This is a genomic window from Pelomonas dachongensis, from assembly GCF_043555865.1.
In the GTDB taxonomy this organism is placed as follows: Bacteria; Pseudomonadota; Gammaproteobacteria; order Burkholderiales; family Burkholderiaceae_C; genus Pelomonas; species Pelomonas dachongensis.
Genome location: NZ_JBIGHY010000001.1, coordinates 56,028 through 111,955 on the forward strand (window position 1 = coordinate 56,028; position 55,928 = coordinate 111,955).

General features: G+C 69.4%; 50 protein-coding genes (2 of these 50 cut by a window edge). 20 read left to right on the top strand and 30 right to left on the bottom strand.

Annotated features, from left to right (window positions below; all coding sequences use genetic code 11):
- Positions 1-988, bottom strand: the 5' portion of a protein-coding gene (locus ACG02S_RS00265) for an MORN repeat-containing protein (protein ID WP_394468431.1). Its footprint begins 1,178 nt before the window's first position; only the first 988 of its 2,166 coding nucleotides appear in the window; the start codon lies at positions 986-988; the stop codon falls past the left edge of the window.
- A gap of 77 nt (positions 989-1,065) precedes the next feature.
- Between ACG02S_RS00265 and ACG02S_RS00270 the strand changes: the two genes are divergently transcribed.
- A complete protein-coding gene (locus tag ACG02S_RS00270; protein ID WP_394468432.1) occupies positions 1,066-1,281 on the top strand; it encodes a SlyX family protein in 216 nt (71 codons plus the stop codon).
- Positions 1,282-1,456: 175 nt separating this feature from the next.
- Here ACG02S_RS00270 and ACG02S_RS00275 read toward each other — a convergent pair whose 3' ends face one another.
- Positions 1,457-2,236: a helix-turn-helix domain-containing protein gene (locus ACG02S_RS00275; protein ID WP_394468433.1), complete on the bottom strand. Its 780-nt coding sequence runs from the start codon at positions 2,234-2,236 to the stop codon at positions 1,457-1,459.
- Between the two features lie 123 nt (positions 2,237-2,359).
- On the opposite strand from ACG02S_RS00275, the gene ACG02S_RS00280 reads away from it, so the two are divergent.
- Entirely contained in the window at positions 2,360-3,154 is a 795-nt protein-coding gene (locus ACG02S_RS00280) for an SEL1-like repeat protein (RefSeq protein ID WP_394468434.1), read from the top strand.
- A gap of 224 nt (positions 3,155-3,378) precedes the next feature.
- The gene (locus ACG02S_RS00285; RefSeq protein ID WP_394468435.1) at positions 3,379-3,786 is read left to right on the top strand and encodes a hypothetical protein; all 408 of its coding nucleotides are present in this window, start codon (positions 3,379-3,381) and stop codon (positions 3,784-3,786) included.
- Between the two features lie 31 nt (positions 3,787-3,817).
- On the opposite strand, the gene ACG02S_RS00290 is transcribed toward ACG02S_RS00285, so the two are convergent.
- Positions 3,818-4,303 (bottom strand): cupin domain-containing protein, encoded by a 486-nt coding sequence (locus ACG02S_RS00290; RefSeq protein WP_394468436.1) that lies wholly within the window; start codon positions 4,301-4,303, stop codon positions 3,818-3,820.
- 24 nt (positions 4,304-4,327) lie between these two features.
- Between ACG02S_RS00290 and recQ the strand changes: the two genes are divergently transcribed.
- A complete protein-coding gene (gene recQ / locus ACG02S_RS00295; protein ID WP_394468437.1) occupies positions 4,328-6,214 on the top strand; it encodes a DNA helicase RecQ in 1,887 nt (628 codons plus the stop codon).
- On the top strand, positions 6,214-6,420 hold the full coding sequence (locus tag ACG02S_RS00300) for a DUF3565 domain-containing protein (protein ID WP_394468438.1): 207 nt from the start codon (positions 6,214-6,216) through the stop codon (positions 6,418-6,420). The genes recQ and ACG02S_RS00300 overlap by 1 nt, the downstream gene beginning before the upstream one ends.
- Here the strand turns inward: ACG02S_RS00300 and ACG02S_RS00305 are convergent.
- Positions 6,417-6,674, bottom strand: a complete 258-nt coding sequence (locus ACG02S_RS00305; protein WP_394468439.1) for a hypothetical protein — start codon at positions 6,672-6,674, stop codon at positions 6,417-6,419. The genes ACG02S_RS00300 and ACG02S_RS00305 overlap by 4 nt on opposite strands.
- Before the next feature lie 198 nt (positions 6,675-6,872).
- Here ACG02S_RS00305 and ACG02S_RS00310 point away from each other — a divergent pair, with 198 nt between their 5' ends.
- From ACG02S_RS00310 to ACG02S_RS00320, 3 genes are all read left to right on the top strand, one after another.
- Positions 6,873-10,403: a Dyp-type peroxidase gene (locus ACG02S_RS00310; RefSeq protein ID WP_394468440.1), complete on the top strand. Its 3,531-nt coding sequence runs from the start codon at positions 6,873-6,875 to the stop codon at positions 10,401-10,403.
- 5 nt (positions 10,404-10,408) lie between these two features.
- Positions 10,409-10,783, top strand: coding sequence for a VOC family protein (locus ACG02S_RS00315; RefSeq protein WP_394468441.1), 375 nt, complete (start codon positions 10,409-10,411; stop codon positions 10,781-10,783).
- Between the two features lie 68 nt (positions 10,784-10,851).
- Complete coding sequence (locus ACG02S_RS00320) at positions 10,852-11,643, top strand: putative signal transducing protein (RefSeq protein ID WP_394468442.1); 792 nt, start codon at positions 10,852-10,854, stop codon at positions 11,641-11,643.
- A gap of 112 nt (positions 11,644-11,755) precedes the next feature.
- Here the strand turns inward: ACG02S_RS00320 and ACG02S_RS00325 are convergent, their stop codons facing one another.
- From ACG02S_RS00325 to ACG02S_RS00345, 5 genes are all read right to left on the bottom strand, one after another.
- Positions 11,756-13,144 carry a pectate lyase family protein gene (locus ACG02S_RS00325; RefSeq protein ID WP_394468443.1) on the bottom strand — a complete coding sequence of 463 codons (1,389 nt, stop codon included), beginning with the start codon at positions 13,142-13,144 and terminating at the stop codon, positions 11,756-11,758.
- A 304-nt stretch (positions 13,145-13,448) separates the two neighbouring features.
- Positions 13,449-16,463 carry an AAA family ATPase gene (locus tag ACG02S_RS00330; protein ID WP_394468444.1) on the bottom strand — a complete coding sequence of 1,005 codons (3,015 nt, stop codon included), beginning with the start codon at positions 16,461-16,463 and terminating at the stop codon, positions 13,449-13,451.
- 94 nt (positions 16,464-16,557) lie between these two features.
- Positions 16,558-17,763, bottom strand: a complete 1,206-nt coding sequence (locus tag ACG02S_RS00335; protein WP_394468445.1) for a hypothetical protein — start codon at positions 17,761-17,763, stop codon at positions 16,558-16,560.
- 199 nt (positions 17,764-17,962) lie between these two features.
- Entirely contained in the window at positions 17,963-18,196 is a 234-nt protein-coding gene (locus ACG02S_RS00340; protein WP_394468446.1) for a hypothetical protein, read from the bottom strand.
- A 138-nt stretch (positions 18,197-18,334) separates the two neighbouring features.
- Complete coding sequence (locus ACG02S_RS00345) at positions 18,335-20,329, bottom strand: alpha/beta hydrolase family protein (RefSeq protein WP_394468447.1); 1,995 nt, start codon at positions 20,327-20,329, stop codon at positions 18,335-18,337.
- 72 nt (positions 20,330-20,401) lie between these two features.
- Here ACG02S_RS00345 and uvrA point away from each other — a divergent pair, with 72 nt between their 5' ends.
- Positions 20,402-23,290: an excinuclease ABC subunit UvrA gene (gene uvrA / locus ACG02S_RS00350; protein ID WP_394468448.1), complete on the top strand. Its 2,889-nt coding sequence runs from the start codon at positions 20,402-20,404 to the stop codon at positions 23,288-23,290.
- A gap of 7 nt (positions 23,291-23,297) precedes the next feature.
- Here the strand turns inward: uvrA and ACG02S_RS00355 are convergent, their stop codons facing one another.
- Entirely contained in the window at positions 23,298-24,122 is an 825-nt protein-coding gene (locus ACG02S_RS00355; RefSeq protein ID WP_394468449.1) for an MHFG family PEP-CTERM protein, read from the bottom strand.
- 217 nt (positions 24,123-24,339) lie between these two features.
- Between ACG02S_RS00355 and ACG02S_RS00360 the strand changes: the two genes are divergently transcribed.
- Positions 24,340-24,735, top strand: coding sequence for a response regulator (locus ACG02S_RS00360; protein WP_394468450.1), 396 nt, complete (start codon positions 24,340-24,342; stop codon positions 24,733-24,735).
- Between the two features lie 78 nt (positions 24,736-24,813).
- Here the strand turns inward: ACG02S_RS00360 and ACG02S_RS00365 are convergent, their stop codons facing one another.
- The 11 genes from ACG02S_RS00365 to ACG02S_RS00415 form a co-directional block, all read right to left on the bottom strand.
- Positions 24,814-25,236 carry an SWIB/MDM2 domain-containing protein gene (locus ACG02S_RS00365; RefSeq protein ID WP_394468451.1) on the bottom strand — a complete coding sequence of 141 codons (423 nt, stop codon included), beginning with the start codon at positions 25,234-25,236 and terminating at the stop codon, positions 24,814-24,816.
- Positions 25,237-25,445: 209 nt separating this feature from the next.
- Entirely contained in the window at positions 25,446-26,822 is a 1,377-nt protein-coding gene (locus ACG02S_RS00370; protein ID WP_474103946.1) for a sulfite reductase subunit alpha, read from the bottom strand.
- Positions 26,823-26,827: 5 nt separating this feature from the next.
- Positions 26,828-27,859, bottom strand: a complete 1,032-nt coding sequence (locus tag ACG02S_RS00375) for an FAD:protein FMN transferase (RefSeq protein ID WP_394468453.1) — start codon at positions 27,857-27,859, stop codon at positions 26,828-26,830.
- Positions 27,860-28,023: 164 nt separating this feature from the next.
- Positions 28,024-28,860: a DUF4198 domain-containing protein gene (locus tag ACG02S_RS00380; protein WP_394468454.1), complete on the bottom strand. Its 837-nt coding sequence runs from the start codon at positions 28,858-28,860 to the stop codon at positions 28,024-28,026.
- A gap of 18 nt (positions 28,861-28,878) precedes the next feature.
- Positions 28,879-29,403, bottom strand: a complete 525-nt coding sequence (locus ACG02S_RS00385) for a DUF2271 domain-containing protein (protein ID WP_394468455.1) — start codon at positions 29,401-29,403, stop codon at positions 28,879-28,881.
- A gap of 20 nt (positions 29,404-29,423) precedes the next feature.
- Positions 29,424-30,056: a PepSY-associated TM helix domain-containing protein gene (locus ACG02S_RS00390; RefSeq protein WP_394468456.1), complete on the bottom strand. Its 633-nt coding sequence runs from the start codon at positions 30,054-30,056 to the stop codon at positions 29,424-29,426.
- A 2-nt stretch (positions 30,057-30,058) separates the two neighbouring features.
- Positions 30,059-30,739: a Fe2+-dependent dioxygenase gene (locus ACG02S_RS00395; RefSeq protein ID WP_394468457.1), complete on the bottom strand. Its 681-nt coding sequence runs from the start codon at positions 30,737-30,739 to the stop codon at positions 30,059-30,061.
- 72 nt (positions 30,740-30,811) lie between these two features.
- Entirely contained in the window at positions 30,812-33,166 is a 2,355-nt protein-coding gene (locus tag ACG02S_RS00400; RefSeq protein ID WP_394468458.1) for a TonB-dependent siderophore receptor, read from the bottom strand.
- A gap of 118 nt (positions 33,167-33,284) precedes the next feature.
- The gene (locus ACG02S_RS00405; RefSeq protein WP_394468459.1) at positions 33,285-33,701 is read right to left on the bottom strand and encodes an ExbD/TolR family protein; all 417 of its coding nucleotides are present in this window, start codon (positions 33,699-33,701) and stop codon (positions 33,285-33,287) included.
- A gap of 10 nt (positions 33,702-33,711) precedes the next feature.
- Positions 33,712-34,476, bottom strand: a complete 765-nt coding sequence (locus tag ACG02S_RS00410; protein ID WP_394468460.1) for a MotA/TolQ/ExbB proton channel family protein — start codon at positions 34,474-34,476, stop codon at positions 33,712-33,714.
- A gap of 18 nt (positions 34,477-34,494) precedes the next feature.
- Positions 34,495-35,235: an energy transducer TonB gene (locus tag ACG02S_RS00415; RefSeq protein ID WP_394468461.1), complete on the bottom strand. Its 741-nt coding sequence runs from the start codon at positions 35,233-35,235 to the stop codon at positions 34,495-34,497.
- Between the two features lie 108 nt (positions 35,236-35,343).
- Between ACG02S_RS00415 and ACG02S_RS00420 the strand changes: the two genes are divergently transcribed.
- The gene (locus ACG02S_RS00420) at positions 35,344-35,697 is read left to right on the top strand and encodes a phage holin family protein (protein ID WP_394468462.1); all 354 of its coding nucleotides are present in this window, start codon (positions 35,344-35,346) and stop codon (positions 35,695-35,697) included.
- Between the two features lie 159 nt (positions 35,698-35,856).
- Here the strand turns inward: ACG02S_RS00420 and ACG02S_RS00425 are convergent, their stop codons facing one another.
- The gene (locus tag ACG02S_RS00425) at positions 35,857-37,461 is read right to left on the bottom strand and encodes a M48 family metalloprotease (RefSeq protein WP_394468463.1); all 1,605 of its coding nucleotides are present in this window, start codon (positions 37,459-37,461) and stop codon (positions 35,857-35,859) included.
- An 88-nt stretch (positions 37,462-37,549) separates the two neighbouring features.
- Between ACG02S_RS00425 and moaC the strand changes: the two genes are divergently transcribed.
- A complete protein-coding gene (moaC, locus tag ACG02S_RS00430; protein WP_394468464.1) occupies positions 37,550-38,038 on the top strand; it encodes a cyclic pyranopterin monophosphate synthase MoaC in 489 nt (162 codons plus the stop codon).
- On the opposite strand, the gene ACG02S_RS00435 is transcribed toward moaC, so the two are convergent.
- The 6 genes from ACG02S_RS00435 to gatC form a co-directional block, all read right to left on the bottom strand.
- Positions 38,030-39,733, bottom strand: a complete 1,704-nt coding sequence (locus ACG02S_RS00435) for a PglL family O-oligosaccharyltransferase (RefSeq protein WP_394468465.1) — start codon at positions 39,731-39,733, stop codon at positions 38,030-38,032. The two genes, moaC and ACG02S_RS00435, sit on opposite strands and share 9 nt — an antisense overlap.
- A 51-nt stretch (positions 39,734-39,784) precedes the next feature.
- Complete coding sequence (locus ACG02S_RS00440) at positions 39,785-41,188, bottom strand: O-antigen ligase family protein (protein ID WP_394468466.1); 1,404 nt, start codon at positions 41,186-41,188, stop codon at positions 39,785-39,787.
- Between the two features lie 64 nt (positions 41,189-41,252).
- Complete coding sequence (locus ACG02S_RS00445; protein ID WP_394468467.1) at positions 41,253-41,702, bottom strand: pilin; 450 nt, start codon at positions 41,700-41,702, stop codon at positions 41,253-41,255.
- A 255-nt stretch (positions 41,703-41,957) separates the two neighbouring features.
- Positions 41,958-43,406: an Asp-tRNA(Asn)/Glu-tRNA(Gln) amidotransferase subunit GatB gene (gene gatB, locus ACG02S_RS00450; RefSeq protein WP_394468468.1), complete on the bottom strand. Its 1,449-nt coding sequence runs from the start codon at positions 43,404-43,406 to the stop codon at positions 41,958-41,960.
- Between the two features lies 1 nt (position 43,407).
- Positions 43,408-44,898 (bottom strand): Asp-tRNA(Asn)/Glu-tRNA(Gln) amidotransferase subunit GatA, encoded by a 1,491-nt coding sequence (gatA, locus tag ACG02S_RS00455; protein ID WP_394468469.1) that lies wholly within the window; start codon positions 44,896-44,898, stop codon positions 43,408-43,410.
- Positions 44,895-45,194, bottom strand: a complete 300-nt coding sequence (gene gatC, locus ACG02S_RS00460; RefSeq protein WP_394468470.1) for an Asp-tRNA(Asn)/Glu-tRNA(Gln) amidotransferase subunit GatC — start codon at positions 45,192-45,194, stop codon at positions 44,895-44,897. Before gatC ends, gatA begins: the two co-directional genes overlap by 4 nt.
- A 212-nt stretch (positions 45,195-45,406) precedes the next feature.
- On the opposite strand from gatC, the gene ACG02S_RS00465 reads away from it, so the two are divergent.
- The 5 genes from ACG02S_RS00465 (at position 45,407) to rodA (ending at position 51,472) form a co-directional block, all read left to right on the top strand.
- Complete coding sequence (locus ACG02S_RS00465; protein WP_268166557.1) at positions 45,407-46,450, top strand: rod shape-determining protein; 1,044 nt, start codon at positions 45,407-45,409, stop codon at positions 46,448-46,450.
- A gap of 95 nt (positions 46,451-46,545) precedes the next feature.
- Positions 46,546-47,538, top strand: coding sequence for a rod shape-determining protein MreC (mreC, locus tag ACG02S_RS00470; protein WP_394468471.1), 993 nt, complete (start codon positions 46,546-46,548; stop codon positions 47,536-47,538).
- On the top strand, positions 47,535-48,056 hold the full coding sequence (mreD, locus tag ACG02S_RS00475) for a rod shape-determining protein MreD (protein WP_394468472.1): 522 nt from the start codon (positions 47,535-47,537) through the stop codon (positions 48,054-48,056). Before mreC ends, mreD begins: the two co-directional genes overlap by 4 nt.
- A gap of 237 nt (positions 48,057-48,293) precedes the next feature.
- On the top strand, positions 48,294-50,321 hold the full coding sequence (mrdA, locus tag ACG02S_RS00480) for a penicillin-binding protein 2 (protein WP_394468473.1): 2,028 nt from the start codon (positions 48,294-48,296) through the stop codon (positions 50,319-50,321).
- Positions 50,318-51,472 carry a rod shape-determining protein RodA gene (gene rodA, locus ACG02S_RS00485; RefSeq protein WP_394468474.1) on the top strand — a complete coding sequence of 385 codons (1,155 nt, stop codon included), beginning with the start codon at positions 50,318-50,320 and terminating at the stop codon, positions 51,470-51,472. Before mrdA ends, rodA begins: the two co-directional genes overlap by 4 nt.
- A 3-nt stretch (positions 51,473-51,475) precedes the next feature.
- Here rodA and ACG02S_RS00490 read toward each other — a convergent pair whose 3' ends face one another.
- Complete coding sequence (locus ACG02S_RS00490) at positions 51,476-52,978, bottom strand: sensor histidine kinase (RefSeq protein ID WP_394468475.1); 1,503 nt, start codon at positions 52,976-52,978, stop codon at positions 51,476-51,478.
- A gap of 6 nt (positions 52,979-52,984) precedes the next feature.
- A complete protein-coding gene (locus tag ACG02S_RS00495) occupies positions 52,985-53,656 on the bottom strand; it encodes a response regulator (protein ID WP_394468476.1) in 672 nt (223 codons plus the stop codon).
- Between the two features lie 176 nt (positions 53,657-53,832).
- Here ACG02S_RS00495 and recA point away from each other — a divergent pair, with 176 nt between their 5' ends.
- The 3 genes from recA to ACG02S_RS00510 all read left to right on the top strand — a co-directional run.
- Positions 53,833-54,873: a recombinase RecA gene (gene recA / locus ACG02S_RS00500; protein WP_394468477.1), complete on the top strand. Its 1,041-nt coding sequence runs from the start codon at positions 53,833-53,835 to the stop codon at positions 54,871-54,873.
- A 17-nt stretch (positions 54,874-54,890) separates the two neighbouring features.
- Positions 54,891-55,421, top strand: coding sequence for a regulatory protein RecX (locus ACG02S_RS00505; protein WP_394468478.1), 531 nt, complete (start codon positions 54,891-54,893; stop codon positions 55,419-55,421).
- A gap of 176 nt (positions 55,422-55,597) precedes the next feature.
- Positions 55,598-55,928, top strand: the 5' portion of a protein-coding gene (locus ACG02S_RS00510; RefSeq protein WP_394468479.1) for a DUF2889 domain-containing protein. Its footprint extends 248 nt past the window's final position; only the first 331 of its 579 coding nucleotides appear in the window; its start codon is at positions 55,598-55,600; its stop codon lies beyond the right edge, outside the window.

Genomic DNA, 55,928 nt, shown 5'->3' on the forward strand with positions numbered 1-55,928 from the left:
CGCTCACGTCTTCCAGGTCGGCCAGCTCGGCGTAGCCCCAGAAGGCCTCGGTGCGCAGCCGGCCCAGCGTCCAGCCGCCGGCATGGCGGTACATGACCGCCCCCGCGATGAAGCGGCGCTCGGCGTCGTACAGCCGGTACTCGATGCGCTCCTGGCCAGGCTGGTGGACCTGGCGCACGGTCAGGCGCTGGCCCTTGTCCATGGCCAGCGCGCCGGTCAGGCCGCGGCGGTCGTCCACGGTCAGCCGCACGCGGTCGGTGGCGGCGCCAACGAACACCGTCCAGCCGCCGCTGCCGCGTGCGCCCTCGCGCAACAGGTGCACCGGCCGCTCCTCGAAGCTCGCAGCCACCAGCACCCGGGGGCCCGCTGTCTTCTGCGCGGGCGGCACGGCGTAGCTGACGTTGTGCAGCCCGGCGCCTTCCAGCCCGCGGCGCAGCACGCTGCGGTGGCCGATGAACTCGCCCTGCGCCCAGCGGCCGTCCAGTTTCTGGCCATTGGCCTTGACCAGCACGCCCTCGCCGGAGAACACGCCGTCGGCGAACTCGCCCTCGTAGCGGTCGCCGCCGGCCAGCCGCATGACGCCCACGCCGGTGCGCGCGCCGTCGAAGAACTCGCCTTCGTAGCGGTCGCCGTCGCGCCAGGTCATGACGCCCTTGCCCGCCAGCCGGCCGTTGGCGAACTGACCCTCGTAGCGGGTGCCGTCCGGGTAGACGTAGACGCCCATGCCCGAACGCCGGCCGTCCACGTAGTCGCCCTCGTAGCGGCTGCCGTTCAGCCAGGTCTGCACGCCACGGCCGTGGAACCGGCCGTCGGCGAACTCGCCTTCGTAGCGGCTGCCGTCGGCCATGGCGGCGGTGCCCCTGCCGGCCAGCCGGCCGTTGACGAAGCTGCCCTCGAAGCGGTTGCCCTGCGCGTCGGTCTGGACCTCGGCGGCGGCGCAGAAGCAGGAGGCGGCCAATGCCAAGCAGGCCAGGACCGGTCGGATCATGAAGACTCCCTCGAAGGAAAGCGGCAGTGTCTCCGAGCGCCGGGCCGCGGCTGCGCCAAAGCGGGTCCAATACGGGCATGGATCACACGCCCGACACCGACAAGCGCCTGACCGAGCTGGAGATCAAGGCCAGCTTCACCGAGGACACGCTGGAGCAGCTGAACGCGGTCATCGTCCGCCAGCAGGCCCAGATCGACCGCCTGGTGCGCGAGCTGGTGGAACTGCGCAACCGCGCCACCGCCGAGCCGGGCGCACAGGTCAACCTGCGTGACGAGCTGCCACCGCACTACTGATGACCTTGCGGGACAGACCGCCCGAGCGAAGCGAGTAGCTCTGTCCCCAACTGATCCAGCCTTGCGGGACAGACCGCCCGAGCGAAGCGAGTAGCTCTGTCCCCAACTGATTCAGCCTTGCGGGACAGACCGCCCGAGCGAAGCCAGTCGCCCTGACCCCCACGGATCAGGCGCTTCAGCGCCCAGCGTTGTCGCGTGGCGCGATGCCCGGCGCGGCACCGGGCGTGCGCAGCAGGGCGCGGAAGGGCTCGAACAGCCAGGAGCGCATGCCCAGCACCAGCGTGTAGGCTGTCTTGTCGCCGGCCGGTCGGGCCTGGTCCGCCACGTGCTGGTGCGCAAAGTCTTGCGCCAGGCGCTGCAGGCGGTCGTGGAAATCGGCGGCCCGGGCATGCGCGATCTGGCCATGCACCAGCGCCAGATGCTCGCCGGCGCCGTCGAAGCCGCCCGCGAAGTAGTCGGGTACCGCGTGCTGTCGGAAGAAATCCATGACCGGCCCGTCAGCGCGCCAGCGGAAGGTCTGGTCCACCTTGAGCCGGTAGCGGTTGTGGGCGCGCAGCTCGATGAAGCCCAGGCGGTCCAGCGCCGTCAGGGCCGCCACCAGCTGTGCCGTGGTGATGGCGTAGGTCTGCAGGATCTGCGCCGCCGTCCAGCGGGCTTGCGCGCAGATGGCCACCAGCAGCAGGTGGGGGTCGGCCACCACGGCGGCTTCCTGCTCGGCGCTCAACGCCTGGCGGGCCGGCGCGGCCTGGGCCACCTCGCGGGCGAGGTCGACAAAGTCCAGCTGCAGCACGGCCAGCACCTGATCGATGCGGGCCAGCGTCAGCTCGCCACGCGAGAAGATGCGCTTCACGCTGCTCTCGGCCAGGTCCAGGTGAACGGCCAGCTGCGCATAGGTGATGCCGGCGCGGCGCAGCTCGGCCTTCAGCGCGGCGGTCAGGGCCTGGGTGGCTTTCATGGTGTTCAGTATCACGGGGCAATACCCGTGGGTTTGCCGGTCGTCACCTGTGGGGCTGTGCTGGCGGCGCGGCGGCCCAGGCGCCAGCATCCGCCCCCATTGCCACTGACGCCCTCCACCGCCATGCGCTCCTCGCTCCCCGCCCGTCGCCACGTCGCCTCGCGCCCCCTGCTGCGCGCACCGCTTCTGGCCCTGTGCATCGCCGGCTTTGCGGCGGCCGCCAGCGAGCCCGCACGGGCGCAGGCCGCCGGCGATGCTGTTGCGCTGTTCGCCCGTGTCGAGGCGGCCGCCGGCCGGGCTGAGAACCCGGCGTTGAAGTACCACCTGGGCATGCTGTTGAACAACGGCATCGGCACCGCGCGCGATCTGCCGCGCGCCTATGCCTTGTTCAACGAGGCCGCTGCAGCGGGCGACGTGCTGGCCGCTTACAAGGTGGGCTGCTATCTCGCGGGCCAGTGGGGCGGCGTGGTGCCGCCGGACGAGGCCCAGGCGCTGGCCTTCAAGCAGCGCGCCGCGGAAGCCGGCTACGACCTGGCGCAGCGCGATGTGGGCCTGATGCAGCTCAAACACGGCGACCGCGCCGGCGCCGAGCGCTGGCTGGCGCTGGCCTCGCGCCAGGGTGACCTGCCATCGACCGCGCTGCTGGCGGACCAGGCTGCGAAGGACGGCAATGACCCCGTCCGGGCGCTGGGCCTGACCCTGGTGGTTCAAGCCGGCAGCCGCCAGACGACTGCGGCGCTGACGGCGCGCATCGCCGCGCTGAAGTCGGGCCTGGACGCGGCAGGCCGACAGCAAGCTGAAGCGCTGCAGGCCGGCTGGGTGACGGGCCCGACGGCGCTGACCCAGCAGGCCCGCGCCGGTATGCGGGCCGTTGAACCGCTGCTGGCCGCGGCCCCGCCGGCCCCGCCGCGGCGCTGAGGCAGGGTCAGCCGCCAACACGGGCCGCGGCGCCGGCTTTGATCTGAACCGGCACTGGCGGCGTGCCGTCCTACATGCAGCTTGGCTCGCGGTCCTAGGCGTCGCGGGCGCGGTGGGAGCAAGACTACGCACTCCCATTTCCAGAGACCGCGTTCGCTGTAGCACTTCGCGCGGCTGCCGCGCAGAGCTGCCGCCCTGCATCCGGTCTCGCCTTCCTTGCCGTCATGATCGTTTTGCCGCTTGAAGTGGACGCCGCTCCCCGGTTTGTGCTGGTGCACTGGCGTGCCTGGGAGGTCCAGGTGCCTCACTACGACGCGCCGTCCTGGCACCTCGTGGGCAGTGTGAGCGGCGAGCACAGCGTGAAGGTTTCGTCCGCGCTGGCGCAGGTGACGGCCGACGGCGGTGGGGCGCGCTCAAAGACCGGCAGCCTGTACACGCTGTCCGGCGCACCGGGCCATGACGAGTCTGCGGCGCGGCTGTGGGCCTCGTGGCAGCGGCAGCATGGCGTCGTGGTGTTGCGCGACGTGTCCGCCGAGTTGCGCGCCGGCCGGCAGCCGCGCCAGGTGCGCCTGATCCGGCGCACTGCCGCCGTGGAAGACCCTGCCTCGTCGCTGCGCGGCCACCGTCAGTAGCCCCGCGAGTGAGCCCTGCCTCCCTGTGCCGTCAGGGCTCGCCTTCCCAGTAGTCCAGCCCGGCCTCGCGGCGCTGCAGCAGACGCAGACCGTCGCTGAAGATGCCCACCTTGCCCGAGTCGGGGTATTCGCAGACCTCGGGCCGCACCTGGGTGCTGATGGACAGGTAGTGCAGCGGCGCGTCGGACGTGTTGATGAGCTGGTGCGGGTACTCGGGCCCGGGCGGGATCGTGATCACGTCGCCGGCACGCACGGGCACCCGCTCGCCGGCCACGCGCAGCGTGCCCTCGCCCTGCAGGATGACGAACATCTCCTCCTCCGCGTGGTGCAGGTGGTAGGGACAGCTCATGTGGCCGGGCGCGACCGTGTCCACGCTCGCACCCAGCTGGCGGGCGGCGGTGCCTTTCGTGAGGCTGGTCGCCTCGCTGTCGTACAGCGGCGCGCGCTGGAAGCGCTCGCGCGGCTGGTCGTGGAAATTGCGGATCAGCCGCTCGCGCAGCTCCTCGGGGGTGGGCATGGACGCTCCTGGGACAATCGCGGCGTGAACCCGCCTGTGCATCTTCCCAGCCCCACCGACGACCTGCCATCCGCAGCTCACCAGGTCCTGTCAGCAGTCTTCGGCTACACCGCCTTTCGCGGTCAGCAGGGCGAGATCGTGCAGCATGTGGCGGCCAGTGGCGACGCGCTGGTGCTGATGCCCACTGGCGGCGGAAAGAGCCTGTGCTACCAGGTGCCGGCCATCGTGCGCCACGCGCGCGGCCAGGGCGTGGCCATCGTCGTCAGCCCCTTGATCGCGCTGATGCACGACCAGGTCGGCGCGCTGGAGGAGGCCGGCGTGCACGCCGCTTTCCTGAACAGCAGCCTGACTGGTGAGGAGGCCAGCCGCATCGAGCGCGAGATGATGAGCGGGCGCCTGACGCTGCTGTACGCCGCACCCGAGCGGTTGACGACGCCACGCTTCCTGGCGCAGCTGGAGAGCCTGCGCGAGCGTGGCCTGCTGAGCATGTTCGCCATCGACGAGGCGCACTGTGTCAGCCAGTGGGGGCACGACTTCCGCTCGGAGTACCTGCAGCTGAGCCTGCTGCACGAGCGCTTCCCCGAGGTGCCGCGCATCGCGCTGACCGCCACGGCCGACGATCTGACGCGCCGCGACATCATCGAGCGGCTGCAGTTGCAGGACGCGCGCGTCTTCATCAGCAGCTTCGACCGGCCCAACATCCGCTACCTCATCGTCGAGAAGAACGGCTCGCCGCGCGAGCAGCTGCTGCGCTTCATCAGCGACGAGCACGAGGGCGAGGCCGGGGTTGTCTACTGCCAGAGCCGCAAGAAGGTGGAAGAGACCGCCGAGTGGCTGAAGAGCGAGGGCATCAACGCGCTGCCGTACCACGCGGGCCTGGACGCCGACGTGCGCCGCCGCCACCAGGACCGCTTCCTGCGCGAGGACGGCATCGTCATGGTCGCCACCATCGCGTTCGGCATGGGCATCGACAAGCCGGACGTGCGCTTCGTCGCCCACCTGGACCTGCCCAAGAACATCGAGGCCTACTACCAGGAAACCGGCCGCGCCGGCCGCGATGGCGCGCCGGCCGAGGCGTGGATGACCTACGGCCTGGCCGACGTCGTCAACCAGCGCCGCATGATCGACGAGAGCCCGGCGGACGAGGTGTTCAAGCAGGGCCAGCGCGGCAAGCTGGACGCGCTGCTGGCGCTGGCGGAGGCCACCGACTGCCGGCGTGTGCGGCTGCTGAACTATTTCGGCGAGATGTCGACGGCCTGCGGCAATTGCGACAACTGCCTGAACCCGCCGGCGACCTGGGACGCCACCGAGGCGGCGCGCAAGCTGCTCTCCTGCATCTACCGCTTCCACCAGCGCGGCGAACGCTTCGGCGCGGGCCATCTGATCGACGTGCTGCGCGGCAAGGCGACGGACAAGACGAAGCAGTACGGCCACGACAGCCTGTCGACGTGGGGCTGCGGCGCCGACCTGTCCGAACAGCAATGGCGCGCGGTGCTGCGCCAGCTGATCGCGCTGGGCCATGTGGCCGCCGAGGGCGACTTCCACACGCTGGCGCTGCAGGACAGCGCGCGCGCGGTGCTCAAGGGCGAGGTGGAGGTTCGGCTGCGCGAGGCCGACGAGAAGAAGCCGCGCGGCAAGGCCAGGGCGGGTCGCACGGCCAAGCCCAAGGCGGATCCGGCACTGGGCCTGGACGTCGAGGCCGTCGAGCGTTTCGAGGCGCTGAAGGCCTGGCGCTCGGAGGTGGCCAAGGAGCACGGCCTGCCGGCCTACGTGATCTTCCAGAACACCACGCTGGCCGAGATGGCGCGGCAGCTGCCGGCCGACCTGGCGGAACTGGGCGAGATCAGTGGCGTGGGGGCCAAGAAGCTGGAGGCTTACGGCCGCGAGATCCTCAGGGTTCTGGGGCGCTGATGGACCAACCGATCGTTGGCTTTCATGTCGACGACGAGGGCCATTGGGTCGCGGAGCTGGCCTGTGGCCACAACCAGCACACGCGCCACGATCCGCCCTGGCAGAACCGGCCGTGGACGCAGACGCCCGAGGGCCGGGCCGGCGTCATCGGCCAGCGGCTCGCCTGTCGCAAGTGCGATCAGGGCGCGCCGCGGGACAGGGTTTAGCGGCTGGCCAGCTGAACGCCGTCGGCGCCCGCGTCGCGGCGGCCTTCGATCACCACGCGCGGCAGCTGCTTCACCTCGGCGGTGCGCGTGCCTTCGATGACCACGCGCTCCAGCGTCACCACGGCCGGGCCGGCGGCCGGCGTCGCGATGCTCATCCAGGCCGCGACGGTCAGCGCGGTCATGGCGACGAGGGCGAAGGCGCTGACGGCCTGAATGCGGGCCATGCGGTGGGTGGTGGTGCTGATGCGGTTCATGTGGCTCTCCCGGTTTGGTGAGCGTGAATGTGCCCGCCACGGGTTTGCCCGTCCTGGGGTTTGCGATAGGGCGCCGGTTTGCGGCGACGAGCTGCGGCTGGCGGGGACGAACGTCGTCGTGAATCTTGTGGGTGCTGCCGATGCGTTGTGTCGCGATGCGCCGCCATACTTCCGCGCGCATTTCACAGGGAGAAGCAAATGGCACGTGGCAACGATGTCCAACTGGGCGGCATCACCGACCTCAACCTGCTGGCCGACATCAAGCGCGGCTTCGTCGACGCGCTGGAGGTCGTCACCTATGTCGACCGCCTGCGCAAGGTGCTCAAGACGCTGAACGGCCTGCGCCTGGGCTCGCGCGAATCGAGTGCGCCGGCCTCGCCGTACACCGACATCGTCGCCCGCTGGCGCATCGTCCACTCCTTTCGCTGGAGCATCGTGGAAGGCAAGGACGGCGCGCCCGACCGGCTGCTGCTGAGCGTCAACTTCGACGGCGGCTGGGAACCCTACATGCGGGTCATCTGGGACCAGCTTGGCTCCACGCTGGACCTGATGCTGTGCCACACGGAGGGCTACACGCTGTCGCGTGACTGCAGCTTCGAGACCTATGCGCGCTGGGTGCGCGAACACGAGGTGTCGGCCGATTTCCTGTTCATCGAGTCCGGCCGCACGGTCAGCGATGCCGAATACCTCGCCAAGCTGGAGGCCGCCCAGCGCGGCCGTGCCAACGAGCTGGGCTTCAACCGCGTGCGCGCGCCAGCCTCGGGCGAGACGCAGCCGCTGCCCCAAGACCCGCAGGAGCGCTTCGCGATGGCCGCGCGTGGCCTGGTGCCGTTGGCGGGCTTGTTCACGCTGCAGCGCTTCTTCGGGGCCCAGGCGCCAGACCGCGCCTGCCTGCTGCGCGCCACGCACGACATCCTGTTCGAGTTGCGCGAGCTGGACACGGCCAGGCTGTTCCCGGTGGACGGCGGCAAGACGCCCGGCGGTCAGCTTCGCCAGCGCCACTACGAGATGCTGGCCTGGTTCGAGCAGGCGCTGCCTGAACCGTCGGTCAAGGCCCGCGAGCTGTCACTGAAGCCCGGCGACCTGCAGTGCTGCATCCTGACCAAGCCACCCGGCAACCGCGGCGGCCTCGTCATGCTGCGCGTGGCGCAGGCCGCCCAGGCCGTTGCCTGGCTCAGCACGGCACCCGTGCAGCGCGACAACGAGGATGCAGCGCAGCTCGGCGTCTGGCGCCAGGTGGCGTTGACGCTGTCGGGCCTGAAGGCGCTGGGCGTGCCGGCCGCGCGGCTGGAGCGCTTCCCGCAGGCCTTCAAGGAAGGCATGGCCGCGCGTGCCGGCCTGCTGGGCGACGTGCGCCACAACCACCCGGCGCACTGGGTGCTGGCCGGGCACGTCAACGGCATCGACCGCTTCGACCCGGCGAACGCCCATGTGCTGGTGCAGCTGCGCTTCCCGGCGGCCGAGCCAGGGGAGGCATTCACGCCTGGCGACGACCAGAAGCTCAAGGAGCTGGCCCAGGCGCTGACCGTGGGCACCGGCCTGGCGCTGATGGCCATCGAGCCCATGCGCAGCAATGGTGCCGACAAGGAGCACTTCGGCTTCAAGGACGGCATCAGCCAGCCCGTGCTGGGAGGCGAGGCGACCGGCCAGGCATGGGATGACCGGGTCAAGACCGGCGAGGTGCTGCAGGGCTTCCCGACCGAGCGCGACAAGGGCTACGCCGTGCCCGAGCAGCCCGACGCGCTGCTGGACCGCGGCAGCTTCCTGGTCGTGCGCAAGCTGCGCCAGTACACCGGCCGCTTCGCCAAGCGCACCTATGAGCAGGCCAAGAAGATCGGCCTGGACCACGACCTCGTGCTCGCCAAGCTGATGGGCCGCTGGCAGGACGGCCGCTCGCTGGCGTCGCCTGCGGTGACGGGCAACGACTTCAACTTCGCCAAGGACGAGCAGGGCTCGGCCTGCCCCTTCCATTCGCACATCCGCCGCGTCAACCCGCGCGACCTGGCTGGCACCGCGTTCGCCCGAAGCCGCATGCCGCGCATCCTGCGCCGGGGCATGAGCTACGGCGCGCCGGTGCACCCGGACGCCCCGGACGACGCGGACCGCGGCCTGGTCTTCATGGCCTACAACGCCCACCTGGCCGAGCAGTTCGAGGTGGTGCAGCGCTGGGTGGCAGGCGGCAATGCCAGCGGCGGCTACTCGGCGCAGAGCGACCCGCTCTTGGGTGTGGTGGACGGCAGCGCCGGCCCGCGCCTGTACCCGTTCGAACATGCCGGCAAGCCCTACGAGGTGGACCTGGGCCCGGAGCCCTTCGTCACGTTGCAATGGGGCGCCTACTTCTTCGTGCCGTCGATCGCCGCGCTGAAGGGCCTGCCGGGCCTGGTGGAGCTGGCCCTGCCGCTGCCGGCGCCGGTGCCGGTGCCCGACAAGGTGCCCGACCTGCAGGACATGGCCGCCGTGCAGCTGTGGCTGGAGGACACCAACACCCGCGACCAGGCCTGGGCCTGGGTGCGCGCCCAGCCCGGCGGCGTGGTGGACACGGCCTATGGCGTGCTGGTGGGGGCGGCCGAGCGGGTCTGCGACGTGCTGAGGAACGCCCCCGACCGCTACTCCAACAGCGGCTACGGCGAGCGCATGCACGACTCCATCGGCGTGGGTTTCCTGGGCCTGGACGATGACACCGGCCACGCCGAGCAGGCGCCGGCCGTCAACGCCGCCATCGAGGCCTACAGCGAGGCCCAGTGCTACGCCACGGCCTACCAGGTCGCCAAGGCCGGGCTGGCGCAGTTGAAGGCCGAGGCGCGTGCATTGCTGGCCGCCTTCCCGCCCAGCCAGAAGCCGGCCGACCTGCCTACCGACACGCCGCTGGACTTCGAGCGCCTCAGCGAAGGCGTGCTGGCCAAGCTGTGCCAGATGTGGTTCGGCCAGCCTGACGGGCGGCACATCTGGGGCACGGAGTTCCATGCCGAGGCCTATGCCGGCGGCCCGGGTGTGGGCGCGGTCGCACCGCGCTGCCCGCGCGACCTGTTCAAGGTGTCGCGCCACGTGTTCGGCCCCTACCCGACCGACGCCGTCAAGGCCGAGGGCCGCGCCGCCGGCCAGCGCTTCCTGGCTGCCACGCAAGCCTGGTTGGCGCAGCCGGGCGTGCAGCTGCCGCCGCTGGCCGCCAAGATCGTTGCCGCTGCCCAGGCCGTGCCCGGCGCCACGCCCGACCTGCCCGCGCGCACGCTGGCCGGCATCATGCTGGGCTTCCCGCCCACCACGCACGCCAACCTGCTGACCGTGCTGGCCGGCTGGGTGCAGACGCGCAAGCTGTGGGAGCTGCAGCCGCTGTGGAACGCGGTCCCGCCCGAGACGCAGAACGCCCCGCCGCCCTACGCCGAGGCCGTTGCCTGCCTGCGTCCCACGCTGGTCGCGACGCTGAACCAGCGGCCCACGCCCTTCCAGGTCTGGCGCAAGGCGCGCGTGACGCATCGCCTGGGCCAGGTGGACATCGAAGCCGGCCGTGTCATCGTCGTCGGCCTGGGCTCGGCCACGCAGCAGGATCCGCTGCGCCACCACGTCGCCTTCGGCGGCGACCGCGCCGACCCCAAAGGCCCGCCGCCGCACGCCTGCTCGGGCTACGGCATGGGCATGGGCGTGATGCTGGGTGTGATTGCGGCGGTGCTGGATGCGGGCGTGCTGCGGTTCACCGGGTCGCCGACGGTGGTGGCGATGGGGGTGGAGTGAATGCCTTGCAGCTGAACACAGCCCGCGTTTTCGTCAAGGACCTGGTCTCGGCCAAGTGCTTCTATGCGAACTCGCTCGGCCTGCCGCTCAAGGTGGACGGGGAGCGTGCAGGCTACTGCGTCTTTGGGGCCGGCGCGATGGACCTCGTCATCGAGTCCGTGGCCGACGACGCACCCGACGAGGAGCGCCTGCTTGTCGGGCGGTTCACCGGTCTGTCGTTCAACGTCCAGGACATCCGCGCCGCGTATGCGGAGCTTCTCGCCCTTGGTGTGGTGTTCTCCGGCGAACCCGAGCGCCAGGCCTGGGGCGGCACCTTGGCCACCTTCGCCGACCCAGCTGGCAACGAACTCCAGCTTGTCGAACAGCCCGACGGGCGCTGACTTGGGCGTGAGGCACATTCGTTGGAGCGGCATCGGTTTCGATGGCCGCCCAACCATTCAGTCAAGCTATGAAGACTCTCTACGAAGCGGCCAATGCCATTGAAGCCCACATGCTTGTGGATGTGTTGAAGCAGGAGGGCATCGAAGCCCACATCCAGGGCGAGGCACTCCAAGGGGCCATGGGCGAGGTGCCCGCCGCCCGCTTGGTCCGCCTGCTCGTCGAGGACGCGCACTACCCGGCGGCGCGCGCGATCATCGAGCGCTGGGAGCGCACCGAGGTTGAGGCCACGCCGCGTACGAAGCCGGTCTCCAGATCATCCGGTCTGCGCATGCTGCTGCTGGGCTTGGCCGTCGGCGTGGGCGGCACCTGCGCTGCGTATCGGAGCCCCGTTACCACCAATGGCATCGACCACAACCGCGACGGCGTGCTGGACGAAACCTGGACCTACGCGCCCAGCGGCACGGCGCTCAAGATGGAAGTCGACCGCAACCTGGATCGCAAGGTCGACTACGTCGCGCACTACAACGCCCGGGGGGTGATTGATGCAGCCGAGGCGGACGACAACTTCGACGGCGTCTTTGAATCCAAGCTGGGCTTTCGCCACGGCAACGTCGAAGTTGCCGAAACCGACACCGACGGTGACGGCTACCTCGATTTGCTGACGCGATATGTCCACGGCGTGGTCGAGACCGTCGAGTTCCTCGACCTCACCACGGGCCGGCCTCTTCGGATCGAGCGCTACACACTGGGCCGCCTGCAGTTCGCCGATGTGGACACCGACAAGGACGGCGTGTTGGACACGAGGATCAAGTACACGAAGCTGGCCGAGGTGGCCGCCCGCGAACCGCTGCCCAAGTGAGGTCTCGCCGCCGCTCATGAGGGCAGTTGGGCTGCCAGCTCCGGCACGACCGCTGGCTCGATGAGAGAAATGGCCAGCGCCTGCGTGATGCAGGCGCCGGCCGGTCAGTGCGTCAGCAGCTGACCTTCGCGTAGTTCGTCCCCGCGCCCGCCGCCGCCGGCAGCTTCTGCTTCACGCACGACGCGGGTTGCAGCGAATAGCTGTACGGAATGCCCAGTGGGAAGTTGGCCGTCGTGCTCCAGTCCGTCGCATCCCGCGACGGCGACGAGCCGCTGGCGACCCAGGTGATGCCGTAGGTCGCGAAGTCGGCCGGGCTGTTGATGTTGTTGTTGCGCAGCTGCCAGTAGCCGATGGACGAGGAGTCGCGCGAGGTCACCGGGTTCTGCGCGTTCTCGAACCAGTTGCCCTCGATCAGCGAATAGCCGCCCATGCGGATGTTGGCGCCCGAGGTCTTCACGCCGCTGTAGAGGTTGTTGTAGAGGTGCGTGTAGCCGCCGCGCTGCAGCGGCAGGCGGGCGCTCACGTCCTTGTAGTAGTTGTGGTGGAAGGTGATGAAGCGGTCGCTGGCGTCGCTGTCGCTGGAGCCGATCAGGCCGACCTTCTGGTGGTCGTGGATGTAGTTGTACGAGTAGGTGATGTGGTGTGCGCCGGCCTTGCTGTCGATGAGGCCGTCGAACTCCAGGTCACCGGCGCCGCTGCATTCCTTCAGGCTGCTGAACAGCGTGTTGTGGTCGATCCACACGTAGCCCGGGTACTTGCCGCCCTGGCCCTCGATGCCGATGGCGTCGATGGAGCCGGGCAGCAGGCCGATGGTCATGTTGCGGATGATGATGTTCTCTGCACCGCCCTTGACGGCCAGACCGAAGTTGGCGCCCGACCCGTTGGTGCCCTCGATGGTGACGTTGCTCTTGTTCTTGATCTCGACGACGGTGCCGGCCGGCTTCTGCCACTGCGTGCATGAGTCGGTGATGGCGCCGAAATCGAAGCTGCCGTTGTAGCGGATCACCAGGCCGCCGGTGCCGCTGTAGGCGTTGATGGCGGCCTGCATGGCAGCCGCCGTGGACACGGTCTGCACCGTGGCGCTGCCGCCGCCGGTCACGGTGCCGGCATAGCCGCCGCTGTGGCCGGCGGGCGCGGGTGCGGGCGTCGGAGCGGGGGTGGGGGCCGGCGTAGGCGCAGGGGTGGGGGCAGGCGTCGGGGCGGGGCCGGCCACCGGACCGATGGCGCACTTCTTGTTGATGCCTGGGTTGGGGTCAGAGCCGAACGTCGCCGTCGTGCAGGCGACGTTGCCGGTCAGATTCTTGATGACCCATTTGTCCTTGATGCCGTAGGACACGGCGCGGGTGCTGGTGCCGACCTTGCAGGTGCCGCCCTGGTCGGCGCACTTCGAGTAGCCCGAGGGCCAGTCCACGGCCTGGGCGCCCGAGGCGGCCAGCAGCAGCGACATGGCGGCACCGGCGGTGCGGATGACGGGCAGGGGCGGGGGTGTGATCTTCTTCATGGGGTTGTCTCCTGTCGTTGTGGCGACGCGGCATCCATCCAGGCCCGCGCAGCCTGCCGCCGTCGGCGTGCCTGGCGCACGCTGACGGGAGAGCGTTGTGGTGGGAGGAACCGGAGTCGACGTCAGGTCGCTGCCGGTCGATCCGCGCCATCCGGCGCAGCGACGTCAGGTCGGCGTGGCATCACGGCCACGCATCGCGGCGCAATGATGGAACAGCGTTCTGTTTTTATGGATACGTGGTTTCACGTACCTGCCCGCAGTGACGTTCGAGGCGTAACTTCCGTTGCCAACACGCGGTGTTGAGTCAGCCCGCGCGCGCCCGTGCCGCCCGCTCAAGGAAACCTTGCATGTCCATGCGCTCGAACGCTGCCTGGGCAATATCCAGCGCAGCGGGCCAGCCGGCATCCAGCTTCAGTTCGGCTTCCAGCAGCGCCGTGACAGCGGCCTCGTGATCGGAGTTGCGTTGTTCGCCGGCGCCACGTGCCAGCGACAGGTAGCGGCGCGCCCGCGCGGCGTCGCCCATGCGGGCCGCCAGTCGGGCGGCCGCGCGGTAGGCCATGGCCCCGCCGATCCAGTCGTCCTGGCGACCGCGGCGCAGCGCCAGTGCGATGTGATGGCGGGCCGCGCCGGCGTCGCCCTGGGTGGACAGGATGTCGGCCAGCCAGCCGTGGTTGAAGCTGCTGTACAGCCCGCCACCGCGCGGCGCCAGCCAGGCCGTGGCGTCCAGCAGCTGCTGTCGGGCGCCCGGGTCGTGCGCCTGCATCCAGGCGCCGTACGCGCCCGCGGCATGGCCCATCGCGCAGGTGAACATGCTGCGGACCTGCGCGCCGACGCGGTGCGCCACCAGCGCCGCCGCGCGCGCTTCCGCCCAGCGGCCCTGCCACAGCAGCACGGCGGCACGCCAGCCCTGCATGCTGGCCTCCACCGCGTGGCCACTGCCGTCGAACGGCGTCAGTGCCTCGGCGAAGATCTCGTGGGCCTCGTCGAAGCGGCCATGGTCGCCCAGCACGTAGGCGCGGCAGCACAGCGAGAACGACAGGCCGATCTGGTTGACCGCGCTCTTGCTGGCGCGCTGGCGCTGGCGCGCGATGGCCAGATCCAGCATGGGCACGGCCTCGGCGTAGTTGGCGGCGGCGGCCAGCAACTGGCCCACAGTGCCGGGCAGCTGGGCCAGCAGCGCGTTGTCGCCGCAGGCCTGCGCCGTCTCGACGGCAGCGCGGGCGTGGCGCAGGCTGTCGCGCGTCTCGCCCAGCGCGTAGCCCACGTAGGCCAGCCAGTATTCGGTGCGGGCGATGAGACCGGCGTCGCCCTCGGCCTGCGCCAGCCCCGCGGCGTGGCGCAGCACGCGCAGGTCGTCCTGCGACGCATCGAACACGCAGGCCATGCCCAGGCGCTGCGCGATGCTGACCCAGCGGCGGCGGCGCTGCGCGTCGTCGGGCAGGAACTCCAGCGCGGCCAGCGCGGCGCGGAACTGCTTCTTGGCGCGGTCCAGCGCCGAGGCGGCCAGCGCCTGGTCGCCGGCGGCCTCGGCATGGCGGGCGGCGGCCGGCCAGTCGTTGGCGGCAGCGTCGTGGTACGCCAGCTGCTCGTGGAACAGGCCTTCGGCGCCACCGCGCGCGTCCAGCTCGGCACTGATGCGGCGGTGCAGGGCCTGGCGCTCGTGCAGGCCGGTCGCCTCGTAGACGACGTCGCGCGTGATGCCATGCTTGAAGCGCAGGTGGCCGGGGCGCTGGTCGGGGAAGATGAAGTCCTGCGCGGCCAGCGCCTGCACGGCCGGGTGTTGCTCGCCGCAGCCGGTCAGCGCTTCCAGCAGCCACACCGGGATGACGTTGCCGATGACGGCCGCCAGCCGCACCAGGCTGGCCTGCTCGGGCGGCAGCCGGCCCACGCGCGACTCCACCAGCGCAGCCAGCCAGGCGGCGCTGCTCTGGCCCTCGATGAGCCCGCCGCGCGCGTCGGCCGCGGCGTGGCACAGCTCCTCGATGAACAGCGGGTTGCCGCCGGCGTGGCGCTGCACCTCGGACGCGATGAAGGGGTCGATCTGCGGCAGCAGCAGCTGCACCGCGCAGGCCGCCTCCGTCTCGGTCAGCGGCGGCAGCTCGATGAGGTCGGCGAGGGCGTCGTTGGCGTCGGGCGGCGCGCTGCCGGCCAGCGTGGGCTGCGGCTGCGGGCGGCTGGCGGTGAGCAGCAGCAGCGGCAGGCGCTCGCGCGCGGCGGCGGCGCGCAGGCGGTGCAGCAGGCGCAGCGACGCGTCGTCGGCCCATTGCAGGTCGTCGATGCAGACCAGCTGCGGCGTGCGCCGCGCCAACGCCAGCAGCAGCGCCAGCAGCGCATCGGCCCGCTGGGCCGGCGCGGCCTGCTGGGCGGCAAACAGCTCGGGCGGCGCGCATTGCGGCCGGTCGGCGAGCGCGGCCAGCGCGCGCAGCATCTGCAAGAACGGCTGCAGCGGCTCGGCGCTGAGGTAACTCTCGCAGTAGCCGCGGTGGATCTGCACGGCCTGGTCCGTCTGGTCCTGCACGTGGCGCAGGAACTCCTCAGTGAGCCGGGTTTTGCCCACGCCAGCGCCGGCGCGCAGCCCCAGCCAGTGCGTCTGGCCGGCCAGCACGCGGTCGAGGGCGGCGTACAGCGCGGCCAGCTCGCCGTCGCGGCCGACAAAAGGCGCCAACCCGCGGCGCACGCTGGCCTCGAAGCGCCGGCCCACCGCGGCGCGGCCGTGCACGCGGTAGACGGCCAGCGGCGTGGCCCGCCCGCGCAGCTGCAGCACGAAGCGCGGGCCGGTCTCGAAGAACTGGCTCTGCAGGCCCAGGCTTTCCTCGCTGGCGATGATCTCGTCGCGCTTGGCGGCCTCGGACAGCCGCGCGGCGATGTTGGGCGGGTTGCCCAGCAGCTCCAGCCGGCCCCGCATCTGGTCGCCCTCGTTGACCAGCACGATGCCGGCGTGCACGCCGCTGTGCACGGCCAGGCCGGGGAAGCCGGCGGGCAGCGGCCCGTGCGGACGCAGCTCGCGCACGGCGGCATGCAGCTCCAGCGCCGCCTCGGTGGCGCGGCGGCCGTCGTCCTCGCGCACCTCGGGGTGCCCGAAAACGGCCAGCATGCCGTCGCCCTGGATGCGCGCGATGACGCCGCCGTGATGCGGCACGACGCGCTCGTAGAGCGCGCGCAGGTCGGCCAGCATGGCGGCGTAGTGCTCCGCCTCCATCCATTCCGCCATGGCCGTGGAGCTGCTGAGGTCGACGAACAGCAGCGTCAGCAGGCGGCGATGGCCAACGGCGGCGGGGCTGCCGGCCGGGGCCTTGAGGGGGACGGGGGACTCGGTCACTGCGGCGGTCATCCTAGCGTTTGCGCCCGGGGGGTGAAACGCGGAAAACGCGGTCTGGATGCGCCACCCTAGGAGGCCGGCCGCTCAGATCTCGTCAGGCGTGCAGTGGCGTGAAATCCGTATCGGCCACGGTGCGCGGCACGTCCGGTGGCAGGTCTTCCTCGCGCAGGCCCAGGTAGATGGGCTCGCCATTGCGGCGGTGGATGTTGATCTTGGCGTTGTAGATGCGGTGGATGAAGCCGTGCTTGTCGGCCATCTGGTATTCGCTGATGCCCCACAGCCCCGTGTCGTCGCGCCGGCCGGTCAGGTAGCAGGCGATCTCGTCGACCTCGGAGCCGGCCAGGTTCAGGCCGTTGAGACTGCGCAGCGGGGCGCGCGTGCGCTCGACGAAGTCCAGGCTGTCGATGCGGACGTCCTCGCCGGTGGCCTCGTCGTGCATCAGCGTGTTGAACTTGCCCACCAGGATCTGGCCCGGCAGCGCGTGGTCGATCATGCGCGCCAGCTCGATGGTGACCTGGCCTACCAAGTAGCTGAACGAGGTCGGGTTCAGGCCTTCGGACTGGTAGAACTCATAGTGCGAGCCGACGTGGAAGCACGCGCGCAGCCGCGGCACCGACTCGGGCCGCGTGGCACGCTCCTGCGCCAGCGCGTTGTCGGCCAGGATGAACTGCATCAGCTGGTACAGCTCGATGTTGGCCTCCACGCCGCGCATGCGGTTCCAGATGTAGAAGCCGTCCCCTGTGGTGGTGCGCGCGAAGTTGATGTTGATCTCGCGGTCCAGCAGCTTGGCATAGGCCGCGTTGACGGAGCAGGACAGGCTGTTGAGCTGCACCACTTGCTGCAGCGGCGTGAGCAGCGAGAAGCCGACGGCGTCGAAGAGGATGACCGCGCGGTCTTCCACCAGGCGCACGCCGTAGCGCGCCGCGATGGCGGCGATCAGCGGCAGGCCCAGCTTGCGCTCGGGCGAGAACGGCAGCTCGATGAACTGAGGCGTCAATTCCAGCGCGGCGGCGACGGCGTCGAACGCGCGCGCGTCCAGGTGCTCCTGGTTGGACAGCAGCTTGTCGAGCAGCCGGGCGCGCCGGATCAGCTCCTCCTGCGGCAGGTTGCCGTCGCCGAGCGCGAACTCGGTCAGCATGGGGTGCGGCCCCACCAGCACGCGCAGGCCCTTGGCCTCGGGCGTCCACGCGAAGATGAGGTTGTGGCCCAGGTTCCAGAGCCCGTAGAGGGCCTGGTCCAGCAGGATGATGTTGTCGCGCAGCTGGGTTTCGCTCAGGCCTGCCGGGGCGGGATAGGCCATGAAGCCATCCAGCCAGGACCGGCGTTTGCGCAGCTCTTCTTTCACAAGCGGACTCCAAAGACGAAGCCCGATTGTCTTTCAGAGATGTAACCGCAAGTGTGGGTAACAAGCCGAATCGTCGGCGCAGATCCGGCTAACGGCCTGCTGCGACGGCGATTCGGCTCGTGCGTGGAGCATGTCGGACATCGTCAGGCGGCCCTCAGGCGCGGCGGATCGCGCCCTTGGTGGCGGCGAGCGTCTGCTGGCGCAGCAGCGTGGCGTCGCTGACGCCGACGACGACCACGCGCGGCAGCTGGGCAACTTCCTTGACGGCCTTGCCAGTGATGACGACGCGGGGCAGCGTCTTCACTTCCTGCGGTGCGGCGTGGGCGGCAAAGGCCGTGAATGCGAACGCGGCAACGGCGGCGGCTTGGATCAGGACGGTGGCTTTCATGGTGCTTCCTTTCGGTGTCTGCACAGCGGGATTGCTGTGTCGATGGAAGCAGTTTCTGCATGAAGCCCGCACGCCGCCATGGCGAGGCGATGAAGTGCCGAAGCCGCGCCGCGAGCTGCATGCGGCGCGGATGAGCGGTCAGTTCTTCGGCGCGAGATGCTTGCCCAGGAACCGCTCGACGCGGCCCCAGAAGTCCTCGTTGGTCTTCAGATCGAACCAGCCGTGGCCTTCGTCGGGGTAGACCACCCATTCGACGGGCTGATCGGCGCGCAACGCGGCCTTCATGTCCTCGCCGTGCTTGATCGGAACGCGGCGGTCCTGAGCGCCATAGGCCATCAGCAGGGGCATGCGGATCTCCTTCGCACGCAAGAGGGGCGACGTCTTTCGCAACTGCTCGGCGTCCGCGTCAGGGTCGGCCACGAGGCGTTTCATGCCGTACTGCTTCCACTCCTCGGAGAAGTCGCTCCAGTGGATGCTGTTCATCAAGCCGATGTCGGTGACGCCCACCCAGTTGATGGCGCACTTGAACAGGTCTCCCTGGGTGACGGCGCCCATCATGGCGGCATAGCCGCCGTAGCTCGCGCCCATGATGCAGGCCCGATCCGGGTCCGCCCAGCCTTGCCTGACGGCCCAGGCCAGCGTGTCGGCCAGGTCGTCCTGCATGGCCAGCCCCCACTGCTTCCAGCCGGCGCGGAACAGCTTCGTGCCATAGCCGGTGCTGCCGCGGAACTCGGGTTCCAGCACGAGATAGCCGCGGCTGGCGAGAAACTGGGCCATGGGCTCCCACTGCCAGCCCGTGCCACGCACGTAAGGGCCGCCGTGCACGAGGACCACCGTGGGCGTCTTTCCCTTCACGCCGCCGGCCGGCTGCGTGACGAGCACGGGCAGCTGCAGCCCGTCGCGGGCGCGCAAGCGGTGATAGTCCCGCTGCCCCATGGCGGCCGGGCGCAGCTCGGCGGGGGCTTGCGCCAGCCGCTGCAGCTGCCGGGTGGCGGGTTTGTAGAGGTAGTACTCGGCCGACCGCTGATCGGAGACGGCTGTCACGACAAGGTTCAGCGCACCGAGGCAGCGGCTGCACTGGATGAGATTGACCGACCCCTTCAACTTGGCGTCGATGTCGGCCTGCACCTCGCGCATCGTCGGGTCGAGCCAGGTGGTGCCAGGGGCGTCGGTTTCGTGGCGCATGCCCAGCAAGCGCTGGGCGGCGGTGTCGAAGATCAGCGCGCCCTGGTAGTCATAGCCAGGGCTTGACACCAGCGGTGTCGGCTCGTGAGCGCCTGTCTTGGGATCTAGCTTGAACAGCGCCTGGTAGCCGTTGTAGCCCTGGGTGCCGATCACCGTGCCGTCCGGGCCTATCCAGAAGGGCTGGGCGTGCTGGGGGTTGTAGGCGTCATCTTCGAACCAGGGCTGCCAGCGCCCCTGGTCGTCGCGCTTGTAGAAGCGGCTCTGCCCTTCACGGAAGGTCTGGACCGCGTAGGGCTCGCCTCGCCAGTCCAGCATCCAGTTGCCGACATAGTCGGGCACGCCCTGGGACAGGTTACGCGTGATGCCGGTGCGCGTGTCCAGGCGTGCGATCTGCACACCTTTCGATTCCGTCTCGTTCGACCAGAGGCGGCGCCGCACGATGACGTCGTTGCTGCCATCGACAGGGATGTTGTGCAGCACCCAGTTGATGTCCAGTCGACGGCTCTCGATGAGGGTGATGGTGTTGGTGATGAAGCTCTTGTGTGCGTTGATCAACTGGCGGAAGTTGCTGCCATCCCGATCCACGGCCCAGAGCCCCTCCGCCATGACCTGGGTGGTGCCGTCGGGCGAGTCGGAGATGTTGAAGACCAGCCGGTCCTCGTTGACCCAGTGGTGCTGATAGACGTCGGCGTCGTTGAAGCCGGCCACCACCTTGAACTTGGACAGGTCTTCCAGGTCGAGTACCGAGAGCAGCATGCGATCGCCCTTGCCGGCGGTCTGCACCGCCAGGTAGCGGCCGCTGGGGCTGAGCTTGGGCGCCCGCAACGACGGCCGCTTGAAGAAGGCAGTGATGGAGGGCGGCTCCGCTGCGATGGCGGTGTAGGGCGCCAGCATGCCGGCGAGCACGATGGCCAGTGCAGCGAACGTCGCGGACCAACTTGTCCTCATCAGGACCTCACTGTGGTTTGGATCGTCGGATTGTTGCCGCCTATCATGGACGGTTGCCTCGTGAAAACGCCCATGTCGCCCCCTGAGTCCAAGTTCATCCGCGTGCGCGGTGCGCGCACCCACAACCTGAAGAACATCGATGTCGACCTGCCGCGGCATGCGCTGGTCGTCATCACGGGGCTGTCGGGCTCGGGCAAGTCGTCGCTGGCGTTCGACACGCTGTATGCCGAGGGCCAGCGGCGCTATGTCGAGAGCCTGTCCAGCTACGCGCGGCAGTTCCTGCAGCTGATGGACAAGCCCGACGTGGATGTCATCGAGGGCTTGTCGCCGGCGATTTCCATCGAGCAGAAGGCGACCAGCCACAACCCGCGCTCCACGGTCGGCACGGTCACCGAGATCCACGACTACCTGCGCCTGCTGTACGCCCGCGCCGGCACGCCGTTCTGCCCCGACCACCACCTGCCGCTGGAGGCCCAGTCCGTCAGCCAGATGGTGGACGCGGTGCTGGCCATGCCCGACGAGAGCAAGCTGATGCTCCTGGCGCCGGTGGTGCGCGACCGCAAGGGCGAGTTCGTCGAGCTGTTCCAGGAGCTGCAGGCGCAGGGCTACGTGCGTTTTCGCGTCGACGGCACGACGGTGGAGGCGCCGGAGATTCCGACGCTGAAGAAGGCCGAGAAGCACGACATCGACGTGGTCATCGACCGCATCAAGCTGCGCCACGACGGTGCGGACGCGCTGCGCCAGCGGCTCGCCGAGAGCTTCGAGGCAGCGCTGCGCCTGGCCGAGGGGCGGGCGCTGGTCATGGACATGGACAGCGCGCAGACCACGCTGTTCTCCAGCAAGTTCGCCTGCCCGGTGTGCTCCTACTCGCTGCCCGAGCTGGAGCCGCGCCTGTTCTCGTTCAACTCGCCGGTGGGCGCCTGCCCGACCTGCGAGGGCCTGGGGCAGACCACTGTATTCGACGCCGACCGTGTCGTCGCGTTCCCGACGCTCAGCCTGGCCAGCGGTGCAGTGAAGGGCTGGGACCGCCGCAACCCGTACACGTTCTCGCTGCTGGAGTCGGTGGCGTCGCACTACGGCTTCGATGTCGAGGCGCCGTGGGACAGCCTGCCGGCGGATGCGCAGCAGGTGCTGCTGCACGGCTCGGGCGAGCAGGACATCAGCTTCGTCTACCAGGCCGAGACGGCCAGCGGCAAGAAGCGCAGCGTGAAGCGGCAGCACCCGTTCGAAGGCATCCTGCCCAACCTGCAGCGTCGCTTCAAGGAGACCGACTCGGCCGCCGTGCGCGAGGATCTGGCGCGCTACATGGCTGCCAAGCCCTGCCCGGCCTGCGAGGGCTCGCGCCTGCGCCGCGAGGCCCGGCACGTGGTGCTGCAGCCGGCCGACGCCGAGCCGGGCACCAAGGGCCGGCCCATCTACGAGGTCGAGCATTCGACGCTGCGTGACTGCCTGCACTACTTTGAGGGACTGAAGCTCAAGGGCAACAAGGCCGACATCGGCGACAAGGTCATCCGCGAGATCGCGTCGCGGCTGCGTTTCCTGAACGACGTGGGCCTGAACTACCTGAGCCTGGACCGCAGCGCTGACACACTGTCCGGCGGCGAGGCGCAGCGCATCCGGCTGGCGTCACAGATCGGCTCGGGGCTGACCGGCGTCATGTACGTGCTGGACGAGCCCAGCATCGGCCTGCACCAGCGCGACAACGACCGGCTGATTGCCACCCTCAGGCGGCTGCGCGACCTGGGCAACTCGGTGCTGGTGGTGGAGCACGACGAGGATGCCATCCGCGCCGCCGACTGGGTGCTGGACCTGGGCCCCGGCGCGGGCGTGCACGGTGGCCAGATCATGTCGCAGGGCACGCCCGAGCAGGTGGCGGCCGACCCGAACTCGCTGACCGGCCAGTACCTCAGCGGCGCGGCGTGCATCGCGGTGCCCACCGACCGCCACCGCGCGCCGGACGGCCAGAAGCTCACCATCGTCAACGCCCGCGGCAACAACCTGAAGGGCGTGACGGTCGACATCCCGGTGGGCCTGCTGACCTGCGTGACCGGCGTGTCCGGCTCGGGCAAGAGCACGCTGGTCAACGACACGCTGTACGCCGCCGTCGCCAAGAAGCTCTACAACAGCCATGCCGACCCGGCCGAACACGACACCATCGAGGGCCTGGAGGCGTTCGACAAGGTCATCAACGTCGACCAGTCGCCCATCGGCCGCACGCCGCGCTCCAACCCGGCGACCTACACCGGCCTGTTCACGCCGATCCGCGAGCTGTTCGCCGAGATGAACACGGCGCGCGAGCGCGGCTACGGCCCGGGGCGCTTCAGCTTCAACGTCGCCGGCGGCCGCTGCGAGGCTTGCCAGGGCGACGGCGTGCTGAAGGTGGAGATGCACTTCCTGCCGGACGTCTACGTGCCCTGCGACGTCTGCAACGGCAAGCGCTACAACCGCGAGACGCTGGAGGTGCTCTACAAGGGCAAGAACATCACCGACGTGCTGAACATGACGGTGGAGGACGCCTACAAGCTGTTCGACGCCGTGCCCACGCTGGCGCGCAAGCTGCAGACGCTGCTGGACGTGGGCCTGGGCTATGTGAAGCTGGGCCAAAGCGCCACCACCTTGTCCGGCGGCGAGGCGCAACGCGTGAAGCTGGCGCTGGAGCTGAGCAAGCGCGACACCGGCCGCACGCTCTACATCCTGGACGAGCCCACCACCGGCCTGCACTTCGCCGACATCGCACTGCTGCTGAAGGTGCTGCACCAGTTGCGCGATGCGGGCAACACCATCGTCGTCATCGAGCACAACCTGGACGTCATCAAGACGGCCGACTGGCTCATCGACATGGGGCCGGAAGGCGGTGCTGGCGGCGGCACGCTGCTGGTGGCCGGCACGCCGGAAGATGTGGCGGCCTGCGAGGCCAGCCACACGGGGCGCTACCTGGCCCCGCTGCTGAAGAAGCGCTGAGCGCCGTTCAGGCCTTCAGCTGGCGGCGGGCCCGCCAGCCGACCACCAGCAGGCCGGCGGCGATCATGGCCCAGGTGCCCGGTTCGGGCACGGGCGGCAGCGTCGGCAGCTCACCGCCATCGGCCGGACGCACGGTGCCCGGCGGCAGGGCCGGCATGCCGATACCCGCCAGCTGCGGCACGTTGCTGCTGCTCGCGAACGAGCTGCCGGGGGCGCTGCCGCCGCCCAGGCCCGCCAAGCCGCCGCCCGATGCGGGCGCAGCGCCGGTCAGACCCGGCACGCCGGCCGCCTGCGCGAAGCTGTCCGGCGCGGCAGCGGCCATGGGACCGGCACCCGGCGCCTCAAATTCCAGCGGCGCGGTCTCCGCACCCTCGCGCGTGGCCGACGCCACATTGCCCGCGCTGGCCGGTGCCACGGCGGCCGGCTTCTCCACGCGGCGGATGCGGCTGACGTTGCGGCAGACGGTCGGCACCAGGATGCACTGGCCGTCCTCGCAGTAGACGAGGCCGCGCTCCTGGGTCTTGGTGGTCCACTTGCTGCGCGTCACGGTCGTGCAGACGGCGCCGGGGCCGAAGTGCATGTCGCGGATCTCGGGCTCGTACTGCGCCTGGCCGCGGATGCTGTCTCGTTCGATGACGGCCATGTCGTCGTACTGCCGGGCCTTCATGCGGGCCTTCAGCTTCTCGCGCGTCGCCGCGGGAATGTCCTGGTAGCGATCAACGGCTGCGACCACGTCACCCATGAAGGGGTTGGCGCCCGGGCGGTCCCAGCTGCACTGGGGCAGGGTGGAACCGGCGGAGATGGCAAGGGCGAGGCTGGCGATCAGCGACATGGGTCTGGCGGCAACGGCGCGCCCGACCTAGGGCGCATGCACCTAGTATTAGGGATGGCCAGGGAAAGCACGCGTAGATAGCCCGCAGACAGGGGGGCGGTGGCGGGTGAGATAAATCACGGAATGCCGCGTCGGCTGCCGATGCGCTCACAAGGCCCTCCCAGCGGGCGCTTGGGGTATCGTGCCGACCCCGCTTCTTGCGCTTCGCGAAACCGTTATGTCCGACCGCGCCGCGCCGCTGGTGCTCTATGTCGAAGACGACCGCATCCATCTGATCCTGATGGAGGAGGTGTTTCGCATGCTGCCGGGCTGGGCGTTGCGCACCGCCGAGACCGGCGCCGAGGCGCTGGCCGCGCTGGCGCAGTGCCAGCCTGCAGTCGTGCTGGTGGACATGAACCTGCCCGACATGACGGGCCTGGAGCTGCGCCGCCAGGCCTGCGGCGATGCCGCGCTGGCCGACACGCTGCAGGGTTCTTGCTGGGTGGCGCTGTCGGCGGACGATCCCGGCCCGGTCGTGCGCGCGGCGCGCGAGGCTGGCTTCGCCGACTACTGGCTCAAGCCCATCGACGTGCGCGAGCTGCAGGCCGGTCTGCAGCGGCTGATCGGCCGCTGAGGCGGCGCGCCAAAGAAAAAGCCCGGCAGCGCCGGGCTTTGTCCATCACGAGGCCGCGCACGAATGCGCGGCGCCGCTTCACTTCAGGTGGCTGTTGATCAGCTTGGTCATCTCGAACATGTCGGCCTTGGCCTTGCCGAAGATTTCCTTCAGCTTGGCGTCGGCGTTGATGACGCGCTTCTGCAGCTCGTCCTGCAGCTTGTTCTTCTTGATGTACTCCCAGACCTTCTTGGTCACGTCGGTGCGCGGCAGCGGGGCTGCGCCGACGATGGCGGCCAGTGCCGCGCTCGGGGTCAGCGCCTTCATGAAGGCGGCGTTGGGCGTGCGCTTCTTGGCGGGCGCGGCGGCCTTCTTGGCCGGGGCTGCCTTCTTCGCAGGCGCTGCCGCCTTCTTGGCCGGAGCCGCCTTCTTCGCGGGCGCTGCCGCCTTCTTGGCCGGAGCCGCCTTCTTCGCCGGTGCAGCCGCCTTCTTTGCGGGCGCGGCCTTCTTCGCAGTTGCCATGTCGATTCACTCCATCAAAAGTTGTTGATGTGCCGGGTCCGGGTGAAGGCCGCGTAAGCCTTCAATACTCTCTAGCACCCTGCGGCGGCGATGGTACTGCGCTTCTCTAGGGAAAGAGAAGGCTTTCTCCCAGGAGAAAACGCGTATCACCCCAGGAAACATCGGGGTTGTCGCGGCCCTGCATCACTGCAGGCCCGATCAACACGCGATCAGTACACGTCGCGGCGGTAACGGCCCTGCGCGATGAGCGTGTCCAAAGCCGCGCTGCCGAGGGTGTTGCGCAGCACTTCATCGACGCCGCCGGCCATGCCTTGCAGGCTGCCGCACACGTAGACGGCGGCGCCGGCGTCCACCCATTCGCGCAGGCGCGCGGCTTGTTCCGCGAGCTGATGCTGCACGTAGCGGCGCTGTGGCTGGTCGCGTGAGAACACCCAGTCCACCCGCGCCAGCACGCCGCTGCGCTGCCAGGCCTCGACCTCCGCGCGGTACAGCGCGTCATGCGCCGATTCGCGCTCGCCGAACAGCAACCAGCACGGCGGCGCGGGCATCGCGGCGGCGCGTTCCTTCAGATGCGCACGCAAGCCGGCCAGGCCGGTGCCGTTGCCGATCAGGATCAGCGGGCGCGCTGCGTTGGCACCGATGCGAAACCCCGCATGCGCGCGCAGCCGCAGCGGCACGACGTCGCCGAGGGCCGCCTGCACGCACAGCTGAGATGAGGCCAGGCCGGGCGAGCCGTCCGCACGCAGGGCTTGGCGCACCAGCAGGTGCAGCCGCCCGTCGGACGGCAGCGACGCGATGGAGTACTCGCGCGGACGCTGCGGGTCAGCGGCGGGCTGCATCTGCACCAGGTCGCCGGCGGCCCAGTCGGGCAGCGCGGCGCCCTCGGGCGGCGCCAGCTCGATGTGGCAGACGGCGTCGCCCTGGCTGCCGGGGTTCAGGCGTTCCCGGTGCACCAGGCGCCACGGCTGGAAGTCGGGCGCCTCCCAGTCCGGCAGGTCCAGCGTGCCGGCGATGTGGCTGAGCTGCTCGCGCCAGCGCGCGAGCGCAGCGGCGTCGTTGCAGTCCACGTCGATGCGCTCGAACAGCGGCTGCGCGCCCTGGCGCCGCAGCCAGTCGTCCAGCTGGCGGCCGAAGCCGCAGTAGTGCCGGTAGCTGCTGTCGCCCAGCGCGAGCAGGCCGACGTGCAGGCCGTGCAGGTCGGGTGCATCGGCCGCGCTCATGACCTGGCGCACGAACGCGGCGGCACCGTCGGGCGGGTCGCCCTCGCCGTAGGTGCTGGCGATGACCAGCGCGCGTTCGGCGCCGGCCAGGTCGGCGCGGGTGATGTCGCCGAGTGCCGCGAGCCGCACCGACACGCCGGCGGTGTGCAGCGCCTGCGCGGTTTGCCAGGCGATGGCTTCGGCCTGGCCGGTCTGGCTGGCGTGCAGCACCAGCAGCGGCGCCTGGCCGTCGGCGGCCGGCAGCAGCGCCTGCGCTGCAGCGGCGGCGGCCTGGGCGCGGCGGCGCTGCCGCCGCCAGATCGCGCCGCACAGCAGCGCGTACAGCGCGGTGCTCAGCAGCGCGAGCGCGATGCGGTCGGGGCCGATCACGGTCACTGAGCCAGCGCCAGCATTGCGGGCGACAGCCGTTCGTCAACGCCGCCGTCGGCACGGCGCACCAGCCAGCGCGCGGCGATGTGCGCGCGGGTGGCCAGCGCCAGGCCGTCGTCGGGACCCAGCACGGTCAGCGCGGTGGACCAGGCGTCGGCCCACATGCACTGCGCATGCACGACGCTGACGGAGGCCGGCGCATGCGCCACCGGCGCGCCGGTGCGCGGGTCAAGGGTGTGCGCATGGCGCCGGCCATCGGCGGCGGTGAAGAAGCGCCGGTAGTCGCCCGAGGTGGCCACGGCCAGGCCATGCAGCGCCAGGCGCGTCGTGACGGGCGCGTGTGCGATGTCGGGCGGGGCTTCCAGCTCCACCCACCACGGCTGGCCGTCGGGTTTGAGGCCGTGGCCGCGCAGTTCGCCGCCGATCTCGACGAGGCAGTGGCGCACACCGAGGCCGCGCAGCGTGTCGGCGACAAGGTCCACCGCATAGCCCTTGGCGATGCCGGAGAAGTCCAGCTGCAGCCCGCCGGGTTGCAGCACGCGGGTGCCGTCCACGCGCAGCCGTTGCCAGCCACCGCGGGCCAGGGCGGCGGCGCAGTCGGCGGGCGCAGGGGGGGCAAAGCCGGAAGTGTCGAAGTGCTGTGGGCCCGGGCCGAAGCCCCACAGGTCCACGAGCTCGCCGGCGGCCGGGTCGAAGGCGCCGTTGCTGGCGGCGGCCACCTGCAGGCCGCAGGCAAGCACCTGCCGCAGCTCGGCGGGCAGCTCGTGCCAGCTGCCTGCCGGCGCCGCGTTGAAGCGGCACAGCGCCGACGTGGGCAGCCATGTGCTCATCTGCTCGATGACGAGCTGCAGCGCCGCATAGATGGCCGGCGCCCACGCGCGCGGCTGGGTGTCGCCCGCCAGCGCCAGCACCCGCCAGGTCGTGCCCATCGTGGCGCCGCTGAGCGTATGCAGCTGCGCGCCGAGCGCGGGCTCGGCGTGCGGTTCCAGTTGCAGTGGCACGAGCACGCGTGGCTCGGCCAGGGACAGACTCATGTCGGTAGTCAGTTCGGTATTCACGGGCCGAGCGCCGGGCCGCTCCGAAGCCGGCCCGTGAGGCGATGTGCATGCGGCCGGATGCCGCATGCATCGCCATCCGCTCGGGGGATCGGCTGGGTGCGCCCGCGTTCAGCGCGGCGCGACCAGACGAGGGGTTGCAGTCACTGCGCGAGCACTTCCAACGTCGTCACGTAGCTGGCGCGGCGGGCCGGCTTCTCCAGCGTGCCGCCAGGGCCACCGCGCGGTGCATCGGCATCGCGCGCCGGTGCGGCGTTCAGCCAGTACATGCCGGCCTCGGGCCACTTGATGCTGACCTTGCCTTCGGCGTCGCTGGTCAGTTTCATCTCGCCGAGCTTGTCGCGGTAGCGGATGCCGCCGGGGATGACGGTGATGGCCAGGTTGGCGGCGGGCTTGCCGTCCAGCACGAAGCGGAACTGCGCGGTCTCGCCGGCGATCAGGTCGTTGGGATGGGTGATGGGCACCAGTTCCAGGCCCACGCCGGTGGGCGCCAGCACCTTGGCGGTGGGCTTGCCGGACGTGACGAAGATCTCGTTGCGGCTGGCGGCGACGGAGACGGAGACCTCCTGCGCATTGGCCGGGATCTGCGCGGCCAGGGCTTCCAGCGTGGCGGCGCGCACACGCTTTTGCGCCCCGTCGACCTTGAAGCTGGCGTTGGCGCCGTTGTTGACGACCGCGATCTTGTAGGTGCCCGGTTGCGACAGCTTCACGTCGAAGGTGCTGCGGTAGCGGCCCTTGCCGGCGTTCTCGTGCGTGCCCTTGCTGCCGTCCGGGTTGAACACGACGAGGTTGTCCAGCCCCATCGCGTTGTGTTCGAAATAGAACAGGTCGTTGGAGATGGCGGCGTCCACCGTGACCCAGGGCTCGTTGCCGGACAGCACGGTGGCGGAGGGCAGCAGCCAGCCGCGGTGGGCCTGGGCGGCGCCCGGCAGCAGTGCAGCAGCGATGGCGATGGCGGCAGTGATGTGCTTGAGCTTCATGGTGTTGATCTCCTCGGCTTAGGGTTTGACGGTGAGGCTGACCGCGCCGAGCTCGTGCTCGCCTTTTGCGGTGACTGCGGTGGCGGCGGCGCCGGCCTTCGCCGGCCACTGGAACGGAACCTTCACGACCTCGCGGCCGCCGACTTCGCGCGCGGCCTCGATGACGAGCTGGTAGTCGCCAGCCGGCAGGTTGGCCAACGGGCCCTTGGCCGTGTTGAACGTGATGGTGTGCTCGCCGGGCGCGCGCGTGGCGCTGCTGAGGCCGTCGACAGGCATCGTCAGGTCACGGCCGCTCTTGCGCCACCAGGCACGCATGTCCTTGAGCCACTTCGTGCCTTCGTTGTTCTTCATCTTCAGGTCGTACCAGACCGCCAGGTTGGTGGCGAAGGTCTGGTCGCTCTTCTCGACCCAGATCGCGACGTAGGGCTTGTGGTACTCGGCCACGGCCAGGCGCGGGATGTCGAGCTTGAGTGCCAGCTCGGCGGCATGGCCCGGCAGGGCCACCGTGGCGGCGGCCAGCGCGAAGGAGTAGCGGAGTTGCATGGAAGACCCTCGTGGTGATGTCAATGGATGAACAGAAGCGCGAGCAGGAAGGGCAGCAGCAGGCCCAGGCCCACGATGGGCCAGGTGCTTGGGCGGTTGGTGGCGTGCATCTTCAGGATCAACAGGCCGGTGATGGAGAACACCAGGCAGGCGACGGCGAAGATGTCGATGAACCAGCTCCAGGCGGTGCCGGTGTGGCGGCCCTTGTGCAGGTCGTTGAAGTAGGAGACCCAGCCGCGCTCGGTCAGCTCGTACTCGACGGCGCCGCTGTCGCGCTGCACGCGCAGCCAGGCGTCGCCGCCGGGGCGCGGCAGCGGCAGGTAGATCTCTTCCGGCGACCACTCGGCGTCGCGCTCATCCAGGCGCAGCTGCAACGTGTCGGCCAGCCAGCCGCGCAGCTCGGGCGTCAGCGGAGCCTTGCGTTCTTGCTCGTCGTCGGCGGGTTGCAGGCGTTGCAGCAGCGGGGCGGGCAACTGGCCCTTGAGCTGGGTGACGACCGGCGTGGCGCCGATGTCGGCCGCGTGGTTCAGCGTGATGCCGGTGACGGAGAACAGGATCATGCCGATCAGGCACAGCGCCGAGCTGATCCAGTGCCACTGGTGCAGCTGCTTGAGCCAGGCGGAACGTTGGGCGGAGGCGGAGGGCGCGGCCATCGTCAGGTCTCGGCCCATTGCCGCAGCAGGTTGTGATAGTGGTGGGTCAGCGCCTTCGTGTCGGCGTCGTCGCCCAGGCGGGCGCGCAGGCGCTGGATGGCCTGGTCCAGCTCGAACAGCATCGTGCGGCGGGCGTCGTCGCGCACCATGCTCTGGGTCCAGAAGAAGGACGCCACGCGCGCGCCGCGCGTGACGGGCTCGACGCGGTGCAGGCTGCTGCTGGCGTAGACGACCATGTCGCCCGCCGGCAGCTTGACCTCGTGCTCGCCGTAGGTGTCGACGACGATCAGCTCGCCGCCGTCGTACTCGTCGGGTTCGCTGAGGAACACGGTGGTGGAGACGTCGCTGCGCAGCGGCTGGTCGGTGCCGGACTGGCGCATGACGGCGCCGTCCACGTGCAGGCCGTAGTGCCCGCCACCTTCGTAGCGGTTGAACAGCGGGCTGAGCGTGCGCAGCGGCAGCGCGGCGGAGATGAACAGCGGGTGCTGCGCGAGCACCTGGCGGATGTGGTCGCCGATCTGGCGGCCCAGGGGCAAGTCCACCGGCAGCTGGCGGTTGCGCTTGACCTGCGCGCCCTGTTCGCCGACGGTCTGGCGACCATCGGTCCAGTCGGCCGCGTCGAGGCCGCGGCGCATTTCGCGCACGTCGTCCTTGCTGAGTACTGCGGGAATGTGGAGAAGCATGGCTGGAATGGCCGACGCCCGGGCGGGCTGGGAAGCTGCGCGGGCGTGGCGTTGGCTAGCTCGGGAGGTGCATCAGAACGAGAAGCGGGCCGTCACGGTCGCCGAGCGGGGCTGGCCGAGGAACAGACGCGAGCCGCCGTTGTTCAGGGCCTGCATGTAGACCTTGTTGGCCACGTTGGCGACGTTCAGCTGCAGGTTGATTTGCTTGGACACGCGGTAGGCGGCCATCAGGTCGATGACGGTGTAGGCCGGCAGGTTGGGCGTGTTGGTCGTCGCGGTGGTGCCGCCGACCGTGACGACCCGCTTCTGCTCGGCCATGTGGCGCGCGCCACCGCCCACGGTCAGGTCGCCCCACTGGTAGGACGTCCACAGCGTGGCGGAGAAATCGGGCGACCAGCGCACGCCGTCCGTGTCGGTGCGCACGCCGGTGCCGCTGAAGGCCTGCTGGTTGAGCTGCTTGGTCTTCATCGTCTGCAGGCCGGCGGTGATCTGCCAGAAGTTCGTGAGCTGGCCCACGGCCGACAGCTCGATGCCCTCCACGCGGGTCTTGCCTTCCTGCACGCTCACGCGCGTGACGGGGTCGGTGGTGACCTGCTTGTCGTTCTCGGTGCGGTAGATGGCAGCGCTCAGGTTCAGGCGCTTGTCCAGCAGCTCCCACTTGGTGCCCAGCTCGTAGTTGCTGGTTTCCTGCGGGTCTGCCGAACCGGCGTTGATGCCGGTGGCGGCCAGCGAGAAGTTGGTGCTGCCCGGAGGCGTCATCGAGTTGGCGATGGCACCGTAGATCGTGGCGTTCTCGGCCAGCTTGTAGACGGCACCCACGTTCCAGCTGGTCAGCCAGTCGGACGCGCTCAGGTGGCTCGGCACCAGCGCGCCAACGCCGTAGCCGCGCGGCTGGTAGGTGGCGAGGTTGCCGCTGGTGCCGCCGGTGACCAGCGTGCTGCTGTGGGTGGTGGTGGTGTAGTGCTCCACGCGCAGGCCGGCATTGACCTTCCACTGGTCGTTCAGCGTGATGGTGTCGAACGCGTAGAGCGCCTGCGTGGAGGTCCTGCCCTCGGTGTCGGCGCCGCTCAGCAGCGGCGTGCCCATGGCGTCGCCACGGTTGGGGTTGTAGAGGTTGGCCGCAGGGACCGCGATGCCGGGCACGTTCTGGCCGTTCAGCACGACGGTGGTGGTGGCGCTGCTGCCGGTGGTCGTGCCCAGCGAGTTCTGGCGCTCGATCATCAGCTCCATGCCGGTCGCCAGGTCGTGCTTCATGCCGGCCAGCGTGAACGAGGTGTTCAGGCTGGTCTGGTTGGCCAGGATCTCGTTGGTCTGGTTGACCAGCTGGCGCGAGCGGCTGATCGTCCACTGGTCGATGGGCAGCACGGTCGTCACGCCGTTGGTCGTCGTCGTCGCGGTGATGGCGTTGATGCCGGTCAGCACGCGGTCCATATGGGTGCGACCGTAGCGCGAGATGTTGCGGATGGTCGTGTTGCTGCCCAGGTCCATCTCGACCTCGGCCGTGACCATGTCAGCTTCGACCTTCTCGTAGTCGTTGCTGCTGCCGTAGTACTGGCTGGTCGCGCGCGGCGCGTTGCGCACGGCATCCGTGGCGTTGTAGAAGCCCGAGAAACCGATCGTCGACATGCCGCCATCGGGCGTGTTGTCCTGACGCACGTGCTGCGAGAACAGGTAGAAGCGCTTGTCGGTGCCCAGGCCGAAGGCGATGGACGGCGCGATGGCCTGGCCCTTGTTCTTCACGAAGTCGCGGCCGGGCACGCCGTTGTCCTGCGCCATCACGTTGATGCGTGCGGCGGTGCTTTCGCCCAGGCGCACGTTGGTGTCCAGCGTGGCGCGCTTGCGGCTGTCGGTGCCCAGCGTGACGGTGGCGTCGGTGATGCTGTCCAGCTGCGGCAGCTTGCTGATCAGGTTGATGTAACCCGCGCTGGCGCCGCGGCCCGTGTCGGCGCCGGCCGGGCCCTTGACGATCTCGATCTGCTCCAGGTTGAACACGTCGCGCGTGACGGCGCCCAGGTCACGGACGCCGTCGACGAAGGTGGACGTCTGCAGCGAGAAGCCGCGCATCTGGAAGGTGTCGCCGGCCGAGGTGTTGCCGTTCTCGCCCAGCTGCATCGTGATGCCGGGGGTGTTCTGCAGCGCTTCCACCAGCGACACGGCGCCCTGCTCCTGCAGGGTTTCCTTCTTGACGACCTGGATGGTCTTGGGCGTTTCGAGCAGGGTCTGCGTGATCTTGGAGGAGGCGCTGACGTCGGCCTTGAACGGCACGTCCTTGGCAGCCTGCACCTTCACGGTGGGCAGGGCCTGCTCGTCCTTGCGGGCGGCATCGGTCGTTGCCTGCTGGGCGACGACGGGCAGGCTCAGCGTGGCGGCCAGCGCGGCCAGGGCATGGGGGGCGAGCTTGTGCTTGCGGCTCTTGATCATGGGCATGGGAACTCCAGGGTTTTCGACTTCTAGGTGCTGGCTTGCCGTCCCTGCGCCTCCCGCACGGGAGGCCGAAAAACGCCTGGCTTGCAGTGGATGGCCGGCGCGATGCGCCGGCAAAGATTCAGCGTTCCGGTTCGCTGACGAAACCGACCTTGCTCAGGCCCGCCTTGGACGCGTCGGCCAGCGTCTGGGCGACGGCCTTGTAGGCGGATTCCTGATCGGCGCGCAGATGGATCTCGGGCTGCACGGTTTTCTTGCCTTCGGCCAGGAAGCGCTGGGCGGCCTCCTCGCGGGTGACCCGCTCACCGTTCCAGAAGCGCTCGCCCTTGGCATCGATGGCGAAGTCGATCTTGTCCGGCTTGACCTCGTTGACCTGCGAGCTGACCTTGGGCAAGTCCAGCTTGACGGCGTGCGTCAGCAGCGGCGCCGTCACGATGAAGATCACAAGCAGCACCAGCATCACGTCGATGAGCGGCACCATGTTGATCTCGGCCATGGGCGCATTGCTGCGCTTGCTGTCGAAGGAGGCGAAGGCCATGGCGGGTCCTTTAGTGGGCGGCGGCCGGCTTCAGCGGCCGGACGGTGGCGCCGCCCTGTGCTGCGGCGCCGGGGGCCTCGCCCAGCGTCAGGAAGCTGTGCAGCTCGTAGGCGAACGCGTCGAGCCTGGCCGACAGCACGCGGTTGCCGCGCGTGAACGCGTTGTAGGCAATGACGGCCGGGATCGCGACGCCCAGGCCGATGCCGGTCATGATCAGCGCCTCGCCCACCGGGCCGGCAACCTTGTCCAACGTGCCGGCGCCGCTCATGCCGATGGCCAGCAGCGCGTGGTACACGCCCCAGACGGTGCCGAACAGGCCCACAAACGGGGCCGTGGCGCCGATGGTGGCCAGCGTCGTCAGGCCCGATTCCAGTTGCGTGGTCTCTTCGTCCAGCACCTTCTTGATGGTGCGGGTGATGAAGTCGTTGGCCGTGCCCGCCTCGGACAGCTTGGCCGCACCGTAGCGCGCATGGTGGGCCTGCGCGTGCAGCGAATGGGCGGTCAGGTGCGAGAACGGGTCGCGCGCGCCGTGCGTGTTCAGCTCGGCCTGCACCGCGTCCAGCGAGCGTGCGTTCCAGAAGAAGTCCAGGAAGGTCGTGGCGCGCTTGTTGCGCAGGTACTGCGTCACGCCCTTGGCGACGATCAGGCCCCATGACGCGATGGACATGACCACCAGCACGCCGAGCAGGAACTTGCCGACGACGTCGGACTGGGCAATGAAGTGACCGAAGCCCGGCGGGGGCGCAGCGGTGGCGGCGAGGGCGGTGGCGTCCATGAGGTTCTCAGTTGGCGATCAAAGTTCGTAGGCGAGCGGGGCCAGCGTCTGCCATTCGACGGGCTGGCCGTTTTCCATGTACGGCATGAAGCGCGCCGTGCGGATGTCCTGCAGCGCGGCCTGGTCGATGCGGTCGAAGCCGGAGGACTTGTGTACGGTGGCCTGCTTCAACCGGCCGGTGGCGTCCACCGTGATGCGCAGCACCACGGTGCCTTCCTCGCGCGCCCGCTTGGACAGCGCCGGGAAATGCAGGTCCGGCAGCTTCTGGTAACGCACCGCGCTGGGAGCGATCTGGCGCGGGCCGGGCGCTGCGACGGGGGCCGGCGCGGGTGCGGGCGGCGCCGGCGGCGCGGCCACCTGCACGGGCGCGGGCGGGGCCGGCTCCGTGGGCGGCGGGGGCGCAACGAAGGCGGCCGGAACCGGCGTCGGCGAAGGGGCGGCAGCGATCACGGGTGCGGGCGTCGGGGCCACGCGCCGGGGTGGGGCGGGCGGTGGCGGGGGCGCTGGCTTGGGCGGCTCCGGCGGCGCAATCATCTGAACCATCAGCACCGGTGCCACCTCGCGCACCGCGTTGCGCACGGCATCGACCTGCAGCAGTGCCCAGCCGCCCAACAGGTGGGCCGCGACGACGCCGCCGATCAGCAGACGGCGCCCGTGCGGCCCCAGCTCGTCACCGCGCGCCGGTGGCCGCGCAGGCATTACCAACCGCCGACCGGGCACGGGCAACGCGGGTTCGATGGCAATGGGTGAAGCAGGCATCACGCCGGACAAGGCAGTGGAACGAAGTCCACAACTCTAACACCGAATGAGAACTATTCCTATTCCGTATTGCGTCGGTGTCCAGGGGTTTCTGTATGCTTCTCGCCCATGAAGACATTGACCCGTTGGCTGTTGCTGGCTGGCGCGCTGCTGCTGGTGGCGCATCTCTACCCGGGCGTGACGGTGACCAGCTTCACCTCTGCGCTGATCGCCGCGCTGGTGCTGGGCCTGCTGAACACCGTCGTGCGGCCGATCCTGGTGTTGCTGACGCTGCCGGTGACGGTGTTGACGCTGGGGCTGTTCCTGTTCATCGTCAACGCGCTGATGTTCTGGGCCGCGGCGTCCCTGCTGAGCGGCCTGTCCGTCGCCGGCTTCTGGGCCGCGCTGATCGGCTCGCTGATCTACAGCCTGTGCGGCATGGTCATCGACGTGGTCGTGGAACGACTGTTCCCTGGCGACTGACCCGTCCCGGGCGGACGCCCACGGGCCGAGCGCCGGGCCGCTCCCAAGCCGGCCCGCCACGGCGATGTGCGAGCGGCTCAACACCGCGAGCATCGCCGTCCCCTCGGGGGACCGGTCAGGCTCGCCCGCGTTCAGCGCGGCGAGATTGGCCGAGGGGCTTCAGTTCGGCAGTTCGACGTCCGGCGGGATGTAGCGCCCGCGGTACATCTCACCCAGGATCGATTGCCGTTCATAGACCAGCGCGCGCAGCCGTGCGTCGATGACCGAGGCCTCGACCTGGTCGGCGTCCGGGCCGCGTGACTGGCGCAGGCCGGACCGCATGCGGTCGATGGCGCCGTTCAGGTCACCCGCGGCGGCATGGCTCTCCGCCCGCGCGCGGATGGCGCGCAGCGGCTGGCCCAGCTTCTCCCACACCAGCGCCAGCTGCGACCAGGCCAGCGCGTCGTTGGGCACCAGGCTGACGTGGGTCTGCAGCGCGTCGGCGGCGTCGCGCAGCGCCGGACCGGCCGTGGCCGCGGGGCCGGAGGCCAGGGCCAGTCCCACGCGCTGCATCAGCAGCGGGCGCGAGCGCTCGCCCGGCAGCTTGTCGAGCGCGGCGAAGCCATCGGCGGGCCGCTCGCGCGCCTGGGCCAGTTCGGCGCGCAGGTAGACCAGCTGCCGGCCGGCAGTCGCCATTTCCTGCGGTCCGGGATTGAGCAGCTGCAGCGTCAGCTCGGCGCTGCGCAGCGCGCCCTCGGCGCGGTCGAAGTGGCGCAGCTTGATGGCCGCGAGCGCGCTGGCGTAGCGCGCGCCCAGCTGCTCAAACCCGCCGCTGTCCTTCAGGTTGCGGGCGCCGGCGTCGTAGTTCTCCAGCGCCTGCCAGGCCTCCACCCGCGGGTCCATCAACACGCGGGCGCGTGCCGCCATCAATGCGTGTTCGGCCAGGCCGCGCGGACGCGCGAAGGGCTCCAGCGCCAGCCGCGTGCGGGCGTCGCCGATGCGCTCGCTGGTCAGCGGGTGGCTGCGCAGGTACGGGTAGGCGCCGGAGTCCATCAGGTGGTAGGCCTGCTCCATGCGCTCGAACATGCTGACCATGCCACTGCCCGCGAAGCCCGCCTCCACCAGCACGTTGAAGCCCACGCGGTCGGCCTCGCGTTCCATGTCGCGCGAGAAGTTCAGCGACATTTGCTGCGCCGCCGCCTGGCCGCCCACGATGCCGGCCTGGGCCAGGTCGGCGTTGCCGCGCGACGCGGCCAGCACGCCCAGCAGCAGGCCGGCGATGGCCAACATGCTGTTTTTCGAGTCGCCCGCGATGCGCCGCGCGATGTGGCGCTGCGTCACGTGCGAGATCTCGTGCCCGATCACCGAGGCCAGCTCGTCGCGCGACACGGTCATCGCGATCAGCCCCAGGTGCGTGCCGACAAAGCCGCCCGGCAGCGCGAACGCGTTGACGCTCTTGTCCTCGACGAGGAAGTTCTCCCACGCGAAGCGGCTCTGGATGTCGTCGCTGATGTGGCCCAGCTTGCGGGCTGCGGTGACAAGCGGGTTCCAGATGCCGTCCATGTACTCGCGCAGCAGCGGATCCTGCACATAGGCCGGATCGATGCGGATCATGCGCATGTAGCGGTCGCCCAGCTGCCGCTCGGCGTTGACGTCCAGGTCCTGCGAGACCGAGTCGCCCAGCGCCGGCAGGTTGACCTGCGCGTTCAGCGGCGCGCCCGGCATGGCCAGCGTGGCGGCGGCGAGCAGGGTGAGCAGGGGGCGGGTGGCGAACGGCTTCTTCATCAGGCAGGGGCTCCGGCCAGCGCAGGGCGGCTGTCTATGATGCCTGCAACTCGGAACCCCTATGTTTCGCGAAGATGAAGCGCCTGAGATGACCACTCCGCTGACCCATTTCGATGCCGAAGGCCAGGCCCACATGGTGGACGTGTCGGCCAAGGCCGAGACGCACCGTGTGGCCGTGGCGGCGGGCGAGATCCGCATGCAGCCCGCCACCCTCGCGCTGATCGCCAGCGGCACGGCCAAGAAGGGCGACGTGTTGGGCGTGGCGCGCATCGCGGCCATCCAGGGCGCCAAGCGCTGCAGCGATCTCGTGCCGCTGTGCCACCCGCTGCCCATCACACGCGTGAAGGTGGAGTTCGAGCTCGACGAGCCCGGTAGCCGCGTGCTGTGCCGCGCGCAGGTCGAGACGCTGGGCCGCACCGGCGTCGAGATGGAGGCGCTGTGCGCCGTGCAGGTGGGCCTGCTGACCATCTACGACATGTGCAAGGCCGCCGACCGCGGCATGGTCATCGACCGGGTGCGCGTGCTGGAGAAGCAGGGCGGCAAGAGCGGCGAGTGGCGCGCCGCAGGCTCAGCGTAGCGTGCGCCAGTCGATGACGCCCGACGCCCGCTGACATTGCGGCATCGGCGCCGCTGAAGCGGGCTCCTTGCAGGCCGCGAACCAGGTGTCGCCGGTCGGGTTGCGGAACTCGCGCAGGCGGTCGGCGAGGTAGCGCGCGCTTTCGACATCGCCGGTGCTTTGCAGCGACTGCGACCAGTGCATCAGCAGGCGCGCATCCACGAGGCTGAAGGCGGTGCGCTGCGCCGCGGCCAGGGCGAGCTTGCCGGGCGGGTAACTCGTCGCGGCGGCGTAGTCGGCCTGATGGCTGAAGAACAGCGAGCGCTGGCCGGCGCCGATGCGCTGCGTCAGCGACACGCCGTCCTCGCTGGGCGCGTAGATCGCCACGATGCGGCTGTAATCCCATACGGCGTAGGCGCTGCCGACGATGAGCAGGCCGCCCACCCAGGCCCACGGGGCCGAAGCAGACGATGCGTTCTCCGAACCGGCTGCCGGCAGCGCCAGCCCCAGCGCGAAGCACGCGGGCAGCAGGAAATAGCCGTACCAGAGTGGGTACTCCAGCAGGCTGTGCAGGCCGATGGTCAGCACGATCATCAAGGCCGCACGGCGCAGCGCGGCGTCGTCGTCGCGGGCCTGCGCGGCACCGCGCCAGGCCCGCCACAGCGCCCACATCACCAGCGCCAGCACAGCGCCGGCCCAGGGCAGGCCCAACTCCACGGCCAGCTGCGACGGCAGGTTGTGCGTGTGGTCGAAGAAAGCGACGGGCCGCGCCGGGAACGGCGTCAGGCTCCACGCGAAGTTGAACTCGCCCCAGCCGACGCCCAGCCATGGATGCGCCATCGTCAGCGCCCAGGCGTCGCGCAGGATGGCCAGCCGCGACGGCGAGCCGGCGCCCTCGGACAGCCGCGACGCGGCGCCGAAGGCATGGCCCTCGGCCGACCACATCGACATCAGCCACCAGCTGAAGCCGAGCATCAGCGGCGTGGCCAGCAGCGACAGCCGCGCCGAGCGCGACAGCCGCCGGTCCACCAGCCCCCAGATCGCCAGCATCACGATGCCGATGAAGCCGGTGCGCGACGCGCTGAGCACGACGGTGAACACGAAGGCGAACAGCAGCGGCGGCAGTGCCGTGCGCCAGCCACGCTTCTGGGTGACGAAGACGGCAGCCACGCAGGCCCACATCATCAGGCTGGCGAGGTGGTTGGGCTGGCGCAGGTTGCCGACCGCGCGGCCGGCGATGCCCGAGCGGGCGATGAAGTCGCCGTCGGCACCTGCGGGCGCGAAGACCTGCACGAGGCCGATGGCGACGCTGAACAGACCAGTCGCCAGCAGACCCCAGCACAGCGCCTCGCCCGCCTGCTGCCGCGCATGGCCCGACAGCCCTTGCGCCAGCAGCAGCACCGCCAGCCCGGCGCCGATGATGGCCGTGGCACCCAGGCCCAGCGACAGCGGCAGCGCGCGAAACGCGACCGAAGTCAGCGGCGCGATCAGCAGCAGCGCCAGCGCAATTGCGGCAGGGCTCTTCAGACCGGCGCGCCAGGCGGGAGAGCTGCGCGCCCACAGCAGCAATACCGCGCCCCAGCCGGCGAGCGCCAGCAGCTGGTTGTAGAGCGTGGCAGCGGGGGTCTGGTTGAAGGCCAGCAGCGGGGGGAGGGCTGCGGCCAGCGCGAGTGTGGCGACGAGGGCCGGGGTGGGGAGGGAGGGCGGCGCGGACATGGGCGCGGATGATGGCATGGGCCGGCGGAGGTCTAGCAGCAGAGCGCCCCTTCAGGGCCGATCAGGCGGCGTCTGCGGGCCGAACTGTCCGTGGAACCAGAATCGGGGGCGGGCCCCGTCATTCAACTTGACTGATTCGAGGTGCGCTCTCAGCTGGATCAGCTCCGGCAGCGTGTGCAGCAGCAGCGCACCGGTCAATAGCAGCGGCAGCACGCTCCAGCGCCTTGCTGCCGAGGCTGCCGGAGGATTCTGCTGCGAGAGCCAGGCCCCACTTAAGCCCATCAACGCTGCCAGCCACATCTGGCTGACGGGCATCACCCACAGTCCGGAAAACCAGCTGTCGACGAACACCGAGGCCCAGCACGCCAGCAGACTGGCGCCGAGTGCGAAATCGCGGCCCGCGCAGGTGCGGAGTCGCCGCGCCATGGCAGCCATGGCATAGACCCACATCACCAGGATCAGCAGCGTGGCAGGGAAGCCCCATTCGGCGATCAACTGCAAAGGCAGGCTGTGTGGATGGGCGGCTTTGTCGGGATGGCCGTAGGCGTAGTGCATCGGGCCGGCGCCGAGCCACGGTGATGCCGTCGCCATGTCCCAGGCGCGTTGCCACAGGCCGAAACGTGAGTGATCGCTGGAGAGCTCCGCGGCCGGCGGCTCGCGCGCTAACCCCGACTCTTGCGCGGCCGACGCGGCAAATACTTGGATCAGCGTCGAAAGCGCGGCCGCAATGAGCAGGCCACCGATCAGAACGAGGCATTGTGTTCGCACCTCGCGGCGGCCCCGCACCCACAGGACACCCAGCACGAACGATGCCGCTGCCATCCCGACCAAGCTACCCCGCCCCAAGGTGACCCACAGCAGCACCATGCTGGCCAGCAACCCGAGGCCGGTCAGCACGCGCAGGAGCTGGGAGTGGAAACAGAGGACGCCGTAGGCGGCCAATGGCAGCGCCACGGTCTGCACATGGTTGAAGTAGCGCCGGTTGGCAAAGCCCGGCAGCGGCAGGTCCGCGCTTAGCGGCAGGCCTTGCGTGGCCCCGATCATGGCCATGCTCAGAACAGGCACGGCGTAAGCCATCACTGCCAGGGCCGCGACCTTGGGCAACCACGCCAGCGTGTCCCGCCCCTGCGCCGCCAGGATGGCGCCAACCGCGATGAGGCCAGCCAGGTTCAGGAATTCGCGTAGGGCCATCCAGTTGTTGATGGCGAACGCGCAGGACAGCAGCCCCAGTGTCGACAGGGCGAGCAGCGCCCAGCGCATGCCGGGGGGCAGTGCCGGGATCACTGCTCTGACGCCCAGGGCGGCAATGGCTGGCAGCAGCACAAGTTGCACAACCCGCGCAGCGTCATAGGCGCTCAGTTCCGACCCCGTCAGCGGGGCCAGCATGGGCATGGCCAGCAGGTAGCCTGCCAGGGCGATCACGACCGGGTTGGTGAGACGGGGCGTTGTAGTCATGGCCGGATCCAGAAATGCACAAAGGGCCCGAAGGCCCTTTGTATGCAAAAAAGAACTTGACCGATTAGGAGAAGGACTTTTCCAGCGATTCCTTGACAGCGGCCGGAATGCCGGTAGAAACGCTAACCACCCACTTGATGCGGGCAGCGTCCGTGAGATCAGGCGTCAGCGTGATCGTATCGGTGGCAGCATTGTCACCAACGGCCTTCGCCTTCAGAGTTGCTTTGACCTCGCCATCGGCCACTTCAACTTTGCTGATAAGGGCAGTAGTCATGGTGGCGGGCACGCCATTCGTACCAAGATTGCAGCCAGTCTTGGTGCCCGTCTCTTGTGTGCAAATGGCCACGGCCTTCGTGTAAGCGCCCAGGCTGGTCACGACGGACGCGGCTTTGGACTTGGCCGTGTAATCCTTGTACTGCGGAATCGCCACGGCAGCCAGGATGCCGATGATCGCCACGACGATCATCAGTTCGATCAGGGTGAAACCCTTTTGGGCGGTTTGCTTCAGTTGCATGTTCGGTACTCCAGCGAGTGAGTGGGTTGGGAGGGCAGACCCATTGAATGCAGGGGCCGTGCCAGCTCTCACCTCGCGTCGAGTGTGCGGATTTGCACGCATTTGCAGGCATCTGTTCGATCGGACTGACAAAAAATGTCACTTGGACCGACGCGTTCTGTCACTCGAACCGGGAGCGACGCAAAAACGTCAGACGTAAGCAAATGAAGAATGGCGCCCGCAGGCGCCATCGTCTTGCCGTGCAGGCCAGGCGGCTCAGCCCAGCTTCTTCTTCAGCAGCTCGTTGACCAGTGCGGGGTTCGCCTTGCCCTTGGTGGCCTTCATGGCCTGGCCGACCAGCGCGTTGAAGGCCTTGTCCTTGCCGGCGCGGAACTCGTCCACCGACTTCTGGTTGGCGGCCAGCACTTCGTCGAGGATGGCCTCGATGGCGCCGGTGTCGCTGACCTGCTTCAGGCCCTTGGCCTCGATGACGGCGTCCACGTCGGCAGACTCGCTGCTCCACAGCGACTCGAACACCTGCTTGGCGGCGTTGTTCGAGATCGTGCCGTCGGAGATGCGGGCGATCAGCTTCGCCAGCAGTTCGGGGCCGACCGGCGCGGCGGCGATCTCGCCGCCCGACGCATTCAGCCGCTTGCTGATCTCGCCCATGACCCAGTTCGCCACCAGCTTCGGCACCGCGCCCGCCGCCTTGGCGGCCTCGTAGTAGCGTGCCGTCGCCAGGCTCTGGGTCATCATCGTCGCGTCGTACTCGGGCAGGCCGTCGGCCTCGATGAAGCGCGCAGCCATGACGGCCGGCAGCTCGGGCATCTCGCCCTTCACCCGCTCCACCCATTCCGGCGCGATGACCAGGGGCGGCAGGTCGGGGTCGGGGAAGTAGCGGTAGTCGGCCGAGTCTTCCTTGCTGCGCATCGCGCGGGTCTCGCCGGTGTCCGGGTTGTAGAGGACGGTCGCCTGCTGGATCTTGCGGCCGTCCTCGATCTCGTCGATCTGCCAGTTGACCTCGTAGTTCACCGCGTCGACGAGAAAGCGGAAGCTGTTGAGGTTCTTGATCTCGCGGCGCGTGCCGAAGGGCTCGCCCGGCTTGCGCACCGACACGTTGACGTCGCAGCGGAACGAGCCTTCCTGCATGTTGCCGTCGCAGATGCCCAGCCACATCACCAGCGCATGCAGCGTCTTGGCGTACTCGGCCGCCTCGGCGCCCGAGCGCATGTCCGGCTCGGACACGATCTCCAGCAGCGGGGTGCCCGCGCGGTTCAGGTCGATGCCCGACTGGCCGTGGTAGTCCTCGTGCAGGCTCTTGCCCGCGTCTTCTTCCAGGTGGGCACGGGTCAGATTGACGACGTGCTTCTTGTCACCGACGAAGAACTCCACCTTGCCGCCCTGCACCACCGGGATCTCGAACTGGCTGATCTGGTAGCCCTTGGGCAGGTCCGGGTAGAAGTAGTTCTTGCGCGCAAAGATGGACAACGGCGCCACCTTGGCGCCCACCGCCAGGCCGAAGCGGATGGCCCGCTCGACGGCCGCGCGGTTCAGCACAGGCAGCGTGCCGGGCAACGCCAGGTCCACTGGCGAGGCCTGGGTGTTGGGCGCGGCACCGAAGGCAGTCGAGCTGCCACTGAAGATCTTGCTCTGCGTGGAGAGCTGAACGTGGTTTTCAAGGCCGATGACGACCTCATAACCACGGATGAGTTGCGATGTAGGCATATCAGATCCCCGCCGGGGCAGCTTGGTGCCAGTCGGTCGCTTGCTGAAGGGCATGCGCGGCGTGCAACAGCTGCCCTTCCTTGAAGTAGTTGCCGATCAGCTGCAGGCCCACGGGCATGCCGCCTTCGCCGGTACCCACCGGCACGCTCATGCCAGGCAGGCCGGCCAGCGAGCCGGGCAGCGTGAAGATGTCGGCCAGGTAGGCCTGTGTGGGGTTGTCCTTGCCCTCGCCGTGCTTCCAGGCGACGGTGGGCGCCACAGGTCCGGCGATCAGGTCGCACTGCGTGAAGCACTGCTGGAAGTCGTCCGCGATCATGCGGCGCAGCTTCTGCGCCTGAAGGTAGTAGGCGTCGTAGTAGCCGTGCGAGAGCACATAGGTGCCGATCATGATCCGCCGCTTGACCTCGGCGCCGAAGCCCTCGGCGCGCGTCTTCTTGTACATGTCCAGCAGGTCGTCGTACTGGGCGGCGCGGTGGCCGAACTTGACGCCGTCGAAGCGTGAGAGGTTCGAACTGGCCTCGGCCGGGGCAATGATGTAGTACACGGGGATGGCCAGCTCCGTGCGGGGCAGGCTCACGTCCACCAGCGTGGCGCCCAGCTTCTCCAGCTCGGCCAGGCCGGCGCGCACGGCGGCGTTCACGTCGGCAGACAGGCCCGCGGGGAAGAACTCGCGCGGCAGGCCGATGCGCAAGCCGGCCAGCGGCTTACCCACCGAGGCGCCTGCGCGCGCCGCCAGCATCTGCGCGTGGAAGTCCTGCGGCGGTTGCTCCACGCTGGTGGCATCGCGCTCGTCGAATCCGCTCATGGCCGACAGCAGCAGCGCGCAATCCTCGGCCGAGCGGGCCATCGGGCCGGCCTGGTCCAGGCTGGAGGCGAAGGCGATCATGCCGTAGCGCGAGCACACGCCGTAGGTGGGCTTGATGCCGGTGATGCCCGTGAAGCTGGCCGGCTGGCGGATGGAGCCGCCGGTGTCGGTGCCGGTCACGCCGGGCACCAGGCGCGCGGCCACGGCCACCGCTGAGCCGCCCGACGAGCCGCCGGGCACACGGCCCAGGTCCCAGGGGTTGTGGGCCGGGAAGTACGCGCTGTTCTCGTTGGCCGAGCCCATCGCGAACTCGTCGCAGTTCAGCTTGCCGAGACTGACGGTGCCGGCAGCGCTCAGCTTGGCCACCACCGTGGCGTCGAACGGGCTGCGGTAGCCGGCCAGCATCTTGGAGCCGGCGGTGGTGGGCATGTCCGCCGTGGCGTAGATGTCCTTGTGCGCGACCGGCACGCCCGTCAGCGCGCCGCCCTGGCCGGCAGCCAGCAGGCTATCGGCGGCGGCGGCGCGCGTGAGGGCGGACTCGGCGTCCACGTGCAGGAACGCGCCCAGCGCCTGGTCGTGCGCGGCGATGCGGTCCAGCAGCGCCTGTGTGGCCTCGCGGCTGGACAGCGCGCGGGTCTTCAGGGCGGCGGCCAGTTCGGCCACGCCCATGTCGTGAACGGGCTTCATTCGATGACCTTGGGAACGAGGAAGAGGCCGTCCTCGACGGCTGGGGCGCTGCGCTGGTTCAGCTCGCGCTGGTTGCTCTCGGTGACGGCGTCCTCGCGCAGGCGCAGCTGCACCTGCTGGATGGCCGACAGCGGCGTGTACAGCGGCTCGACGCCGGCGGTGTCCACGGCGCCCATCTGCTCGACGATCTTGAAGAAGTCGTTCAGGTTGCCGAGCAGGCCGGCAGACTCGGCCGGCTGCAGCTCCAGCCGGGCCAGGTTGGCGATGCGGCTCACGTCGTCGGGGGTGAGGCTCATGGGTCGTTTTCAGGTGTAAGGATTGAGCCAAAAACCTAGCGGGGACAGGCTCAAAACAGGGGTGATCGGGTATTATCGCCGCCCATCTTCATGGCCTTTGAGGCTGCCCTGTCAGCGATGCATTTCGTCGCGGCTTCGGGCGGCCTCTTGGCTTTCCAGACCCCCCGAATTCAGAGCCGCGCCCCGCCGGCGAGGCTCCTCCCGCGCCCACCATGTTCGCCTCCCTGCGCCGCTATTTCTCCACCGATCTGGCCATCGACCTCGGCACCGCCAACACCCTGATCTACGTGCGCGGCAAGGGCATCGTGCTGGACGAGCCCTCGGTGGTGTCGATCCGCCACGAGGGTGGCCCCAACGGCAAGAAGACCATTCAGGCCGTCGGCCGGGAGGCCAAGGCCATGCTGGGCAAGGTGCCCGGCAACATCGAGGCGATCCGCCCGATGAAGGACGGCGTCATCGCCGATTTCGTCGTGACCGAACAGATGATCAAGCAGTTCATCAAGATGGTCCACGACAGCAAGACCTTCAAGCCCAGCCCGCGCATCATCATCTGCGTGCCCTGCGGCTCCACCCAGGTCGAGAAGCGCGCCATCCGCGATGCGGCCCTGGGCGCTGGCGCCAGCGAGGTCTACCTGATTGAGGAACCCATGGCGGCCGCCATCGGCGCGGGTCTGCCGGTGGCCGAGGCCTCGGGCTCGATGGTCGTGGACATTGGCGGCGGCACCACGGAAGTTGGCGTCATCTCGCTGGGCGGCATGGTCTACAAGGGCTCGGTGCGCGTCGGCGGAGACAAGTTCGACGAGTCAATCATCAACTACATCCGCCGCAACTACGGCATGTTGATCGGCGAGCAGACCGCCGAGGCCATCAAGAAGAACATCGGCAGCGCCTTCCCGGGCTCCGAGGTCAAGGAGATGGAGGTCAAGGGCCGCAACCTCGCCGAGGGCGTGCCGCGCAGCTTCACGATCTCGTCCAACGAGATCCTGGAAGCCCTGACCGATCCGCTGAACCAGATCGTCTCTGCCGTGAAGAATGCGCTGGAGCAGACGCCGCCCGAGCTGGGCGCCGACATCGCCGAGCGCGGCATGATGCTGACCGGTGGCGGCGCGCTGCTGCGCGACCTGGACCGCCTGCTGAGCGAAGAGACCGGCCTGCCGGTGCTGGTGGCCGAGGACCCGCTGACCTGCGTCGTGCGCGGTTGCGGCATGGCCCTGGAGCGCATGGAGCGCCTGGGCTCCATCTTCACCTCCGACTGATGTGAGATCCCGGTCTCGGCCCACCGAGTCCACCCTCCGAGAGGGGCGTCAGCCGCCGCCGCTGACACCACGCGCACTTTCGCTGTCCTGCTTCGATGCCCCTCGGCACTCTTGACCGTTCCCCGCCGCCGCTGTTCCGCCAGGGCCCGTCGGCGCTGACCAAGCTCGCGCTGTGCTCGGCGCTGGCGCTGCTGCTGATGGTGGCGGACGCGCGCTTCAGGCTGATGCAGCCGGCCCGCAGCGCGCTGGCGCTGGTGCTGCAGCCGGTGCAGCGTCTGCTGCTGACGCCGGTGGACGCGTGGGAGACGGCCGGCGACTACCTGCGCGGCACCCAGCGCGCGATGGCCGCTGAAGACCAGGCCAGGCGCCAGCTGGCGCAGCAGGCCGAGCGCTTCTCGCGCGTGGCGGCGCTGCAGGCCGAGAACGACAGCCTGCGCAAGTTGCTGGGCCTGCAGCCGGCGATGACCGTGCCCTCGCTGGCGGCGGAAGTGCTGTTCGAGGCGCCGGACCCGTTCTCGCGCCGCGTGGTCATCGACCGTGGCGCCACGCAGGGCGTGACCGCCGGCTCGCCGGTCATCAACGAGGCCGGCGTGCTCGGGCAGGTGACGCGCGTCTATCCGCTGTCGGCTGAGGTCACGCTGCTGAACGACAAGGACGCCGCCATCCCGCTGCTGAACGTGCGCACTCAGATGCGCAATGCCGCGGCGGGCCGCGCGGACGGCAACGGCATGGACCTGCGCTTCCTGGCCGCGAACGCCGATGTGAAGGTGGGCGACACGATGACCACCTCGGGCCTGGACGGCATTTACCCGCCGGGCCTGCCGGTCGCCCGTGTCGCAGCGGTCGAGCGGCGCGGCGACTCCAGCTTCGCGCAGGTGCGGTTGGCGCCGATCGCGCAGCCCGACAGTGCGCGCCATGTGCTGGTGCTGCTGCCCATGGACCGGCACCTCGCGGCCAAGCACGAGGCGGAGGCCACCGCCGCGTCCGAGGCAGCGTCCGCGGCCGAGGCCAAGGCCGCCGCGCGCGCGACCAAGAAGGCCGAGCGCGCCGAGAAGGCCGCAACCAAAGCGTCCGGAGCCGCACCATGATCATGCCGCGCGCCGCAGAGCGGCTGCTGTTGCCCGCCAACCCCTGGTTCATCGCGTTCACGCTGTTCGTCGCGCTGCTGATCGACATGGTGCCCATGGGCCGGCTGGCGGCCATGCCCGATGTGCTGGCGGTCGTGCTGGTGTTCTGGGGGGTGCACCAGCCGCGCCGCGTGGGCGTGCTGTGGGCGTTCGTGTTCGGGTTGTTCATCGACGTGCACGACGGTGCGGTGCTCGGTCAGCATGCGCTGGCCTACAGCGCGCTGAGCTTCGGCGCCATCGCGCTGCACCGGCGCATGGCCTGGTTCAGCCTGGTCGGCCAGGCGGTGCAGATCCTGCCGCTGTTCGTTGCTGCGCATGTGCTGACGCTGGTCGTGCGCATGGCGGTGGGCGGCATGTGGCCGGGCTGGAGCGTGCTGCTGGTGCCGTTCCTGGAGGCGGCGCTGTGGCCGGTGGCCTGCGTGCTGCTGCTGGCGCCGCAGCGCCGCGCGCCGGACCGCGACGCGCACCGGCCGCTGTGATGCGTTCGCCCTTCGTCCAACCTTGCCGCGCTGAACGCGGGCGAGTCTGGCCGTCCTTGCAGGACGCGCCGCGGCTGACGCCACGGCTGTTCGCCAGGCATGAACTGTCCCCCGGACTGTTCATGTCCGGGCTCAGCCCCCGGGGGGACGAGGCGATCGGCGGCATGGAGCCGCGAACCGCCTCAGCCGGGCCGGCTTGGGGCGGTCCGGCGCTCGGCCCGGAATACCGCCACTGACATGGTCGTCATCAAGAACCTCCACCAGGAGCTGGCGCGCTTTCGGCTGCGCGTGCTGGCGGCGGTCGCCTTCGTGCTGTTCTGCTTTGGGCTGCTGGTGGCCCGGCTGGTGTGGCTGCAGATCGTGCAGCACGACGACCTGGCCGAGCGCGCCGAGTCCAACCGCATCGCCATCGTGCCCATCGTGCCCAACCGCGGCCTCATCAAGGACCGCAACGGCATCGTGCTGGCCAGCAACTACTCGGCCTACACGCTGGAGATCAACCCCGAGAAGGTGGTCGACGTGGACGCCACCATCGAGGCGCTGGGGCAGATCGTCGAGATCCAGCCGCGTGACAAGCGCCGCTTCAAGCGCCTGGCCGAAGAGGCCAAACACACCGACTCGCTGCCCATCCGCACCAAGCTGACGGACGAGGAGGTGGCCCGCTTCACGGCGCAGCGCTTCCGCTTCCCCGGCGTGGAGATCAAGGCGCGGCTGTTCCGCTCCTATCCGCTGGGCGACATCGGCTCCCACTTGATCGGCTACATCGGCCGCATCAACCAGGCCGAGAAGAAGGCGATGGACGACTGGGAGGAGGAGGACATCGCCAACTACCGCGGCACCGAGTACATCGGCAAGCTGGGGCTGGAGCAGGCCTACGAGCGCGAGCTGCACGGCAGCACCGGCTTCGAGCAGGTCGAGACCAGCGCCGGCGGCCGGGCCGTGCGCCGGCTGGATCACCGCCCGCCCACGCCCGGCAACACGCTGAACCTGTCCATCGACATCAAGCTGCAGGCACTGGTGGAGCAGCTGTTCGGCGAGCGCCGCGGCGCGCTGGTGGCCATCGACCCGCGCAACGGCGAGGTGCTGGCGTTCGTCTCCAAGCCCACGTTCGACCCCAACCTGTTCGTCGACGGCATCGACGTCGACTCGTGGCGCGAGCTGAACGAGAACATCGACAAGCCGCTGCTGAACCGCGCGCTGCGCGGCACCTACCCGCCCGGCTCCACGTTCAAGCCGCTGATGGCGATGGCCGCGCTGACCAGCGGCCAACGCGGCCCGCATGTGGTCATCCAGGACAACCTGGTCTACAACTTCGGTGGCCGCAGCTTCGGCAGCCCCGAGGCCGACCGGCCTGGCCCCAAGGACATGCGCGCGGCCATCGTGACCTCCAGCAACGTCTACTTCTACGACCTGGCCAACCAGATGGGTGTGGACCTGATTCACCAGGAGCTGTCGCCGTTCGGTCTGGGCAGCAGGACCGAGATCGACCTGCTGGGCGAGGTCACCGGCGTGCTGCCGTCGCAGGACTGGAAGCGCAACTACTTCCGCAGGAGCCCGGCGAACCAGAAGTGGTTTGCCGGCGAGACCATTTCTCTGGGCATCGGCCAGGGCTACAACAGCTTCACGATGCTGCAGATGGCCAATGCCTACGCCACCGTTGCATCCGGCGGCCATCGCTTCAAGCCGCGGCTGGTGCGAGATATCGAGGATGTGGCCCGTCACGAGCAGCGCCGCGTCGCCAGCGACGTGGCGGCGACGCTGCCGCTGAAGCCGGCCGACGTGGACGTCATCCGCAATGCGATGAACGGCGTGGTGCTGGAAGGCACGGGTCGCCAGGTGTTCATGGGCGCCACCTACGCCAGCGGCGGCAAGACCGGCACCGCCCAGGCCGTGGGCCTGCGTTCCGGCGAGCGCTACAGCGCCATCAAGGCCGACGAGCGCAAGCGCGACCACTCCTTGTACGTCGGCTTCGCGCCGTTGCAGCAGCCCACCGTTGCGCTGGCCGTCATCGTCGAGAACGGCGGCTGGGGCTCGGCCTCGGCGGCCCCCATCGCGCGCCGCGTCTTCGATTACCTGCTGACCGGCGCCTACCCCAGCGAGGAAGACATCGCCAAGACGCAGCTGGGACAGACCTACGCGCCCATCGGCACGCCGCGCCGTGCTGCCGACGTGCCGCTGCCCGGCCAGGCCGCATCGGCGCCTGCTGCGCCCGCATCGGCGGCCTCGGCAGCAGCCTCCGCCCCCAGCCCCGGAGCCAAGCGATGACCGTCATCGAACGCCCGCCGCTGCTGAGCCGGCTCAAGCCCTGGCTCAGTGGCTTTGACATCCCGCTGCTGCTGGCCATCTTCTGGCTGTGCGGCTGGGGGCTGGTGTCCATGTATTCGGCCGGTTATGACCACGGCACCCGTTTCGTGGACCATGGCCGCAACATGGCGCTGGGCCTGGGGCTGATGTTCATCGTCGCGCAGGTGCCGCCGCAGCGGTTGATGATGCTGGCGGTGCCGCTGTACACCCTGGGTATTGCGCTGCTGATCGCGACAGCGCTGTTCGGCATCTCCAAGAAGGGGGCGACGCGCTGGCTCAATGTCGGCGTCACGCAGATCCAGCCGTCGGAGCTGCTGAAGATCGCCACGCCGCTGATGCTGGCCTGGTGGTTCCAGCGCCGCGAGAGCGTGTTGCGCTGGCCGGACTTCATCGCTGCGTTCGGGCTGCTGCTGCTGCCCTTCCTGATGGTGGCCAAGCAGCCCGATCTGGGCACGGGCATCCTGGTGCTGGCGGCAGGCCTGTACGTGATCTTCTTCGCCGGCCTGCCGTGGAAGCTCATCGCGCCGGCTTTCATCGTCGCGGCCGTGGCGATCACGACGCTGGTGGCCAGCGAGGAGCGCATCTGCCAGCCTGACGTGACCTGGCCCGTGCTGAAGGAGTACCAGCGCCACCGGGTCTGCACGTTGCTGGACCCGACCAAGGACCCGCTGGGCAAGGGATTCCACATCATCCAGGGCGAGATCGCCATCGGCTCCGGCGGCATGACCGGCAAGGGCTTCATGCAGGGCACGCAGACCCACCTGGAGTTCATCCCGGAGCGCACCACGGACTTCATCTTCGCGGCCTTCGGCGAGGAGTTCGGCTTCATGGGCGCGCTGGCGCTGCTGGCGGGCTTCACGGCGCTGATCCTGCGCGGGCTGATGATCGCGTCCGAGGCGCCCACGCTGTTCGGTCGCTTGCTGGCCGGCGCGGTGACGCTGAGCTTCTTCACCTATGTGTTCGTCAACATGGGCATGGTCAGCGGCATCCTGCCCGTGGTGGGCGTGCCGCTGCCCTTCATCAGCTATGGCGGCACGGCCATGGTGACGCTGGGGCTGTCGCTGGGCATGCTGATGTCGATCGCGCGAGGCAGGAAGCTGACCAAGAGCTGAGCGTCACGCCGTGTCGACCGGGGTGGTGGCGGGGAAGCGGATCGTGAACCGTGCACCGGGCCCCTGCCCGTCCGGCGACTCGCCGCCCGCCGCGCGACGCACGCGCGTGTCGTCCAGCGTCAGCTCGGCGTCGTGCTGCTGCACGATCTCGCGCACGATGGCCAGGCCCAGGCCCGAGCCCTCCACGCCGCTGCCCAGCGCCCGGTAGAACGGCTGGAAGACCTTCTCGCGCTCACCTGGCGCGATGCCCGGGCCGGTGTCCTCGACCTGCAGCACCACCACCTGGCCGAACGGGTCTTCGACCACGCGCACCGTCACCAGTCCGCCGGCCTGCGTGTACAGCAGCGCGTTGTCGACCAGGTTGCGGATCAGCTCGCCGAGCAGCACCGGCTGGGCCTGCACGCGCAGGCGGCTGTCGTCGGCCAGCGCGCCGTCGTAGCCCAGGTCGATGCGGCGCTCCAGCGCGCGCGGCACGAAGTCGCGAACCGTGTCGATGGCCAGTTCGGCAAGGTTGACGGGCTCACGCCGCATCGCCTGCTCGGCATCCTCGGCGCGCGCCATCGCGAGCAGCTGGTTGACCATGTGGGCGGCCCGCTCGCTGGCGCGGGCGATCTGGGCCAGCGAGCGCTTGAGGTCGTCCGGGTTGGAGCGGCCCGCGTCCAGCTCGCGCTGGATCAGCTCGGCCTGCGTGCGCAGGCCGGCCAGCGGCGTCTTCAGCTGATGTGCCGCATCGGCCAGAAAGTGCTTCTGCCGGCTCATCGACGAGTCCAGCCGCGCCAGCAGGTCGTTGATGGCCTGCACCAGTGGAGCGACCTCGTCGGGCACCCGCTGCTCGTCGATGGGGGAGAGGTCTGAACTTTCGCGCGAGCGGATCCGCCGCTGCAGCTCGTTCAGCGGCGAGATGCCGCGCGCCAGCGCCAGCCACACCAGCAGCACCGCCAGCGGCAGGATGACGAACTGCGGCAGGATGACGCCCTTGATGATTTCGTTGGTCAGCCTTGCGCGCTTGCCCAGCGTCTCGGCCACCTGCACCAGCATGGTCTTGCCCGTGCCGGCCGCGCCCTCGGGCAGCACCCACAGGTAGGCCACGCGCACGGCATCGTTGCCGACCTCGTCGTCGCGAAAGCGCAGCTCGCCCGGCGCAATGGGCGCGTCCTCGGTCGGCACACGCAGCGTCTCATCGCCGCTCAGCAGCTCGCCGCGCAGGCCCAGCACCTGGTAGAAGACCGTGTCCGACGCATCGGCCCGCAACAGCGCCGCGGCCTCGGGCAGCAGCGCGTAGCGGTCACGCCCACGGGCCGGCGCCTCGGCAGCAGCGACCTGCTGGCCCAGGCTGCGTGCCACCTCGCCCAGTTCGCGGTCGTAAGGCCGGCCGGCGATCCCCTGCGCCACCAGCCAGGTCAGCGCAACGCTGATGGGCCAGATCAGCAGCAGCGGCGCGAGCATCCAGTCCAGGATCTCGCCGAACAGCGAGCCCTGCTGCCGGCTGGCGCCCTCCTTGGCCATGTCGGTTCAGGAGGAAATCTTTTCGAGGCAGTAGCCCAGTCCTCGCACCGTCGCGATGCGGATGGGGCCCTGTTCGATCTTCTTGCGCAGCCGGTGGATGTAGACCTCGATCGCGTTGTTCGAGACCTCCTCCCCCCACTCGCACAGCCGCTCCACCAGCTGATCCTTGCTCACCAGCCGCCCGGCGCGCTGCAGCAGCACCTCCAGCAGCGACAACTCGCGGGCTGACAGCTCCAGCATCTGCTCGTTGATGTAAGCCACGCGGCCGGTGGCGTCAAACGTCAGCGGGCCGTGCTTGATGACGCTGCTGGCCGTGCCCAGCCCGCGCCGCGTCAGCGCCCGCACGCGCGCTTCCAGCTCCTGCAGCGAGAACGGCTTGGCCATGTAGTCGTCGGCGCCCAGGTCCAGGCCCTTGACGCGCTGCTCGACGCTGTCCGCCGCCGTCAGGATCAGCACCGGCATCGTCGAGCCGCGCGCGCGCAGCTTGCGCAGCACCTCCAGCCCGTGCAGCCGCGGCAGGCCCAGATCCAAGATGACCAGATCGAATTCGTGCGTTGCCAGTGCCGAGTCGGCCTCGGTGCCGCTGGACACGCGGTCCACCGCATAGCCCGAGGCGCGCAGCGCCCGCAGCAGGCCATCGGCCAGCACTTGGTCGTCTTCGGCAATCAGGATGCGCATGGTCTCGTTGTCTCCTGCGCGGATGTTAGGCGCTGTGCTGGTGGCTCACTTGGTGAGCTACCGCGTGCCTAGGATGCTCATCAAGCCTGGGGCCTTCGCTGCCCTGGCTCGGGGAGCCAAACACTGTACAAACATACAGATTGCCCCATAATTGCCACATTCACCTGGAGATTCGCATGGACGCCCCCGTCAAAGCCCTGAACACCGAGAAAGCCAAGGCCCTGCAAGCCGCCCTCGCCCAGATCGAGAAGCAATTCGGCAAGGGTTCCATCATGCGCCTGGGCGAGGGTGAGGTGATCGAGGACATCCAGGTCGTCTCCACCGGCTCGCTGGGCCTGGACATCGCCCTGGGCGTCGGCGGCCTGCCGCGCGGCCGCGTCGTCGAGATCTACGGCCCCGAGTCGTCCGGCAAGACGACACTGACGCTGCAAGTCATCGCCGAGATGCAGAAGATCCAGGGCACATGCGCCTTCATTGACGCCGAGCATGCGCTGGACATTCAGTACGCTCAGAAACTGGGCGTCAATCTGCAGGACCTGCTGATCAGCCAGCCCGACACCGGCGAACAGGCCCTGGAAATCGTCGATGCGCTGGTGCGCTCCGGTTCGGTGGACCTGATCGTGGTGGACTCGGTCGCCGCGCTGACGCCCAAGGCCGAACTTGAAGGCGAGATGGGCGACAGCCTGCCCGGCCTGCAGGCCCGCCTGATGAGCCAGGCGCTGCGCAAGCTGACGGCCACGATCAAGAAGACCAACTGCATGGTCATCTTCATCAACCAGATCCGCATGAAGATCGGCGTCATGTTCGGTTCGCCCGAGACGACCACCGGCGGCAATGCGCTGAAGTTCTACGCCTCCGTGCGCCTGGACATCCGCCGCATTGGCTCCATCAAGAAGGGCGAGGAAGTCATTGGCTCCGAGACCAAGGTCAAGGTCGTCAAGAACAAGGTGTCGCCGCCCTTCAAGACGGCCGAGTTCGACATCCTCTACGGCGAAGGCATCAGCCGCGAGGGCGAAATCGTCGACATGGGCGTCGTCGCCAAGATCGTCGAGAAGTCCGGTTCCTGGTATGCCTATCAGGGCGAGAAGATTGGCCAGGGCAAGGACAACGCCCGCGAGTTCCTGCGCGAGAACCCCGATGTGGCCCGCGAGATCGAGAACAAGATCCGCGAATCCCTGGGCGTGGCGCTGCTGGCCGGGTCGCCGGCCGGCGAATAAGCCGCCCCGCCTGCACGGTGAGCCGTGCGCCTCTATCCCTGAAAGCGCGCGCCATCGGTTTGCTCGCCCAGCGCGAGCACAGCCGCACGGAGTTGAAACGCAAGCTGCTGCGCATTCAGCAGCAGCAAAGCCAACGCGCGCTGCAGGCCGTGAAGGCGGCTGCGGCCGAGGCGGGCGCGACAGAAGAAGACGACGACGCCGCGATTGCGGCCGAGGCGGGCGAAGTGGCCATCGACACGTTGCTGGATGCACTGGCAGCCGATGGCTACCTGGATGAAAGCCGCTTCGTGGAGTCCCGCCTGCACGTGCGCGCTGGCCGCTTTGGCACCCAGCGCATCCAGCAGGAGCTGGCCCAACACGGTTTGAGGCTGGACGCCGAGCAGCAGGCCATGCTGCGGGCAAGCGAACTGGAGCGTGCCCGCGAGGTCTGGCACAAGCGTTTTGGTGAGGAGCCCGCGCGTGAATCAACGGAGCAGGCACGCCAGACGCGTTTCCTGCTGGCGCGCGGCTTTGCCCCCGATGTGGTGCGCCGCTTGCTGCGCGCCTGAGGCTCGCTTGTCAGCGCACGCAAGGGGTGTTTTTCACCCGCGTGCTACATTGCCGGCTGCCGCCAGAACGGCGGTTCACCCGGTTACAAGCCCCCAACTCCTTGGCAAAGCGGCCCTGCGAGTCGGTCCAACCGCTGTCCCCGGCACCGGCCGGGTTGCTTCGCCCGCTCCGTTTCATGCCTCCCGTTCACCCATCAGTCACGCGCCGCCCGCTGCACCGCCGCGCCCTCGATGTGCAGGTGTTCGCGCGGGATGACGGCTTGTTCGATGTCGAAGCCAGCCTGACGGACACCAAGTCGCATGACGTGCCGTTGGCCGGCGTCGTACGCAAGGCGGGGGACCCCATCCATGAAATGCGCCTGCAGCTGACCGTCGACGCGGGGCTGAGCATCGTCTCAGTGGCGTCACAGACGCTGTGGATGCCCTACGTCGGCGCCTGTGGCGAGCATGGCGATGCCTACCAGCGGCTCGTGGGCCTGAACCTGCTGAAGGGTTTCCGCCAGGCCG

Bases quoted from the DNA above. Each gene is read 5' to 3' on its own strand.
- ACG02S_RS00420 (WP_394468462.1), top strand. From the start codon at position 35,344: ATGAAGACATTGACCCGTTGGCTGTTGCTGGCTGGCGCGCTGCTGCTG.
- ACG02S_RS00425 (WP_394468463.1), bottom strand. From the start codon at position 37,461: ATGAAGAAGCCGTTCGCCACCCGCCCCCTGCTCACCCTGCTCGCCGCC.
- ACG02S_RS00270 (WP_394468432.1), top strand. From the start codon at position 1,066: ATGGATCACACGCCCGACACCGACAAGCGCCTGACCGAGCTGGAGATC.
- ACG02S_RS00360 (WP_394468450.1), top strand. From the start codon at position 24,340: ATGTCCGACCGCGCCGCGCCGCTGGTGCTCTATGTCGAAGACGACCGC.
- rodA (WP_394468474.1), top strand. From the start codon at position 50,318: ATGACCGTCATCGAACGCCCGCCGCTGCTGAGCCGGCTCAAGCCCTGG.
- ACG02S_RS00320 (WP_394468442.1), top strand. From the start codon at position 10,852: ATGAAGACTCTCTACGAAGCGGCCAATGCCATTGAAGCCCACATGCTT.
- ACG02S_RS00410 (WP_394468460.1), bottom strand. From the start codon at position 34,476: ATGGACGCCACCGCCCTCGCCGCCACCGCTGCGCCCCCGCCGGGCTTC.
- ACG02S_RS00305 (WP_394468439.1), bottom strand. From the start codon at position 6,674: ATGAACCGCATCAGCACCACCACCCACCGCATGGCCCGCATTCAGGCC.
- gatC (WP_394468470.1), bottom strand. From the start codon at position 45,194: ATGAGCCTCACCCCCGACGACGTGAGCCGCATCGCCAACCTGGCCCGG.
- ACG02S_RS00465 (WP_268166557.1), top strand. From the start codon at position 45,407: ATGTTCGCCTCCCTGCGCCGCTATTTCTCCACCGATCTGGCCATCGAC.
- mreD (WP_394468472.1), top strand. From the start codon at position 47,535: ATGATCATGCCGCGCGCCGCAGAGCGGCTGCTGTTGCCCGCCAACCCC.
- ACG02S_RS00340 (WP_394468446.1), bottom strand. From the start codon at position 18,196: ATGAAAGCCACCGTCCTGATCCAAGCCGCCGCCGTTGCCGCGTTCGCA.
- ACG02S_RS00435 (WP_394468465.1), bottom strand. From the start codon at position 39,733: ATGTCCGCGCCGCCCTCCCTCCCCACCCCGGCCCTCGTCGCCACACTC.
- ACG02S_RS00490 (WP_394468475.1), bottom strand. From the start codon at position 52,978: ATGGCCAAGGAGGGCGCCAGCCGGCAGCAGGGCTCGCTGTTCGGCGAG.
- ACG02S_RS00355 (WP_394468449.1), bottom strand. From the start codon at position 24,122: ATGTCGCTGATCGCCAGCCTCGCCCTTGCCATCTCCGCCGGTTCCACC.
- mreC (WP_394468471.1), top strand. From the start codon at position 46,546: ATGCCCCTCGGCACTCTTGACCGTTCCCCGCCGCCGCTGTTCCGCCAG.
- ACG02S_RS00495 (WP_394468476.1), bottom strand. From the start codon at position 53,656: ATGCGCATCCTGATTGCCGAAGACGACCAAGTGCTGGCCGATGGCCTG.
- ACG02S_RS00390 (WP_394468456.1), bottom strand. From the start codon at position 30,056: ATGGCCGCGCCCTCCGCCTCCGCCCAACGTTCCGCCTGGCTCAAGCAG.
- ACG02S_RS00345 (WP_394468447.1), bottom strand. From the start codon at position 20,329: ATGAGGACAAGTTGGTCCGCGACGTTCGCTGCACTGGCCATCGTGCTC.
- ACG02S_RS00335 (WP_394468445.1), bottom strand. From the start codon at position 17,763: ATGGCCTATCCCGCCCCGGCAGGCCTGAGCGAAACCCAGCTGCGCGAC.
- uvrA (WP_394468448.1), top strand. From the start codon at position 20,402: ATGTCGCCCCCTGAGTCCAAGTTCATCCGCGTGCGCGGTGCGCGCACC.
- ACG02S_RS00440 (WP_394468466.1), bottom strand. From the start codon at position 41,188: ATGACTACAACGCCCCGTCTCACCAACCCGGTCGTGATCGCCCTGGCA.
- ACG02S_RS00310 (WP_394468440.1), top strand. From the start codon at position 6,873: ATGGCACGTGGCAACGATGTCCAACTGGGCGGCATCACCGACCTCAAC.
- ACG02S_RS00275 (WP_394468433.1), bottom strand. From the start codon at position 2,236: ATGAAAGCCACCCAGGCCCTGACCGCCGCGCTGAAGGCCGAGCTGCGC.
- gatB (WP_394468468.1), bottom strand. From the start codon at position 43,406: ATGCCTACATCGCAACTCATCCGTGGTTATGAGGTCGTCATCGGCCTT.
- ACG02S_RS00380 (WP_394468454.1), bottom strand. From the start codon at position 28,860: ATGAAGCTCAAGCACATCACTGCCGCCATCGCCATCGCTGCTGCACTG.
- ACG02S_RS00325 (WP_394468443.1), bottom strand. From the start codon at position 13,144: ATGAAGAAGATCACACCCCCGCCCCTGCCCGTCATCCGCACCGCCGGT.
- ACG02S_RS00290 (WP_394468436.1), bottom strand. From the start codon at position 4,303: ATGCCCACCCCCGAGGAGCTGCGCGAGCGGCTGATCCGCAATTTCCAC.
- mrdA (WP_394468473.1), top strand. From the start codon at position 48,294: ATGGTCGTCATCAAGAACCTCCACCAGGAGCTGGCGCGCTTTCGGCTG.
- ACG02S_RS00285 (WP_394468435.1), top strand. From the start codon at position 3,379: ATGATCGTTTTGCCGCTTGAAGTGGACGCCGCTCCCCGGTTTGTGCTG.
- recA (WP_394468477.1), top strand. From the start codon at position 53,833: ATGGACGCCCCCGTCAAAGCCCTGAACACCGAGAAAGCCAAGGCCCTG.
- ACG02S_RS00445 (WP_394468467.1), bottom strand. From the start codon at position 41,702: ATGCAACTGAAGCAAACCGCCCAAAAGGGTTTCACCCTGATCGAACTG.
- ACG02S_RS00405 (WP_394468459.1), bottom strand. From the start codon at position 33,701: ATGGCCTTCGCCTCCTTCGACAGCAAGCGCAGCAATGCGCCCATGGCC.
- ACG02S_RS00385 (WP_394468455.1), bottom strand. From the start codon at position 29,403: ATGCAACTCCGCTACTCCTTCGCGCTGGCCGCCGCCACGGTGGCCCTG.
- ACG02S_RS00415 (WP_394468461.1), bottom strand. From the start codon at position 35,235: ATGCCTGCTTCACCCATTGCCATCGAACCCGCGTTGCCCGTGCCCGGT.
- ACG02S_RS00365 (WP_394468451.1), bottom strand. From the start codon at position 25,236: ATGGCAACTGCGAAGAAGGCCGCGCCCGCAAAGAAGGCGGCTGCACCG.
- ACG02S_RS00300 (WP_394468438.1), top strand. From the start codon at position 6,214: ATGGACCAACCGATCGTTGGCTTTCATGTCGACGACGAGGGCCATTGG.
- gatA (WP_394468469.1), bottom strand. From the start codon at position 44,898: ATGAAGCCCGTTCACGACATGGGCGTGGCCGAACTGGCCGCCGCCCTG.
- ACG02S_RS00280 (WP_394468434.1), top strand. From the start codon at position 2,360: ATGCGCTCCTCGCTCCCCGCCCGTCGCCACGTCGCCTCGCGCCCCCTG.
- ACG02S_RS00400 (WP_394468458.1), bottom strand. From the start codon at position 33,166: ATGCCCATGATCAAGAGCCGCAAGCACAAGCTCGCCCCCCATGCCCTG.
- ACG02S_RS00375 (WP_394468453.1), bottom strand. From the start codon at position 27,859: ATGAGTCTGTCCCTGGCCGAGCCACGCGTGCTCGTGCCACTGCAACTG.
- ACG02S_RS00395 (WP_394468457.1), bottom strand. From the start codon at position 30,739: ATGCTTCTCCACATTCCCGCAGTACTCAGCAAGGACGACGTGCGCGAA.
- moaC (WP_394468464.1), top strand. From the start codon at position 37,550: ATGACCACTCCGCTGACCCATTTCGATGCCGAAGGCCAGGCCCACATG.